Annotated in this window: 51 protein-coding genes (1 of these 51 cut by a window edge); 27 read left to right on the plus strand and 24 right to left on the minus strand. The window is 72.8% G+C overall.

The window, feature by feature from the left end:
* Positions 1-96 precede the first annotated feature (96 nt).
* The gene (locus AB0I16_RS27980) at positions 97-906 is read right to left on the minus strand and encodes a nuclease-related domain-containing protein (RefSeq protein WP_363252375.1); all 810 of its coding nucleotides are present in this window, start codon (positions 904-906) and stop codon (positions 97-99) included.
* A 356-nt stretch (positions 907-1262) separates the two neighbouring features.
* Between AB0I16_RS27980 and AB0I16_RS27985 the strand changes: the two genes are divergently transcribed.
* The 5 genes from AB0I16_RS27985 to AB0I16_RS28005 all read left to right on the plus strand — a co-directional run bounded on the left by AB0I16_RS27985 (position 1263) and on the right by AB0I16_RS28005 (position 6764).
* Positions 1263-2009, plus strand: a complete 747-nt coding sequence (locus tag AB0I16_RS27985) for a hypothetical protein (RefSeq protein WP_363252377.1) — start codon at positions 1263-1265, stop codon at positions 2007-2009.
* Positions 2006-3373 (plus strand): ATP-binding protein, encoded by a 1368-nt coding sequence (locus AB0I16_RS27990; protein ID WP_363252378.1) that lies wholly within the window; start codon positions 2006-2008, stop codon positions 3371-3373. Before AB0I16_RS27985 ends, AB0I16_RS27990 begins: the two co-directional genes overlap by 4 nt.
* 131 nt (positions 3374-3504) lie before the next feature.
* A complete protein-coding gene (locus tag AB0I16_RS27995; protein WP_363252379.1) occupies positions 3505-3855 on the plus strand; it encodes an SH3 domain-containing protein in 351 nt (116 codons plus the stop codon).
* Between the two features lie 75 nt (positions 3856-3930).
* The gene (locus tag AB0I16_RS28000; protein ID WP_363252380.1) at positions 3931-5286 is read left to right on the plus strand and encodes an FtsW/RodA/SpoVE family cell cycle protein; all 1356 of its coding nucleotides are present in this window, start codon (positions 3931-3933) and stop codon (positions 5284-5286) included.
* Positions 5283-6764, plus strand: a complete 1482-nt coding sequence (locus AB0I16_RS28005; protein ID WP_363252381.1) for a penicillin-binding protein 2 — start codon at positions 5283-5285, stop codon at positions 6762-6764. The genes AB0I16_RS28000 and AB0I16_RS28005 overlap by 4 nt, the downstream gene beginning before the upstream one ends.
* Positions 6765-6774: 10 nt before the next feature.
* Here AB0I16_RS28005 and AB0I16_RS28010 read toward each other — a convergent pair whose 3' ends face one another.
* Positions 6775-7881 carry a ferritin-like domain-containing protein gene (locus AB0I16_RS28010; protein WP_363252382.1) on the minus strand — a complete coding sequence of 369 codons (1107 nt, stop codon included), beginning with the start codon at positions 7879-7881 and terminating at the stop codon, positions 6775-6777.
* A 148-nt stretch (positions 7882-8029) separates the two neighbouring features.
* On the opposite strand from AB0I16_RS28010, the gene AB0I16_RS28015 reads away from it, so the two are divergent.
* The 4 genes from AB0I16_RS28015 (at position 8030) to AB0I16_RS28030 (ending at position 11351) form a co-directional block, all read left to right on the plus strand.
* On the plus strand, positions 8030-8968 hold the full coding sequence (locus tag AB0I16_RS28015; protein ID WP_363252383.1) for a diiron oxygenase: 939 nt from the start codon (positions 8030-8032) through the stop codon (positions 8966-8968).
* Between the two features lie 31 nt (positions 8969-8999).
* Positions 9000-9725: a TetR/AcrR family transcriptional regulator gene (locus AB0I16_RS28020; protein WP_363252384.1), complete on the plus strand. Its 726-nt coding sequence runs from the start codon at positions 9000-9002 to the stop codon at positions 9723-9725.
* A 34-nt stretch (positions 9726-9759) separates the two neighbouring features.
* The gene (locus tag AB0I16_RS28025; protein ID WP_363252385.1) at positions 9760-10038 is read left to right on the plus strand and encodes a hypothetical protein; all 279 of its coding nucleotides are present in this window, start codon (positions 9760-9762) and stop codon (positions 10036-10038) included.
* A 191-nt stretch (positions 10039-10229) separates the two neighbouring features.
* Complete coding sequence (locus AB0I16_RS28030; RefSeq protein WP_363252427.1) at positions 10230-11351, plus strand: C40 family peptidase; 1122 nt, start codon at positions 10230-10232, stop codon at positions 11349-11351.
* Here the strand turns inward: AB0I16_RS28030 and AB0I16_RS28035 are convergent.
* The 5 genes from AB0I16_RS28035 to AB0I16_RS28055 all read right to left on the minus strand — a co-directional run bounded on the left by AB0I16_RS28035 (position 11321) and on the right by AB0I16_RS28055 (position 17405).
* Positions 11321-12559 carry a styrene monooxygenase/indole monooxygenase family protein gene (locus AB0I16_RS28035; RefSeq protein ID WP_363252386.1) on the minus strand — a complete coding sequence of 413 codons (1239 nt, stop codon included), beginning with the start codon at positions 12557-12559 and terminating at the stop codon, positions 11321-11323. The two genes, AB0I16_RS28030 and AB0I16_RS28035, sit on opposite strands and share 31 nt — an antisense overlap.
* An 86-nt stretch (positions 12560-12645) precedes the next feature.
* The gene (locus AB0I16_RS28040) at positions 12646-13263 is read right to left on the minus strand and encodes an ATP/GTP-binding protein (protein ID WP_363252387.1); all 618 of its coding nucleotides are present in this window, start codon (positions 13261-13263) and stop codon (positions 12646-12648) included.
* Positions 13244-13702, minus strand: coding sequence for a DUF742 domain-containing protein (locus AB0I16_RS28045; protein WP_363252388.1), 459 nt, complete (start codon positions 13700-13702; stop codon positions 13244-13246). Before AB0I16_RS28045 ends, AB0I16_RS28040 begins: the two co-directional genes overlap by 20 nt.
* The gene (locus AB0I16_RS28050; RefSeq protein WP_363252389.1) at positions 13699-14259 is read right to left on the minus strand and encodes a roadblock/LC7 domain-containing protein; all 561 of its coding nucleotides are present in this window, start codon (positions 14257-14259) and stop codon (positions 13699-13701) included. The genes AB0I16_RS28045 and AB0I16_RS28050 overlap by 4 nt, the downstream gene beginning before the upstream one ends.
* A gap of 8 nt (positions 14260-14267) precedes the next feature.
* Positions 14268-17405, minus strand: a complete 3138-nt coding sequence (locus AB0I16_RS28055) for a nitrate- and nitrite sensing domain-containing protein (RefSeq protein WP_363252390.1) — start codon at positions 17403-17405, stop codon at positions 14268-14270.
* Between the two features lie 355 nt (positions 17406-17760).
* Here AB0I16_RS28055 and AB0I16_RS28060 point away from each other — a divergent pair, with 355 nt between their 5' ends.
* The gene (locus AB0I16_RS28060; protein WP_363252391.1) at positions 17761-18606 is read left to right on the plus strand and encodes a hypothetical protein; all 846 of its coding nucleotides are present in this window, start codon (positions 17761-17763) and stop codon (positions 18604-18606) included.
* Positions 18607-18656: 50 nt separating this feature from the next.
* Here the strand turns inward: AB0I16_RS28060 and AB0I16_RS28065 are convergent, their stop codons facing one another.
* Positions 18657-19145, minus strand: a complete 489-nt coding sequence (locus tag AB0I16_RS28065) for a MarR family transcriptional regulator (RefSeq protein ID WP_363252392.1) — start codon at positions 19143-19145, stop codon at positions 18657-18659.
* Positions 19146-19414: 269 nt separating this feature from the next.
* Between AB0I16_RS28065 and AB0I16_RS28070 the strand changes: the two genes are divergently transcribed.
* Positions 19415-20248: a lysozyme gene (locus tag AB0I16_RS28070; RefSeq protein WP_363252393.1), complete on the plus strand. Its 834-nt coding sequence runs from the start codon at positions 19415-19417 to the stop codon at positions 20246-20248.
* 59 nt (positions 20249-20307) lie between these two features.
* Here AB0I16_RS28070 and lon read toward each other — a convergent pair whose 3' ends face one another.
* Positions 20308-22728, minus strand: coding sequence for an endopeptidase La (lon, locus tag AB0I16_RS28075; RefSeq protein WP_363252394.1), 2421 nt, complete (start codon positions 22726-22728; stop codon positions 20308-20310).
* Between the two features lie 197 nt (positions 22729-22925).
* On the opposite strand from lon, the gene AB0I16_RS28080 reads away from it, so the two are divergent.
* Entirely contained in the window at positions 22926-23942 is a 1017-nt protein-coding gene (locus AB0I16_RS28080; protein WP_363252395.1) for a methyltransferase, read from the plus strand.
* Here AB0I16_RS28080 and AB0I16_RS28085 read toward each other — a convergent pair.
* Positions 23828-24592, minus strand: a complete 765-nt coding sequence (locus AB0I16_RS28085) for a rhomboid-like protein (protein WP_363252428.1) — start codon at positions 24590-24592, stop codon at positions 23828-23830. The genes AB0I16_RS28080 and AB0I16_RS28085 overlap by 115 nt on opposite strands.
* A 596-nt stretch (positions 24593-25188) precedes the next feature.
* Between AB0I16_RS28085 and AB0I16_RS28090 the strand changes: the two genes are divergently transcribed.
* From AB0I16_RS28090 to AB0I16_RS28110, 5 genes are all read left to right on the plus strand, one after another.
* The gene (locus tag AB0I16_RS28090) at positions 25189-25887 is read left to right on the plus strand and encodes a spermidine synthase (RefSeq protein WP_363252396.1); all 699 of its coding nucleotides are present in this window, start codon (positions 25189-25191) and stop codon (positions 25885-25887) included.
* Positions 25888-25953: 66 nt separating this feature from the next.
* The gene (locus AB0I16_RS28095) at positions 25954-26694 is read left to right on the plus strand and encodes a response regulator transcription factor (protein ID WP_062782102.1); all 741 of its coding nucleotides are present in this window, start codon (positions 25954-25956) and stop codon (positions 26692-26694) included.
* Between the two features lie 34 nt (positions 26695-26728).
* Positions 26729-27787 (plus strand): HAMP domain-containing sensor histidine kinase, encoded by a 1059-nt coding sequence (locus tag AB0I16_RS28100; RefSeq protein ID WP_363252429.1) that lies wholly within the window; start codon positions 26729-26731, stop codon positions 27785-27787.
* A gap of 276 nt (positions 27788-28063) precedes the next feature.
* The gene (locus AB0I16_RS28105) at positions 28064-31879 is read left to right on the plus strand and encodes a multifunctional oxoglutarate decarboxylase/oxoglutarate dehydrogenase thiamine pyrophosphate-binding subunit/dihydrolipoyllysine-residue succinyltransferase subunit (protein ID WP_363252397.1); all 3816 of its coding nucleotides are present in this window, start codon (positions 28064-28066) and stop codon (positions 31877-31879) included.
* Positions 31880-32008: 129 nt separating this feature from the next.
* The gene (locus AB0I16_RS28110; protein ID WP_003961784.1) at positions 32009-32191 is read left to right on the plus strand and encodes a DUF6104 family protein; all 183 of its coding nucleotides are present in this window, start codon (positions 32009-32011) and stop codon (positions 32189-32191) included.
* Between the two features lie 126 nt (positions 32192-32317).
* Here the strand turns inward: AB0I16_RS28110 and AB0I16_RS28115 are convergent, their stop codons facing one another.
* A complete protein-coding gene (locus AB0I16_RS28115) occupies positions 32318-33160 on the minus strand; it encodes a hypothetical protein (RefSeq protein WP_363252398.1) in 843 nt (280 codons plus the stop codon).
* Positions 33161-33323: 163 nt separating this feature from the next.
* Between AB0I16_RS28115 and AB0I16_RS28120 the strand changes: the two genes are divergently transcribed.
* Both AB0I16_RS28120 and AB0I16_RS28125 read left to right on the plus strand, forming a co-directional pair.
* Entirely contained in the window at positions 33324-34229 is a 906-nt protein-coding gene (locus AB0I16_RS28120; protein ID WP_363252399.1) for a hypothetical protein, read from the plus strand.
* 1 nt (position 34230) lies between these two features.
* Entirely contained in the window at positions 34231-35367 is a 1137-nt protein-coding gene (locus AB0I16_RS28125) for a helix-turn-helix transcriptional regulator (RefSeq protein WP_363252400.1), read from the plus strand.
* Between the two features lie 259 nt (positions 35368-35626).
* Here AB0I16_RS28125 and AB0I16_RS28130 read toward each other — a convergent pair whose 3' ends face one another.
* The 4 genes from AB0I16_RS28130 to AB0I16_RS28145 form a co-directional block, all read right to left on the minus strand.
* Positions 35627-36232: a Clp protease N-terminal domain-containing protein gene (locus tag AB0I16_RS28130; RefSeq protein WP_363252401.1), complete on the minus strand. Its 606-nt coding sequence runs from the start codon at positions 36230-36232 to the stop codon at positions 35627-35629.
* Positions 36232-36441 (minus strand): HTH domain-containing protein, encoded by a 210-nt coding sequence (locus AB0I16_RS28135; RefSeq protein WP_062782117.1) that lies wholly within the window; start codon positions 36439-36441, stop codon positions 36232-36234. The genes AB0I16_RS28130 and AB0I16_RS28135 overlap by 1 nt, the downstream gene beginning before the upstream one ends.
* Positions 36442-36556: 115 nt before the next feature.
* Positions 36557-37519: a zinc-binding dehydrogenase gene (locus AB0I16_RS28140; RefSeq protein WP_363252402.1), complete on the minus strand. Its 963-nt coding sequence runs from the start codon at positions 37517-37519 to the stop codon at positions 36557-36559.
* 116 nt (positions 37520-37635) lie between these two features.
* Positions 37636-38859 (minus strand): NADP-dependent malic enzyme, encoded by a 1224-nt coding sequence (locus AB0I16_RS28145; protein WP_363252403.1) that lies wholly within the window; start codon positions 38857-38859, stop codon positions 37636-37638.
* Positions 38860-39401: 542 nt separating this feature from the next.
* Here AB0I16_RS28145 and AB0I16_RS28150 point away from each other — a divergent pair.
* The 3 genes from AB0I16_RS28150 to AB0I16_RS28160 are packed head-to-tail and all read left to right on the plus strand — an operon-like array spanning position 39402 to position 42095.
* Positions 39402-40358 (plus strand): ABC transporter substrate-binding protein, encoded by a 957-nt coding sequence (locus AB0I16_RS28150; protein WP_363252404.1) that lies wholly within the window; start codon positions 39402-39404, stop codon positions 40356-40358.
* Positions 40359-40393: 35 nt separating this feature from the next.
* The gene (locus AB0I16_RS28155) at positions 40394-41329 is read left to right on the plus strand and encodes an amino acid ABC transporter permease (protein ID WP_363252405.1); all 936 of its coding nucleotides are present in this window, start codon (positions 40394-40396) and stop codon (positions 41327-41329) included.
* Between the two features lie 4 nt (positions 41330-41333).
* Positions 41334-42095 carry an amino acid ABC transporter ATP-binding protein gene (locus tag AB0I16_RS28160; protein ID WP_363252406.1) on the plus strand — a complete coding sequence of 254 codons (762 nt, stop codon included), beginning with the start codon at positions 41334-41336 and terminating at the stop codon, positions 42093-42095.
* A 168-nt stretch (positions 42096-42263) separates the two neighbouring features.
* On the opposite strand, the gene AB0I16_RS28165 is transcribed toward AB0I16_RS28160, so the two are convergent.
* Positions 42264-43061: a methyltransferase gene (locus AB0I16_RS28165; RefSeq protein ID WP_363252407.1), complete on the minus strand. Its 798-nt coding sequence runs from the start codon at positions 43059-43061 to the stop codon at positions 42264-42266.
* 91 nt (positions 43062-43152) lie between these two features.
* Here AB0I16_RS28165 and AB0I16_RS28170 point away from each other — a divergent pair, with 91 nt between their 5' ends.
* Complete coding sequence (locus tag AB0I16_RS28170; protein WP_363252408.1) at positions 43153-43803, plus strand: CGNR zinc finger domain-containing protein; 651 nt, start codon at positions 43153-43155, stop codon at positions 43801-43803.
* Here the strand turns inward: AB0I16_RS28170 and sodX are convergent.
* Complete coding sequence (gene sodX / locus AB0I16_RS28175) at positions 43686-44120, minus strand: nickel-type superoxide dismutase maturation protease (protein ID WP_363252430.1); 435 nt, start codon at positions 44118-44120, stop codon at positions 43686-43688. The genes AB0I16_RS28170 and sodX overlap by 118 nt on opposite strands.
* Before the next feature lie 144 nt (positions 44121-44264).
* Between sodX and sodN the strand changes: the two genes are divergently transcribed.
* The 3 genes from sodN (at position 44265) to AB0I16_RS28190 (ending at position 48466) form a co-directional block, all read left to right on the plus strand.
* Complete coding sequence (gene sodN, locus AB0I16_RS28180; protein ID WP_363252409.1) at positions 44265-44660, plus strand: superoxide dismutase, Ni; 396 nt, start codon at positions 44265-44267, stop codon at positions 44658-44660.
* 376 nt (positions 44661-45036) lie between these two features.
* On the plus strand, positions 45037-46068 hold the full coding sequence (locus AB0I16_RS28185; RefSeq protein ID WP_363252410.1) for a CPBP family intramembrane glutamic endopeptidase: 1032 nt from the start codon (positions 45037-45039) through the stop codon (positions 46066-46068).
* A gap of 367 nt (positions 46069-46435) precedes the next feature.
* On the plus strand, positions 46436-48466 hold the full coding sequence (locus tag AB0I16_RS28190) for a translation factor GTPase family protein (RefSeq protein ID WP_363252431.1): 2031 nt from the start codon (positions 46436-46438) through the stop codon (positions 48464-48466).
* Between the two features lie 33 nt (positions 48467-48499).
* Here AB0I16_RS28190 and sigJ read toward each other — a convergent pair whose 3' ends face one another.
* A complete protein-coding gene (gene sigJ / locus AB0I16_RS28195) occupies positions 48500-49429 on the minus strand; it encodes an RNA polymerase sigma factor SigJ (protein WP_363252411.1) in 930 nt (309 codons plus the stop codon).
* A 92-nt stretch (positions 49430-49521) separates the two neighbouring features.
* Between sigJ and AB0I16_RS28200 the strand changes: the two genes are divergently transcribed.
* A complete protein-coding gene (locus tag AB0I16_RS28200) occupies positions 49522-50430 on the plus strand; it encodes an aminoglycoside phosphotransferase family protein (protein WP_363252412.1) in 909 nt (302 codons plus the stop codon).
* Here the strand turns inward: AB0I16_RS28200 and AB0I16_RS28205 are convergent.
* The 6 genes from AB0I16_RS28205 to AB0I16_RS28230 form a co-directional block, all read right to left on the minus strand.
* Positions 50427-51053, minus strand: a complete 627-nt coding sequence (locus AB0I16_RS28205) for an HAD family phosphatase (RefSeq protein ID WP_363252413.1) — start codon at positions 51051-51053, stop codon at positions 50427-50429. The genes AB0I16_RS28200 and AB0I16_RS28205 overlap by 4 nt on opposite strands.
* Positions 51054-51175: 122 nt before the next feature.
* Complete coding sequence (locus AB0I16_RS28210; RefSeq protein ID WP_363252414.1) at positions 51176-52141, minus strand: hypothetical protein; 966 nt, start codon at positions 52139-52141, stop codon at positions 51176-51178.
* 97 nt (positions 52142-52238) lie between these two features.
* Entirely contained in the window at positions 52239-52454 is a 216-nt protein-coding gene (locus AB0I16_RS28215) for a hypothetical protein (RefSeq protein ID WP_363252415.1), read from the minus strand.
* 261 nt (positions 52455-52715) lie between these two features.
* On the minus strand, positions 52716-53336 hold the full coding sequence (locus AB0I16_RS28220; protein WP_363252416.1) for a GNAT family N-acetyltransferase: 621 nt from the start codon (positions 53334-53336) through the stop codon (positions 52716-52718).
* A gap of 266 nt (positions 53337-53602) precedes the next feature.
* Positions 53603-54646, minus strand: coding sequence for a family 2 encapsulin nanocompartment cargo protein polyprenyl transferase (locus AB0I16_RS28225; protein WP_363252432.1), 1044 nt, complete (start codon positions 54644-54646; stop codon positions 53603-53605).
* Positions 54647-54778: 132 nt separating this feature from the next.
* Positions 54779-55972, minus strand: the 3' portion of a protein-coding gene (locus AB0I16_RS28230) for a family 2B encapsulin nanocompartment shell protein (protein ID WP_363252417.1). 213 nt of this gene lie beyond the right edge of the window; 1194 of the gene's 1407 nt are visible here — the last part of the coding sequence; its start codon lies off the right edge, out of view; its stop codon occupies positions 54779-54781.

A 55972-nucleotide genomic window follows, 5' to 3' on the forward strand; every position in this document is an offset into this window, starting at 1 on the left:
ACCTCCGTGTGGTGCAGTCCTAGACAGCTCCACCACACCGGAGGTCTTCGCCTTTGATCAAGACCCCCGTGTCAACAACGCTCGTGATCAATACAACTAGACGCGCCGCCACGTGTGGCGGTCCCTGGCCAGGGCGTGCAGGGCCTCCACATCGGCGGGCTTCAGCTGGCCGCCGAGGCGGGCGAGCGAGGCCAGGTCGCCCTCGCGCAGCACCCGTACGTCGCGCGGCGGCGCCGCCACGTCGAGGTCCGCCGCGCCCGTGCCCGCGAGCGCCAGGACGGGGCGCACCTCGGCGGTCAGCGCGAAGGAGGCGCGGCTCGCCCCGGAGCGGAGGGTGCGCAGCAGCGGTGCGGGCTCGCCCCGGCCGACGGTGACCATCGGGTCGGCGATGCGGACCCGGTGCCTGCGCACGGCGAGGGTGGCCACGCAGAAGAGGCCGCCGGGACCGATCAGCAGGTGGTGGATGCGGGCGCCGCCGGGCAGCGGCACCGAGTGCAGCACCCGCCAGCCCGCCCCTTCGAGCTCATCGAGCGCGCCGCCGACCGCCCGCTCGGCGATCAGCGCGCGGTGGCGGGCGTCGGAGCGCAGCCGGCGGGCCGAGAGGGTCTCGCGCTCCAGGGCGACGTGCAGCGCCTCGCCGGGCCGGTTGGGGGCGAGGTCGTCGTCGGGGTGGAGCGCGAGGCGGGCCATCTCGGCGGGGGTCGGCGCGGGCGGCGGGCCGACGGTGACGTGGCCGGTCAGGAAGGGGCCGAGGGCGCGCAGGACGTCCTGTTCGCGGTCTTCGGCGATGAGGTTGACGCGGGACGTGTCGCGGTCGTACCACGCCACGGTCCCCCCGTCCGCGCCGAGGACGTACCACCGCTCCTGCCCGTGCCGCCAGGCCGGTACGACGCGCAGTCCGCTCATGCCGCAACACCCCCGGACCATGGGAACAGCCCGTGCGCCGCCGGTGCAAGAACCCGGCGGCGCACGGGTGCGGTTGAGGCGCGTTCACGCCGGTCGTGGCCGGTCGGGCGCCCCCGCCGCTCCGGGCGCGGCGGGGGGCGGCGCGCGGTCGCCGGAGAGCCGGCAGGTGGACAAGGGGGACTTCAGCGCCCATAAGGTGTACGGGGCGCCCGTGCGACCCGTGTCGCGCCCGCTCAGCCGTGGCGGGCCGATCGCGGGCGGGGGCCTCTGACACCATCATCCCCTACGCCGACCAGGTGACGTGACGACGGACCTGGTGCCACGACAGGCCGCGCCCCGCGGCAGGCAGGAGTGCAGTGAACCGCAGCAGGGCCGCGTCGGCCGCCGCCCTCGCCGCAGCCGCCGTGCTGCTGGCCGGCGGCTGCGGCGATCCGGGCGGTCTGCGCGGCGCGGGGCCGACGCCCACCGCCCAGGGCCCCACGCACCTCTGGCCCGACCTGCCGTCCCCGTCCGCGCCCGCCGAGGACTACGGCGCCATAGAGGCGGTGAAGGTCGAGGGCGTGCGGGTGCCCGGCGGCGACCTGCGCCGGGTGGACCCGGTGGACGTCGTCCGCGCGGACTTCGAGGAGAACCCGGGGACGTACGAGAGGTCCGACACCGCCTACCGCAAGACCCTCGAACGCCTCGCGGACTGCGCGGCGGAGAGCACCGGCACCCAGGAGCGGTGCCCGGTGCTCAAGGCGTACTACCGGGACCTGACGGGTGACGACAAGGACGACCTGATCGTCGGCGTCTCCACGCCCGGCGACAACCTCGACATCCGGGTGTACGCGGAGGAGGGCCGGCAGCTCACGCAGATCATGGAGATGAGCGACGCCGTGCTCGGGGTGGAGCTCGCCGGGCGCGACCTGATCATCCGCGCCGTCTCCAGCCTGGCGGGGTACGAGTACCACACGGTCTGGTCCTGGGACGCCCACCAGAAGGCGATGCTGCCGACGAGCGACGAGATCGTGCGGGCACCGGACGCGCCCCGGCCGCGCACCCCGCGCCCCTCCCCCTCGGAGAGCCGCGGGGCCGCGCCGTCCGAGAGCGGTGGACGATGAGCCGGCGGCGGCCGCGCGGGCCGCGGTTCCCCGCCTGGACGGCGTCGCTCACCTGGAAGGCCGCCGTCTTCATCACCGTCATGTGCTGTGCGCTCGCGGCGCTGCTCGGCGCGCTCGTGCACGTCTCGGTCACCGACCAGACCGTCGGCCAGGCGCGGGAGCGCGCGCTCTCGCGCCTCGAAGAGGTCACCGAGCGGTACGAGGCGGGCGACCGGCTCGGGCCCGGCGCGGGCGTCGACCCGGAGGGGCTGCCCGAACGGCTGCGGGACCTGGCGGTGGACGGTGAGCGCGGCACGATGGTCGCCGCCCACGAGTCGCGGCCGACCATGTGGGCCGCGGGGCCCGCGGACGGGGGCCGGGCGCTCGCCGTGCAGGTGGACTACGCGCAGGGCGCCCGCACCATCGACGGGCTCGACCGGGCGATCCTCGGCTCCTCCGTGCTCGCGATCGGCGCGACGCTGCTGGTCGGGGCGTTCGCCGTGACCCGTGTGACGCGGCGGCTGCATCTGACGGCGCAGGTCGCGCGGAAGATCAGCAGAGGCGACCTGGACGCCCGCGTCAACGACCTCCGCACCAAGGAGCCGGCGCGCCGCCAGGACGAGGTCGCCGCGGTCGCCGGGGCGCTCGACACCATGGCCTCCTCGCTCCAGGGCAAGCTCCTGAGCGAGCAGCGGTTCACCGCCGACGTGGCGCACGAGCTGCGTACACCGCTGACGGGCCTGCACGCCGCGGCGGAGCTGCTGCCGCCGGGGCGGCCCACGGAGCTGGTGCGCGACCGGGTCGCCGCCCTGCGCACCCTGACCGAGGACCTCCTGGAGATCTCCCGGCTCGACGCGAGGAGCGAGCAGGTGGACCTCGACGCGCACCGGCTCGCTCCACTGGCGGAGCGCGTGGCGCGGTCCTCGGGCGAGGGGGTGGAGTTCACCGTCGTCCGTGACGTCACCGTGGAGACCGACCGGCGGCGTCTTGAGCGGGTCCTCGGCAACCTCGTCGGCAACGCCGTCAAACACGGGCGGGCGCCGGTGCGGGTCTCGGTCGACGGGCCCGTGGTCACCGTGCGGGACCACGGCGACGGCTTCCCCGGCTACCTGGTGGAGCACGGCCCGCAGCGCTTCAGGACGGAGGGCACGAGCAAGGGGCACGGCCTCGGGCTGACCATCGCGCTCGGCCAGGCCGCGGTCCTCGGCGCCCGGCTGACCTTCGCCAACGCGCCGGACGGCGGCGCCGTCGCGACCCTGCGGCTGCCGTACGACGAGTCGGCCGACGAGGCGGGCACCGCGGGGGCGCACCACGGCGGTGGGACGCGCCCGCGGGTGGCGGGCCCGAACGGTCCGGGCGAGGGCGGGCCCCGCGGCGGCGCGTGAGCTTTTGCGCACACCCTGTGCCGCTTTTACTGTGAGTTGCGGCTTATGCGCAGTTTCCTGAAGCCGTCTCCCACCGCGGCTCACCGCGTTCGCGCCGGAGGCCGCCCCTTCCGCCCCTCGGAGGAGAACCCATGCCCCTGCGTACCGCTGCCACCCGGCTCGGCGTGCTCGCCGCCGGCGGCGCCCTCGCCGCGCTCTCCCTCACCGCACCCGCCGCCGCCGCGGACACCGCCGACGGCAAGGCCCCCGTCTACAAGGGCCGCGTCATCGCCAAGAGCGGCCTCCTGCTCCGCAACGCCCCCCACCGCGGCAGCCGCGTGATCCGCAGCGTGCCGTACGGCAAGGTCGTCACCATCTTCTGCAAGACGCGGGGCGACCGGGTGGGCAACAACAGCCTCTGGTACCTGCTCACCGACGGCACCTGGGCGTGGGGTTCCGCGCACTACATCGCCAACATCGGCAAGGTGCCGCGCTGGTGCTGACACTGGCCCGCCCCACTTGGCCGACATAGGCGACATAAACGGACTTCGGGGCTCGTCGCTTGCTACGTTCCCGGCATGACCGGAACACGAGTGGGCGCCGCACCCCCCACGGTGCCCGCCGTCCGTGTCCCCCGGCGCCGCGGCACCGAACTGGCCCTGCTCGTCGTCGCCGTCCTGCTCTGCGTGTCCGGCTACTGCGCCGTCGGCCTGGCCAGGCACGGTTCCGTCCCGCCCGGCGCCGCGGGGTACGGCGCCGGACTCGGGCTGCTCGCCCTCCTCGCGCACCTCGCCGTCCGGCTCCGCGCCCCGTACGCCGACCCGCTGCCGCTGCCCATCGCCGTGCTGCTCAACGGGCTCGGCCTGGTGCTCATCTACCGTCTCGACCTGGAGACACCGCACGACGAGGCCGCGCCCGCCCAGCTCGTCTGGTCCACCGTCGGCGTCGCGCTCTTCATCACCGTCGTGCTCCTGCTGCGCGACCACCGGCTGCTCCAGCGCTACGCCTACGTCTCCGTCGTCGCCGCGCTCGCCCTGATGACCGTGCCGATCTTCTTCCCCGCCGTGAACGGCGCCCGCATCTGGATCAGGTTCGGCGGACTCTCCATCCAGCCGGGCGAGTTCGCCAAGGTCCTGCTCGCCGTCTTCTTCGCCAGCTACCTGGCGGCCAACCGCGGCGCCCTCGCCGGCACCGGCCGGCGGTTCACGCGCCTGCACCTCCCCACCGGACGCGTCCTCGGACCCGTCGCCGCGATCTGGCTGCTGAGCGTCGGCGTCCTCGTCCTGGAGCGCGACCTCGGCACCTCCCTGCTCTTCTTCTGGCTCTTCGTGACCCTCCTGTACGTCGCCACGGGCCGCATCGGCTGGATCGCGGTCGGCCTGCTGCTCGCGGCGCTCGGCGCGTACGCCGTCGGCTCGCTCGAACCGCACGTGCACGGCCGCGTCCAGGACTGGCTCGACCCGTTCGCCTCGATCGACGCGGGCGCGGGCCCCAGCCAACTGGCCCAGTCCCTCTTCGCCTTCGCCGCCGGCGGGATGCTCGGCACCGGGCTCGGCGGCGGCCACTCCATCCTCATCGGCTTCGCCGCGAAGTCCGACTTCATCCTGGCCACGGCGGGCGAGGAGCTGGGGCTCGCGGGCCTCTGCGCGGTCTTCGTGCTCTACGCCCTGCTCGTCGAGCGCGGCTACCGCGCCGGGCTCGACGTGCGCGACCCCTTCGGGCAGCTGCTCGCCGTCGGGCTCGCCACGATCATCGCGCTCCAGGTCTTCGTCATCGCGGGCGGCGTGATGGGGCTCATCCCGCTCACCGGCATGGCGATGCCGTTCCTCGCCCAGGGCGGTTCCTCGGTCGTCACCAACTGGATCATCGTGGCGCTGCTCATCCGGGTCAGCGACTCGGCCCGCGGGCGGCTCGCGGCGCGGGAGGGCGGGTGACCCGGCACATCCGGCACGCCGCCGTGTTCTGCGCGCTGCTGCTCGTCGCCCTGCTCGTCAACGCCGTCCGCGTCCAGCTCGTCGACGCGGGGTCCCTGGACGCCGACCCCGCCAACCGCCGCGTGTCCATCGAGCGCTTCGGCCGGCCGCGCGGCGACATCCTGGTCGACGGGGAGCCGGTCACCGGCTCCAAGGACACCCGGGAGCAGCTCCGCTACGAACGCACGTACCGGAACGGCCCGTTGTACGCGCCCGTGACCGGCTTCGCCTCGCAGGTCTACGGCACCTCCCTCCTGGAGGACGCCGAGGACGGCATCCTCTCCGGCACCGATCCGATGCTCGCCCCACTGCCGTTCTGGAACGACCTGACGCGCGCGCGGAGCCCGGGCGGCGAGGTGGAGACCACCATCAGGGCGGCGGTGCAGCGGGCCGCCTACTCGGGGCTCGGCGGCAAGCGGGGCGCGGTCGCCGCGCTCGAACCCGCGACGGGGCAGATCCTCGCCCTGGTCAGCTCCCCCTCGTACGATCCGGAGCGGCTGTCGGGGACCGGCTCGTCGGTGGCGGACGCCTGGGCCGAGCTGAACCGCGCCCCCGACAAGCCGATGCTGAACCGCGCGATCCGCAGGACCTATCCGCCGGGTTCGACGTTCAAGGTGGTCACGGCGGCCGCCGCGCTCGACTCGGGGACCGTGACGGATCTGGACGCGCCGACCAGGTCCCCGGACCCGTACACCCTGCCCGGTACCCGTACACGGCTCACGAACGAGGGGGACGGCTGCGCCGACGCCTCGCTGCGCCAGGCCTTCCAGTGGTCGTGCAACACGGTCTTCGCCAAGCTCGGGGTCGACACCGGGCTCGAACCGATGGCGCACACGGCGCGGAACTTCGGCTTCAACGACGCGGACCTGCGCATCCCCTCCCCCGTGGCGCGCAGCAACTTCGACACCTCCCTGGACAAGGCGCAGCTCGCGCTCTCCGCCATCGGGCAGTACGACACCCGGGCGACGCCCCTGCAGATGGCGATGGTCTCGGCGGCCGTCGCGAACGGCGGCGCGGTCAGGGCCCCGCACCTGGTGGCGGAAACGACCACAGACGACGGCGACGTCGTCGCCGCCACCGGGCAGCGGACCCTGCGCCAGGCGATGCACCCGGCGACCGCCATGCGGCTGCGGGAGATGATGACGGACGTCGTCGAGAAGGGCACGGGGGCCAACGCCGCCATCCCCGGAGTGACCGTCGGCGGCAAGACGGGCACGGCGCAGCACGGCGTCGACAACAACGGGACGCCCTACGCCTGGTTCATCTCCTGGGCGCAGGCCCCGGGCGACGTGGAGCCCTCGGTGGCGGTGGCGGTGGTGATCGAGGATGCGGCGGCGGACCGCGGCGACATCAGCGGCGGCGGCAGCGCGGCGCCGATCGCCAGGGCCGTGATGGAGGCGGCCCTGAAGGCGGGGGCGGACGCGGCCGGCGGTCCCTGAGCCGCCCCCGCTATCCCTCGCCGCCCGCGGCGACGGCCTCCTCCACCTCCGTCACGCGCGCGTGCTCCTCGGCGGCGAAGCGCTCCGCGTCCAGCTTCTCGGCGATCTCCTCGTCCTGGCGCATGAGCTGGTCGAGATTGTGGTCGCCCATCTCGAAGACGCCCATGTCCACGTACGCCTCCTGGAGGCGCCTGCCCCACAGGCCGATGTCCTTGACGCACGGCACGATGCGGCTGAACAGCAACTGCCGGAAGAGGGCGAGGAACTCGGACTGCTCGCTGTACTCCTCGGCCTGCGCCCTGGGGATGCCGAAGTTCTCCAGGACCTCGACGCCGCGCAGCCGGTCGCGCATCAGGTAGCAGCCCTCGATGACGAACTCCTCGCGCTCGCGCAGCTCCGCGTCCGTGAGCTGCTTGTAGTGGTCGCGGAGCGCCATCCGCCCGAAGGCGACGTGCCGGGCCTCGTCCTGCATCACGTAGGCGAGGATCTGCTGGGGCAGCGGCTTGGTCGTGGTGTCGCGGATCATGCCGAACGCGGCGAGCGCGAGGCCCTCGATGAGGACCTGCATGCCGAGGTAGGGCATGTCCCAGCGGGAGTCGCGGAGGGTGTCGTCGAGGAGCGAGCGGAGGTTGTCGTCGACGGGATAAAGCATCCCGATCTTCTCGTGCAGGAAGCGGCCGTAGATCTCGGCGTGCCGGGCCTCGTCCATGGTCTGGGTCGCGGAGTAGAACTTCGCGTCCAGGTCGGGCACCGACTCCACGATGCGCGCCGCGCACACCATCGCGCCCTGCTCGCCGTGGAGGAACTGGCTGAACTGCCAGGAGGCGTAGTGCTTGCGCAGTTCGCCCTTGTCCCGTTCGGTCATCTTCGCCCAGTGCGGGGTGCCGTGGAGCGCCATCGACTCGTCGGGGGTGCCGAGGGGGTCGAGCGGATCGACCTCCAGGTCCCAGTCGATGCGCGTGGCACCGTCCCACTGCTTGTCCTTGCCCTTCTGGTAGAGGGCGAGGAGGCGGTCGCGCCCTTCGTCGTACTCCCAGCTGAGCCGAGCCGAACCGGCCGACGGGATCTGCCAGTTGGGCTCTCCTGCGGGCTTGGTGTAGAGCTCATGCGTCGACATACAGGCAGGCTCACACGCTCCTGGACAGAGGGTCAACAAGTCGCGCGCGAGGGATTGACGGCCTTGCTGACAGGCAGTCTCATAAGAGATGACCGCCGGTAACCCCCGCCTCCGGCGTCCCACCCCGACGACAAGGCAGGTACCAGCCATGACGACCACGCCGGAAGACGTCTCGCTCCAGGGCCCGCGGGACGCGCTCGGCCTGCTCAAGGACCGGGAGCAGACGGCCCTCCGGCTCCTGGAGTCGTCCGCGAAGCACTCCTTCGACCCCGACAGGGAACTGGACTGGGACGCACCGCTCGAAGAGGGCAAGTGGTTCTGGCCCCCGGAGCTCGTCTCGCTCTACGGCACCCCGATGTGGAAGCGGATGTCCGAGGAGCAGCGCTTCGACCTCGCCCGGCACGAGGCCGCCTCCCTCGCCTCGCTGGGCATCTGGTTCGAGGTCATCCTGATGCAGCTCCTCGTACGGCACATCTACGACAAGTCCCTGACCAGCGCGCACGTCCGCTATGCGCTCACCGAGATCGCCGACGAGTGCCGGCACTCGATGATGTTCGGGCGCATGATCGAGAAGGGCGGGGCGCCGGCCTATCCCGTCTCGCGCCGCGACCACAACCTCGCGCGGGTCCTGAAGACCGTCTCCACGACGCCCGGCTCCTTCGCCTGCACGCTCCTCGGCGAGGAGATCCTCGACTGGATGCAGCGGCTCACCTTCCCCGACGAGCGCGTCCAGACGCTGGTGCGCGGGGTGACCCGTATCCACGTGGTCGAGGAGGCCCGGCACGTGCGGTACGCGCGTGAGGAGCTGCGGCGGCAGATGGTGACCGCGCCCCGTTGGGAGCGGCAGCTGACCCGGCTGAGCGCGGGCGAGGCCGCGCGCGTCTTCTCCGTCGCCTTCGTCAACCCCGAGGTGTACACCAGCGTCGGGCTCGACCGGCGGGAGGCCGTCGCCCAGGTGAGGGCGAGCGGGCACCGCAGGGAGGTCATGCAGACCGGGGCGAAGCGGCTCACGGACTTCCTCGACGACATCGGGCTCATGCGGGGCCTCGGCCGGCGGCTCTGGCGGTCCTCGGGACTGCTCGCCTGACCGGCGGCGGCCCCCGGCTACGCTGCGGGGTATGACGACGCCGGCCACCACCCCCGCGTACCGCCGCCTCAGCGTCGAAGCGCGGCGGCGGCAGCTCCTGGAGTCCGCACTCTCCCTCTTCGCGCACCGCGCGCCCGAGGACGTCAACCTCGACGACGTCGCGGAGGCCGCCGGGGTCTCGCGGCCACTCGTCTACCGCTACTTCCCCGGCGGCAAGCAGCAGTTGTACGAGGCCGCGCTGCGCTCCGCGGCCGACGAGCTCGAACAGTGCTTCGCCGAGCCGCCGCGGGGCCCGCTCACCCAGCGGCTCTCCCGCGCCCTCGACCGGTACCTGGCCTTCGTGGACGAGCACGACGCCGGGTTCAGCGCGCTGCTCCAGGGCGGCAGCGTGGTGGAGACCTCCCGGACCACCGCCATCGTGGACGGGGTCCGCAGGGCCGCCGCCGAGCACATCCTGGCCCACCTGGACATGGCGGAGCCCGGGCCCTCGCTGCGGATGACCGTACGGATGTGGATCACCGCGGTCGAGGCCGCCTCGCTGATCTGGCTGGACGGGGGGAAGCAGCCGCCGCTCGACGAGCTGCGGGACATGCTGGTCGAGCAGTTCATGGCGGTGCTCGTCACGACGGCCGGACGCGACCCGCAGACCGCGGGCGTCGTGCGCCGGGCGCTCGCCGTGGAGACGCCCGACGGGCCCGCGGGCGGGCTCGCCAGGCGGGTGCTCCCCGTGGTCACCGACGCGGCCCACCTGCTGTGAAGGACCGCGCCGCCCGTGGTGTGACACTGGTGGCGTGAAGAGCGAAGAGACCCCCTTCGTGGGCGGCCCCCTGGACGGCCGGGTGCTCCCGGTGCTGCTCGGGCCGACCGGGCACCCGCCGAAGGTGTACCGCGTGCCCGTCCCCGACGACGCGGGCGGCCCCCCGACCGTCCTGGTCTACCGCAGGGTGCCCGCGGCGACCGGCCGCCGGTTCTCGCCGGCCGCGCGCTGGCAGTACGCGTACGACGAGGACGGCGACAAGGGCGGCGGCCTGAGGTGGCCGTGGTCGAAGCCCTCGGGACCGGCCGCCTGACCGCAAGCTGACACGCCGTCACACCCTGGACGGGTGATCTCTTTGCGCCGACCGGCCACCGCCCGGATGCGGACCCGGAGGACCGGGCCGATGCTCGCGGTGCGCGGCGGAAGGGCCGCCCGCGCACCGGAGGTGATGAGGTGTCAGGCACGCTGCTGCGCTGGGTCTGCACGGGGGCCGCGGTCGGCGCCCTGTTCACGGCCGCTCCCCCGGTCCAGGCGCGGCCGGCACCGGCCCCGGACCCCGGCGACCGGTCCGTGCACCGGCTCCTGACGGAGCTTCAGCGTCTGTACCGGGACGCCGGGGAGGCCACGGAGAAGTACAACGCGACCGCGGAGAGGCTGAGGAAGCAGCGCGCGCACGCCGCGGAGCTGCGCGCCAGGCTCGCGAGGGCGCGCGTGTCGCTCAAGGACAGCAGGGGCGACGCGGGCCGCCTCGCCCGCCAGCAGTACCAGAACGCCGCGGGCACCGACGTCTCCCCCTACCTCCGCCTGCTCCTCGCCCGCGACCCGCAGCACGCCCTCGACCAGGGCCACGTGGTCGGCAGGGTCGCCGCGGACCGGGCCGCGACCGTGGAGCGCATGGCCGGCGGCGCGAAGCGGGCGGACCTGCTGGCCGATGCCGCGAAGCGGGCCGTGGACGAGCGGGCCGCGCTGGCCGCCCGGCAGAAGAAGCAGCGGAACAAGGTCGTCCGGCAGCTGAGGGAGGTCGAGGAACTGCTCGCCTCGCTCACCGGCGACCAGCTCGCCTCGCTGCGGAGAGCCGAGGACAAGGACGTGCGGAAGGACCAGAAGCGGTTCATCGCCACCGGGGCCCTCGGCGGCACCGGCAAGGCCGTGCGGGCACCCTCACGGCGCGGCCACAAGGCGCTCGGCTTCGCGGTGAAGCAGATCGGACGGCCCTACCAGTGGGGCGCCGCCGGACCCGAGGCCTACGACTGCTCCGGGCTGACCTCCCGGGCCTGGCAGCGCGCCGGACGCGAGATCCCCCGCACCAGCCAGGAGCAGTGGAAGCGGCTGCGCCACATCCCGCTGGCCGAGCTGCGCCCCGGCGACCTCGTCATCTACTTCCCCCGGGCCACGCACGTGGCGATCTACCTGGGCGACGGCAAGGTCGTGCAGGCGCCGCGCCCCGGCACCCGGATCAAGGTCTCGCCCATCGCCGCCAACCCGGTGCTCGGCGCGGTGCGGCCCGACCCCGAGGGCCGGGCCATGCGGGACTACACCCCGCCGAAGCTGCCCGCGGGCGCCGCAGCGGGCAGCGACCTGGGATACCGCGAGCGTCAGGCGCCGGGCGCCACGGACTCCAGGTAGGCGGCGGCCTTCTCCGGGTCGTAGAAGAAGTTCTCGAAGTCCGCGGGGTCGTTGAAGCCGTTGGCGAAGCGGTCGGCCACCGGCTGGAGGTGGACCCCCGCGCCGAGGATGTCGAGGACGTGCTGCGGCGGGGCGCCCAGCATCGCGTTCGTCCACTTGGTGACCCACTGCGCGGTGTCCCAGTAGCGGTCGAACGCCGACTGCATCCACGCCTCGTCGAAGGGCTTGTCACCGTGCTCGACGATGGAGGAGATGTACGAGGCGGCGCACTTCGACGCCGAGTTGGAGCCCTGGCCGGTGATCGGGTCGTTGGCGACCACGACGTCCGCGACACCGAGGACGAGACCGCCGCCGGGCAGCCGGCCGACGGGCTTGCGGACCGTCGGCGCGTACCGCCCGGCGAGCGTGCCGCCCGCGTCGGTCAGCTCGACCTTCGTGGCCCGCGCGTACTCCCAGGGCAGGTACTTCTCCAGGAGTTCGAGCGTCAGCGCCAGGTGCTCGGAGGGGTCCTTGACGCCCTGGAAGACGTCCAGGGGGCCGCCGGGTACGCCCTCCCAGAACAGGATGTCGGCGCGGCCCGTGTGGGTGAAGGTCGGCATCACGAAGAGCTCGCCGACGCCGGGCACGAGGTTGCAGCGGACCGCGTCGAACTCGGGGTGCTCGGGGCGCGGGCCGAGACCGTGCACGTAGGCGACGGCGAGGGCGCGCTGCGGCTCGCGGTACGGGGAGCGGGCGGCGTCGCGCTCGAACATCGAGACCAGTTCGCCCTTGCCCGCCGAGACGAGGACCAGGTCGTAGGTGCGCGAGAAGTAGTCGAGGTCGGAGACCGCTGCGCCGTGGATGACGAGCTGGCCGCCGCGCTGGGCGAAGGTCTCCATCCAGCCGGCCATCTTCACGCGCTGGTCGACGGACTGGGCGTACCCGTCGAGCTTGCCGACCCAGTCGATGGCGCGGGTGGAACCGGGGCCCGCGACGGAGACGCCGACGCCCTCGATCCTCGGGGCGTGCGCCTCCCAGAAGTTCGCCCGGATGTCCCGCTCGTGCTGGAGCGCGGTGTGGAACATGCACTGGGTGGACATGACCCGCCCGGACCGGATCTCGTCCGCCGTCCGGTTGGACATCAGGGTGACCTCGTACCCCTGGGCCTGGAGCCCGAGGGCGATCTGGAGGCCGGACTGACCGGCTCCCACGACAAGTATCTTCCGCATGGGGGGCACTACTCCTACGTACGTTCAGACATGCTGGGGGGAGGTGTGAGGGGGGGTGGGGATGCGGCCCGGGGGGTGAGCCGCGGTCACTCGGGGGCGACGTCCAGGGCGTGGCCGACCAGGGCGAGCAGGGACTCGATCGCGGAGATCCGCCGGCGCGCGTCCATGATCAGCACCGGTATGTGCTCGGGAACGGTCAGCGCCTCGCGCACGTCGTCGGCCTCGAACCTCTCGCTGCCGTCGAAGTGGTTCACGGCCACGATGTACGGCAGGCCGCAGCTCTCGAAGTAGTCGAGGGCCGGGAAGCAGTCGGACAGCCTGCGGGTGTCGGCGAGCACCACGGCGCCGATCGCGCCGCGCATCAGGTCGTCCCACATGAACCAGAAGCGCTGCTGCCCCGGCGTGCCGAAGAGGTAGAGCACCAGGTCGTCGTCGAGCGTGATGCGGCCGAAGTCCATGGCGACCGTGGTGGTCGCCTTCTCCGGCGTGTCGCTCAGGTCGTCGGTGCCGACACTCGCCTGCGTCATCAGCGCCTCCGTCTGGAGGGGCGTGATCTCGGAGACGGCGGTCACCAGTGTCGTCTTGCCGACGCCGAAGCCGCCGGCCACCACGATCTTCGTGGCGATCGGAGCGCGTGACCTGTCCGTCTGCCAGGGCTGCGGCTGATCCTCGTCCTTGAGGAGTTCAGAGACGGCGGAGTCCACTCAGCACCCTTTCCAGCAGTGCGCGGTCGGGCTGTCCCGGGCCGTGGCCCGTTCCGTACACGCGGATCTTTCCCTGGTCGGCGAGGTCGCTCAGGAGTACGCGGACCACGCCGAGCGGCATCTTGAGGAGCGCCGCGATCTCCGCGACCGTGCGCATGCGGCGGCAGATCTCGACGATCGCCCGCATCTCCGGCATGACGCGGGCCGTGCCCCTGGTCAGTTCGAGGCGCTCCTCGGCGGCCTCGATGGCCGCGTTGCTCGCCACGAACGTCTCGACGAGGAGGACGTGGGCGAACCTGGTCCGCCCGCCGGTCAGCGAGTAGGGCCGTACGCGGGCGGGATGGGGGCGCCTCCCCGGTCGGGCGGAGCCGAGAGCCTGGGGGAGGTCGCCGCCGCGCCGGGGCAGTTTCGGCGCGGCACGGCCGCTCCCGCCGCTCATCGGGCGTCCTCCAGCGACTGGCGCAGCTCGCTGCGGAGTTCGGGGGTGAGGACGTGTCCGGCGCGGCCGACGAAGAGCGCCATGTGGTACGCGACGACGCTCATGTCGCAGTCCGGGGTGGCGTGCACGCCGAGCAGCGACCCGTCGCTGACGGTCATGACGAAGAGGCTGCCCTCCTCCATCGCGACCATGGTCTGCTTGACCGGGCCGCCGTCCATCAGCTTGGCGGCGCCGACGGTGAGCGAGCCGAGTCCGGAGACGATCGTGGCGAGGTCGGCGCTCGAACCCCTGGGGCCCTTGGGGGCCTCGGCGGGGCGCTCGGCGTTCTGCCCGGGATCGGAGGACAGCAGCAGGAGTCCGTCGGAGGAGACCACCGCGACGGAGAGGATTCCGGGCACCTCCTCCACCAGGTTCGTGAGCAGCCAGTGCAGGTTCCTGGCCTCACGGCTCAGGCCGTACCGCGCGGCTCCTGGTGTGCCGCCCGAAGCGGTGGGCGCGGCGGATGCGGCGGGTGCGGCGGGTGCGGCGGGTGCGGCGGAAGAACTGGGCGTGCGCATGGGCGCAGTCAACTGCTTGCCTCCTCGACTGAGTCCCCCATTACGTCTGCGGCTTTTGCGTTCTTTTCGTTACCTTGCGTCGGTTCGTCGTGCCGCGTTCGGTCGGACGCGGCCGGCGTCTCGGTCGGCTCTTCCCCCGCGATCTCGGCCTCCACGTCCCTGCGGCCGCTCTTCGCGCCCTGGTGGAAGCCGCCGAGGCGGCGGCGGAGCGCCGCCGCGTCCACGGAGCCGCCGCGCGGCTTCGGCACGGCGGTGGCCGGGGGCGCGGTGATCTTGGGCGTGCGCTTGGGCAGGCCCTTGTCGGTGACGCGCTCCCACTTGGGCGGCCGGGGGGCCGCTCGGGGCTCGGGTTCGGCCTCGGGTGCGTGTTCGGGGGCGGGCCCGGGCCGCGGGTCCGCCTCCGGGGCGCGGGGCGGCACGAGCTCCATGGTCGTCTCGGGCGAGGACTCGGGGGCGGGCGCCCGGCGGGGCCCGGGCGCGGGCGCGGCTTCGGGCTCCGCCGCCTCGGAGGCGGTCTCCGGCCCGTCGGCATCGGGCCCGTCGGCATCGGGCCCGTCCGCTGCGGGCCCGTCCGCTGCGGGCCCGTCCGCTGCGGGCCCGTCCGCTGCGGGCCCGTCCGCTGCGGGCCCGTCCGCTGCGGGCCCCTCCGTGTCGGGCCCGTCCGCGTCGGCGCGCGGCTCCGACTCCGGCTCGGGCTCGGGCTCCGGCTTCGGCTCCGGCGCGGCGGTCGAAGGTGTCGGGAGTGCCGTCTCCAGGGTCCGCTCGGCCGCCGCGATCAGCGGGTCGGCGCCGTCCTCCGCGACGGCCGCGAGCCGGCCGGGGATGACGTTGGAGTTGGCCTCCGCCTCCGACCCCGGCAGATGGACGACGCTCTCCCCGGCCGCGCCGGGACCGGCCGCCGGGCCGGAAGCGCCCGCCAGGTCCGGCGGAGCGGCGAGGATCGACTTCGGCAGCACCACGACCGCCGCCGTGCCGCCCTGCTTCTGCTCCCGCAGCCGCACCCGGACCCCGTGCCGCGCGGCGAGCCGCGCCACGACGTAGAGGCCGAGCCCGAGGCCGTCGCCGCTCTCCTGGTCGTGGGCGTCGTCCGGGTCGAAGTCCGTCAGGCGGGCGTTCAGCTCGCGCAGGCGGTCCTCGGTGACGCCGATGCCCTCGTCCTGCACGGAGAGCATGACCTCGCCGTTCTCCAGGAGCCAGCCGGAGACCTCGACGGCCGCGTCCGGCGGCGAGAACGAGGTCGCGTTCTCCAGGAGTTCGGCGGTGAGGTGGCTGATGTCGTCCGCCGCGAAGCCCGCGATGTGGGCGTGCGGCGGCAGCGTGGCGATGCGGACGCGTTCGTACCGCTCGATCTCGGAGACGGCGGCGCGCACCACGTCGACCAGCGGGACCGCGCCGGGGTGCTGGTGGCCGTGCTCGGCGCCCGCGAGGACCAGCAGGTTCTCGCTGTGGCGGCGCATGACCGTGGCGAAGTGGTCGAGCTTGAAGAGCGTCGCGAGGCGCTCCGGGTCCTGCTCGCGGTCCTCCAGGTCCTCGATGACGGCGAGCTGGCGCTCGACCAGGCCCAGGGTGCGCAGGGCCAGGTTCACGAACGTGCCGTGGATGGACCGGCGCACGCGCTCCAGGTGCGCGGAGGCCTCGGCGAGTTCGGCGCGCAGCGCCTCGCGCTCGTCGGCCATGGCCCGGCGCTTGCCGATGAGGTGCTTGCGGTCCGCTTCGAGCGTGGTCAGCCGCTCGGTGAGCGCGGCCGCGTGGCCGTGCAGGGCGTTGACGGAGCGTACGACCTGGGCGAACTCGTCGTCGCGGCCGGTGAAACGAATCGGCTCCTGTGGCGCCGGCTCGGTGGCGAGGCGGGCCGAGCCGAGGCGCAGGACGGCGAGCGGCCTGGTCAGCGAGCGGGCCATGGCCATGGAGACGCCGACGGCGGCGAGCAGGCACACGCCGATGAGCGCGACCCGGATCTCCAGGGCGGTGACGTCGTCGTCGCGGAGGGCCGCGAGGTCCTTGGTGCGCTCGACGCCGAGGGCGGACTCGGTGCCGCGCATCAGCTCGATGCGGGCGGAGAGGGCCGCGTCGAGCTTCTTGGGGTCGTAGCGCAGCTCGGCGTCGGACAGCTCGGGCCGGTCGGTGAGGCGCTTGAGGTACTTCTCCGCGGCGTCGACGTCGGAGCCCGTGACGGTGGACTCGTACGTGGAGCGCGCGGGGTCGTCGGCGGTGTCCGAGAAGTCGGCGAGGGCCGCCTGTTCCCGGGTGTGGGAACGCTGGGCGGCGGCGGTGAGCTCGTCGCGCTCCTCGGCGGCCTCCGGCGACTCCTCGGTGGCGGTGCCCGGCAGTCCCGTGACGGGGTCGACGGGGGGCGTCGTGGAGTCCGGGCGCGGCACGGCGAGGGCGGCCAGGAGCAGGCCCCGGGTGGCGGCGGCCTGCTCGACGGCGTGGTCGAGGTCGACGAGGGCGAGAGCGCCCCTGTTGGCCTCGGGAGGCAGCCGCTCGGCCAGGTCGCGGGTGAGGCCGTGCAGTTCGATGATGACCTTCGTGTACGCCTCGTGGGCGTCGAGGGCGCTGCTCTTGCCGGTGAGCGCGGCCCTGCGGACGGCGGCGACGTCGGCGAGGTCGTCGCGGAGCCCCGCGGGGGCGTCGGCTCCCCGCAGCTCGTCGATCTGCCGGTCCACGCGGGCGCTGCGGCTCTCGGAGAGGCCCTTGCCCTCGGGGCGGCCCGCGGCGATGAAGGACGTGACCTCGTCGCGCTCGTCGGCGAGGGAGTGGCCGAGGGAGACCGCCTGCTGCGTCCGCTCGGCGAGGGTCACCAGGCCCTGCGTGTCGTTCAGCCGGTCGGAGGCGGCGATGACGGCGGGCGCGCCCGCTCCCGCGATCGCGGCGGCCACGACCGCCACCGCGACGACCAGCCGGTTGCGCACCCGGGCGGTGGGCCGCCTGGTGACGTCGGCCGCCGCGGACGTGCCCCCGGCGGGCGCCTTGGGCGCGGGCTCGGCGGCGGGAGGCCGCGACACCTCGTCAGCCTCCGTCACGGGGTCCGTGGCGGTGCGCTCCGGCGCATGCCCGGTCGGGTCGGTCGCGTCCGGCGTGGTCCCTTCCGGGGCCGTCTGCCTGCCTTTGCGCCGAGGCCGCATCTTCTGCACCGGTGCTCGCATTCCTGTTCTCGGCTGACCTGGGCCCGGGTGACGGTGTGTCGACACGAGCGCGCCCCAGGTACGGCTCCAGACCATTCCAGTGCCCTTGGGTGGCGGACGCGCATCGTCTGCCTGGCCACCCGAAGGAGTGAACATCGGCGAGGAGTTGGCGGGCAAGTCCTCGCGGGGCCGCCACGGGGCCCTCGCGGGGCGCCGGTTGGACGTCGCCGGGCGGCTTTGGCAGTATTCGCCGCCACACCTCGGCGGAGTTGATCATTCCGGCCCAATTCCGGCGTGTGACCTGCTGGTACGGGCCCATACGCGCGCCCGCCCCGCCACCGGACGGCGTGGTGAAGACCTCGTGCAGACTGGCCGGATGCGCATCGAACTCGCCACCGAGCCCGGAGCCCCCGCACGCCCCAACGAGGACTACGCGTCGGTAGCGCTTCCCGCGTCCGGGCAGGGCGGATCGCTCGTCCTCCTGGACGGCGTGACGCCGCCCGAGGGGCCGGTGGGCTGTGCGCATTCCGTTCCCTGGTTCACCGCGCGGCTGGGTGGCGCGCTGGGTGAACTGTCCGTTTCGCGACGAGATCTGACGCTCCCTGAGGTGGTGGCCGGAGCCATCACGCGTACCGCCGAAGCGCATGGTTCAACCTGTGACCTTTCTCACCCACGGACCCCTCAGGCCACGGTGGTGCTCGTGCGGTGGGACGCCGAGCGCGTCGAGCATCTGGTCCTCTCCGACTCGGCGCTCCTGCTCGCCGGCGCCGACGGCGCGGTGACCGCCGTCCTCGACCGCCGCCTCGCCGAACTGCCGCCCGCGGTCCGGGCGCTGCGCGACGAGGTGCGTGCCCTGCCGCGCGGCTCGGCCGAGCGCGAGGCGGCGGGCCGCGTGTACGGGGCGGCCGTCGAGGCCCTGCGCAACGCCGACGGCGGCTTCCACACCGCCGCGGCCGACCCCTCGGCGGCCCTGCGCGCGGTCACCGGCGAGACGCCGCGGGCGGAGGTCGCGGCGGTGGCCGCGCTGACCGACGGGGCCTCGCGGTGGGTGGAGACGTTCCGTGCGGGCGACTGGGCCGACTGCCTGGCGCTCGTCCGCAAGGAGGGCCCGCGGCGCCTGGTCGAGCGGGTCAGGGAGCTGGAGCGCGCCGACCCCGACCGCCTCGCCTTCCCGCGCGGCAAGCGCCACGACGACGCCGCGGTCGTCTACGCGGAACTCTGAGCGCGCGGGCCGCCGCCCGCCCCGCCCGGCCGGGGTGATGACACCGGCCCTCAGCCCTCGGCGCTGCTGTTGAGCTGGCCGAGCAGCCGGGCGAGCTCGGCGACCTCGGCGCGGTCCCAGTCCTGGAGGCGGCGCACGTACTGGGCGCGGCGGGCGGCGCGCACCGTGCGGAAGCGGGTGCGGCCGTCGGGGGTGAGCCGGATCAGCCAGGCGCGGCCGTCCGCCGGGTCGGGCTCGCGGGAGACGAGGCCCAGCTCCTCCAGGGCCCTGAGCTGGCGGCTCATGGTGGCCTTGCCGACGCCGATGAACGCGGCCAGGTCGGTGGCCCGCTGCGGTCCTCCGTCGTCGAGACAGACCAGCAGGCCGTACGCGGCGGGCTCCAGGTCGGGGTGGACCTGGCGCGCCATCTCGCCGGACGAGGCCCGTGCCCGGCGCATCAGGAGCGTCAACTCCCGCTCCAGGGAGAGGAACTCGCGGTCCGCCCCCGGTTCGGCGGACGCGCGGTCCCCGCCCGTCACGTCCTCTTCTGCAGCACCCATGTCCCGCTTTCCCGATTCTGAAAGTTTCCGCCGGAAGGCTTCCCCGCCGCGGCCGTGGCGGCAGCGGCCTGACCAGTATTTCGCAAGGTCGGAACCGTGCGGCTCCGGTGCCGCCGTCACAGGAGTGGACCAACGGCAGCGGCTTGACCCTCTTCCCTGGCGACGGTCTACGTGCGTAGCTTTCAAGTGACATGTTCACACCAGGCGAGAGCCCGTGGCATGTCGGCAGGTCCCCACCGAGCACCACCGAGGCCATCGGAGGCACGCACATGCCCGTGCACAGACCCGGATCGGCCCGCCGCTCGCGCTTGTCGCCGGCGGGGGTACTCCTCGCAGCACTCTCCGCACTCTCCCTCCTCCTGACGCTCCCCACGGCGGCCCGGGCGGACGACGTCCCGCCGCGCGGCTCCGCCCGCCTCGGCCAGGGCGTCATCGAGCACGACGGCCAGGGCGGCCGTCCCTCGGGCGGCGACGCCACCCAGACCGAGGGCGTCGACGTGAGCAGCCACCAGGGCAACGTCGCCTGGCAGACCCTGTGGAACAGCGGCGTGAAGTGGGCCTACGTCAAGGCCACCGAGAGCACCTCGTACGAGAACCCCTACTTCGCCCAGCAGTACAACGGCTCGTACAACGTGGGCATGATCCGCGGCGCCTACCACTTCGCCACGCCCGACACCTCCAGCGGCGCCGCCCAGGCCAACTACTTCGCGAGCAACGGCGGGGGCTGGTCGCGGGACGGGAGGACGCTGCCGGGCGCCCTCGACATCGAGTGGAACCCGTACGGGGCGGCCTGCTTCGGCAAGTCGCAGTCCGCCATGGTGAGCTGGATACGCGACTTCCTCACCACGTACAAGGCGCGCACCGGGCGCGACGCGGTGATCTACACCGCGACGAGCTGGTGGAAGCAGTGCACCGGCAACTACAGCGGCTTCGGCGCGAGCAACCCGCTGTGGATCGCCCGCTACAACACCAGCCCGGGTGAGCTGCCGGCCGGCTGGGGCTTCCACACCATGTGGCAGTACACCTCGTCGGGGCCGACGGTCGGCGACCACAACAAGTTCAACGGCGCCCTCGACCGGGTCAGGGCGCTCGCCAACGGCTGAGCACGCGGCGGTGGCCGGTCCCCGGGGGTCCGGGGGCCGGCCACCACCGCGCCAGTGCCTCAGGCCGCCACGGCGACCTTGACCTCGGCCTCCGTGAGCGCCAGTTCGAGCACCTGGCGCACATCGGTGACCGCGTGCACGTCGAGCTTTTCGAGGATCTCGGCGGGCACGTCGTCCAGGTCCGCCTCGTTCCGCTTCGGGATGATCACCGTGGTGATCCCGGCGCGCTGCGCGGCGAGCAGCTTCTGCTTGACGCCGCCGATCGGCAGCACCCGGCCGGTCAGCGAGAGCTCACCGGTCATCGCCACGTCCGGACGGACCTGGCGGCCGCTGAGCAGCGAGGCGAGGGCCGTCGTCATCGTGATGCCCGCGCTCGGCCCGTCCTTGGGGACCGCGCCCGCCGGGAAGTGGATGTGCACGCCCCGGTCCTTCAGGTCGCCCACGGGCAGCTCCAGCTCGGCACCGTGCGAGCGCAGGAAGCTCAGCGCGATCCGCGCCGACTCCTTCATCACGTCACCGAGCTGCCCCGTGAGGGTGAGCCCCGACGCGCCGGTCTCCGGGTCGGCGAGCGAGGCCTCCACGTAGAGGACGTCGCCGCCCGCGCCGGTGACGGCGAGCCCGGTCGCCACGCCCGGCACGGCGGTGCGGCGCTCGGCCGGGTCCTGGGCGGACTCGGGCACGTGGTGCGGGCGCCCGATCAGGCCGCGCAGGTCGGCGTCCGTGACGGTGAAGGGCAGCTCCCGCTCCCCCAGTTCGTGCTGGGCCGCGACCTTGCGGAGCAGCCGTGCCACGGAGCGCTCCAGGTTGCGCACGCCCGCCTCGCGCGTGTACTCGCCGGCGAGCTTGCGCAACGCGCTCTCGTCGAGGACCACCTCGTCCTTGTCGAGGCCCGCCCGCTCCAGCTGGCGCGGGAGCAGGTGGTCGCGGGCGATGACGACCTTCTCGTCCTCGGTGTAGCCGTCGAGCCTGACCAGCTCCATGCGGTCGAGCAGCGCCTCGGGGATGGCTTCGAGGACGTTGGCCGTGGCGAGGAAGACGACGTCGCTCAGGTCCAGCTCGACCTCCAGGTAGTGGTCCCTGAAGGTGTGGTTCTGGGCCGGGTCGAGCACTTCGAGGAGGGCGGCGGCCGGGTCGCCCCGGAAGTCCGAGCCCACCTTGTCGATCTCGTCGAGGAGCACGACCGGGTTCATGGAACCGGCCTCCTTGACGGCCCGCACGATGCGTCCGGGCAGCGCCCCCACGTACGTACGGCGGTGGCCGCGGATCTCCGCCTCGTCGCGTACGCCGCCGAGCGCGACCCGCACGAACTTGCGGCCCATGGCGTGTGCGACGGACTCGCCGAGCGAGGTCTTGCCGACGCCGGGCGGGCCCACGAGGGCAAGCACGGCACCGCCGCGGCGGCCCCCGACGACCCCGAGGCCGCGGTCGGAGCGGCGCTTGCGCACCGCGAGGTACTCGGTGATGCGCTCCTTCACGTCCTGGAGCCCGGCGTGCTCGGCGTCGAGGACCTCCCGGGCGCCCCTGATGTCGTACTGGTCCTCGGTGCGCTCGTTCCACGGCAGTTCGAGGACGGTGTCGAGCCACGTCCTGATCCAGGAGCCCTCGGGTGACTGGTCGCTCGCGCGCTCCAGCTTGTCGACCTCCTTGAGGGCGGCCTCGCGGACCTTCTCCGGCAGGTCGGCGGCCTCGACGCGGGCGCGGTAGTCGTCGGACTCCTCGGCCGCGTCCTTGCCGTCGCCGTTGAGCTCGCGCAGCTCCTTGCGTACGGCGTCCAGCTGGCGCCGCAGCAGGAACTCGCGCTGCTGCTTGTCCACGCCCTCCTGGACGTCCTTGGCGATGGACTCGGCGACGTCCTGTTCGGCGAGGTGCTCGCGCAGCTGCTCGGTGGCGAGCCTGAGACGGGCGACCGCGTCCTCGGTCTCCAGGAGCCTGATCTTCTGCTGGGTGGTGAGGAACGGCGAGTAGCCGGAGTTGTCGGCGAGGGCGGAGACGTCGTCGATCTGCGTGACGCGGTCGACGACCTGCCAGGCGCCGCGCTTCTTCAGCCAGCTCGTGGCCAGCGCCTTGTGCTCCTTGACCAGCTCGGTGACGGCGCCGGGCAGCGGCTCCGGCACGGAGTCGTCGACCTTCTGGCCCTCGACCCACAGGGCGGCGCCGGGGCCGGTCGTCCCGGCGCCGATGCGCACGCGGCTCCGGCCGCGGATCAGCGCGCCCGGGTCGCCGTCGGAGAGCCGCCCGACCTGCTCGACGGTGCCGAGCACGCCGGTGGCGGCGTACGTCCCGTCGATGCGCGGAACAAGCAGCACCTTCGGCTTGCTGTCGCCCTCGGAGCGCGCGGCGGCCTGCGCGGCCTCCACAGCGGCGCGCACGTCGGCGTCGGACAGGTCGAACGGGACCACCATGCCGGGCAGGACCACCTCGTCGTCGAGCGGCAGCACAGGCAGAGTGAGCGGTGTGTACGAGGTGGACTCAGTAGCCATGATCTCCCCTTCGGCATTCAAGTTGAGCTGTACCGACTCAATGCTTATGAGCGCCCCGATGTTCCCCAAGCGGTGTTCGCTCTGAGCGATCAGCCGAATCCGGCCGGGCCGCACCACCACACCTCTGTACGAATCGGCCTTCCGCCGGGACGGTGGACCCCCGGCCCGCACGCCCGACCCGTACGGAGGAGCCCCGCGTGGACACACCCGAGACCCAGGACGTCACCGGCCGGCTCGTCGAGCACGCGCTCGGCCACCTCTTCTCCGCGGCCCTGCGCACCGCCGCGCGCTGCCGGGTGGCCGACCTCCTCGCGGCCGGCCCGCGCACCGCGCGCGAACTGGCCGGGCCGACCGGCACCGACGCCGGGCACCTGCGGCGCGTCCTGCGCTACCTCGCCACGCGCGGCGTCTTCCACGAGGACCGGGCGGGCGCCTTCCACCTGACGCCGGTCAGTCAGGCGCTGCGCACGGACGTGCCGGACTCGCAGCACGCGGCGGTCCTGATGCTGACCGACCCGACGTTCCAGCGGACCTCGGCTGCCCTTGAGGACACGGTGCGCAAGGCGGGCCCGTCCTTCGAGCGGCTCCTCGGCGAGCCGTTCTTCGCCCACCTGGCCGGGGACCCGGAGCTGCGGGAGGTCTTCGACTCGGGGATGGCGTCGCTCTCGGCGCGTATCGACGCGGTGGTCGCGGGGACGTACCCGTTCCCCGCACAGGGGCGCGTGGTCGACGTCGGCGGCGGGCGCGGCGGCCTGCTCCTCGCGGTCCTGCGCGGGCACCCCGGCCTCACCGGGGTGCTCCTCGACCAGACACCCGCGATCAGCACGCACGTCCTGAGCGGCGAGGAAGCGGTGCGTGGCCGGTGGAGCGCCGAGTCGGGCGACTTCTTCACCGAGGTGCCCGGGGGCGGCGACGTCTACGTCCTCAAGCACGTCCTGCACGACTGGCCCGACGACGGCTGCCTGCGCGTCCTGCGCAACTGCCGGGCGGCGATGGCTCCCGGCGCCCGCGTCGTCATCGTCGAGTCCGTGCTCCCCGAGGGCGACGCCCCGCACCCCGGCAAGGCCATGGACCTCGCCATGGCCGCAGTGATCAACGGTCAGGAGCGCACGCGGGAGGAGTTCGCCGCGCTGCTCTCGGCGGCGGAGCTGAGGCTGACGCGGGTGCTGCCGACGGCGGCGTACCCCTCGGTCGTCGAGGCGGTGGCGGCGTGACGTGAGCGGCGGGCGCGCCGCAGCAGGGGCCAGGTGGCGACACCGACGGCGAGGGCGAGCAGGTGGCCCCAGTTGGTCATCGGGTCCGCGAAGGCGATCAGGTCGTCCACCAGGACCCAGCCGAAGCCGGCGAGGGCGGTCCGTCCCGCCCAGCGCGGCAGCAGCCCCGCGAGCGCCCCGACGCTGGCGGCCACGCCGAAGCTGATCCCGTAGTCCAGGCGGTGCAGCGAGCTGTCGGGCAGGTGCCCCGCGAGGACCGAGAGCCCCACCGGGACCTCCGTGGCGAGCGTGGCGACGACGTGGCCGAGCAGGAAGACGCCGGCCGTGCGCAGGCCGCCGATGCGGCGTTCGAGCGCGGTCAGGACCAGCAGGAAGCCGATCGCGTACGGAGAGGTGATCCCGCCCGCGATCCACAGGGCGCTGGCGACCAGGACGAGGGTGGGGTCGTGCACCAGGTGGGCGACGTCGGTGCTGGAACCGCGGAGCAGCGAGGAGACGAGCTGCGGGTCCGCGTACCGGGCGACGAGCGAGGTGACGGCGAGGACGAGCGCGTACCCGAAGGTGAAGGGCGTGCTCCGGGGGCCGGGCAGCAGCTTCCCGACGCGGAGCGCGCGCCGGGCGCGGAGGCGCGCGACACCGCCCCCGGACAACGCCCACGCCCGCGCCCACACCTTCACGCCCGGCCTCACGGCCCGCCGCCCCCGCCCGCACAAACTCCCGACCCCGGGACCCTGCTCACGCGGACCTCCGGCCCCGGGCCCCTGCTCACGCGGACCTCCGGCCCGGTGGCTCTGCTCGCACGGGCTCGCGGTCTCGTGATCCCGCTCGCTCGGACCCCCGGCCCGGTCACCCGGTTCACACGCGCTCGCGGCCCCGTCGCCCTGCTCGCGCGGACCTCCGGTCCCGAAGCCCCGCTCGGGCGGGTCTCCAGCCCCGTAGTCCCGCTCGCGCGGGCTCCCCGCCCCGGGGCCCTGCTCACGCGGGCCTCCGGTCCCGGAGCCCTGCTGGGTCGGGATCGCGTTCAGAGCGGTTCGCTCCGGCTTTCCGCGTGCGGGGGCGGCGTCCGGGGGATCGACGCTCTGGTTCACGGGTCAGGGGCTCCTTCCGGCGGTCCCGTCCCACCCTTGGCTCTTTTTCGCGCGGCTGTCTATGACCGACGCCACGTGCGACGCGATTCACAGCAACCCCAGAGGCGACTTCCGCGTTGTCCTCGTGCCCACGGGGAGCCTTCCCTACGCTGAGCGCCATGCTGACCGACACCACCGCCCCCGTCGTCCTCGACCGGCGCGAGGGCCCGTACGGCGAGGTCGTGCTGCGGCGCCACGGTGAGCTGCTGCAGATCATCGCCAACGGCTGTTTCCTGATGGACACCTCCGACGGCCGCTCCGAGCGGCTGCTCGTCGACGCGGCGCGCGACGCCCTCGACGACAGGCCCGCGCCCAGCGTCCTGATCGGCGGGCTCGGCGTCGGGTTCTCCCTGGTCCACGCCGCGGCCGACCCCCGCTGGGGCCGCGTCACCGTCGTCGAGCGCGAGGCGGCCATCATCGACTGGCACCGCGAGGGACCGCTCGCCGCGATCTCCCGCGCGGCGCTCGCGGACTCGCGTACGCGAATTCTTCACACGGACCTCGTGACCTACGTCTCCGAGGGCGCGGAGCCCGGCGGCGGGCCCGCCGAGACGTACGACGCGCTCTGCCTCGACATCGACAACGGCCCCGACTGGACGGTCACGGAGGGCAACAACTCCCTTTACTCCCCTGCCGGTCTGGCCGCCTGCAAAGCCCGGCTCACCCCCGGCGGAGTGCTCGCCGTATGGTCCGCGAGACCCTCGTCCACTTTCGACGAAGCTCTACGGAATGCCGGGTTCCGTCAGGTAACCACCCAAGAGATCCCCGTTGCCCGAGGCGTCCCCGACGTGGTGCATCTCGGCGTCAGGGCTGCGTAGCCGAGGCCCCTCCGCGCCCCGTACGCTGCTGACCGAACACAAGCGATCAGTGTCAAGGGGCGGGCGATGGAGCAGACACACACCTCCCAGAACGGCGCGACGGCGGCGACGCCGGGCGCCCAGCGCCGGGTGCTGGTGGTCGAGGACGACCCGACGATCGTCGACGCCATCGCGGCCCGGCTGCGCGCCGAGGGTTTCGTGGTGCAAACGGCGGTGGACGGCCCCTCGGCCGTCGACACCGCCCAGGCATGGCAGCCTGACCTGCTGATCCTCGACATCATGCTGCCCGGCTTCGACGGCCTGGAGGTGTGCCGCCGGGTCCAGGCCCAGCGCCCCGTCCCGGTCCTCATGCTCACCGCGCGCGACGACGAGACGGACATGCTGGTCGGGCTGGGCGTGGGCGCGGACGACTACATGACCAAGCCGTTCTCCATGCGGGAGCTCGCGGCCCGCGTGCACGTCCTGCTGCGCAGGGTCGAGCGGGCCGCGCTCGCCGCCACCACGCCCCGCAGCGGCATCCTGCGCCTGGGCGAGCTGGAGATCGACCACGCCCAGCGGCGTGTGCGGGTGCGCAGCGAGGACGTCCACCTGACGCCCACGGAGTTCGACCTGCTCGTCTGCCTGGCCAACACCCCCCGCGCGGTCCTCTCCCGCGAGCAGCTCCTCGCCGAGGTCTGGGACTGGGCCGACGCGTCCGGCACACGTACGGTCGACAGCCACATCAAGGCGCTGCGCCGCAAGATCGGGGCCGAGCGCATCCGGACCGTGCACGGCGTGGGCTACGCCCTTGAGACCCCCACGCCGTGAGGCCGGCCTCGCCGTGAGCGGGCCCTTCGGAGAGATGCGGCCGTTCTCCATCAAGACCAAGCTGGGCGCCCTCGTGGTCGTCTCGGTGTTCATCACCACGGGCCTGCTCCTCGTGGCCATGAAGACCGAGACCGAGCTGCGCTTCATCACCGTCTTCTCGGTGATCGCCACGCTGCTGATCACGCAGTTCGTCGCGCACAGCCTCACCGCGCCGCTGGACGAGATGAACGCCGTGGCGCGCGCCGTCAGCCACGGCGACTACACGCGCCGGGTGCGCGGCGCCGACCGGCGCGACGAGCTGGGCGACGTGGCCACCACGATCAACGCCATGGCGGACGACCTGGAGGCCCAGGACACCCAGCGCAAGGAGCTGGTGGCCAACGTCAGCCACGAGCTGCGCACGCCCATCGCGGGCCTGCGCGCGGTCCTGGAGAACGTCGTCGACGGCGTCTCCGCCGCCGACCCCGAGACGATGCGCACCGCCCTGAAGCAGACCGAGCGCCTGGGGCGGCTCGTCGAGACCCTGCTGGACCTCTCCCGTCTCGACAACGGCGTCGTCCCGCTGAAGGCCCGCCGCTTCGAGGTGTGGCCGTACCTGTCCGGCGTGCTCAAGGAGGCCAACATGGTCGCCTCCGCGCGCGCGGGCATCGCCTCGGGGTCCGGCAGCCATACGCGGACGGACGTCCACCTGCACCTGGACGTCTCACCCCCGGAACTGACGGCCCACGCGGACGCGGAGCGCCTGCACCAGGTCGTGGCGAACCTCATCGACAACGCGGTCAAGCACAGCCCGCCGCACGGCCGCGTGACGGTCCGCGCCCGGCGCGGCCCCTACCCCGAGTCCCTGGATCTCGAAGTCCTCGACGAGGGCCCCGGCATCCCCGAGGCGGAGCGGCACCGCGTCTTCGAGCGCTTCAACCGCGGCAGCCACGGGGGCGTCCCCCCGCAGAACGCCGGCAACGACGGCGGCACAGGTCTCGGCCTCGCCATCGCGCGCTGGGCGGTGGACCTGCACGGCGGGCACATCGGGGTGGCCGAATCTCCGCGCGGCTGCCGCATCCAGGTCACTCTTCCGGGCCTGCCCGACAGCTGAAGTTGACGTAGGGTTCGAAGCGGAAGCGATTCGTCGGGTCCCTTCGGGGTACCCGGGAAGCCGCCGCCGCGCGTAGACGACCTCCGGGCGTACCCGCGCGGCCATCTCGCGTTGCGGAACCTCGCTTGTTTCCCGCCATTCGCGACGCCGAAACCATCTTTCCGGTGTGACTTACGCGACGGATGACCGGCCCGGCCTGCACCTCGCGCCGATGGAGGCGTAGCCTTTATTTCCGCTGTCCATCACCTTGTGAAGCGGAAGAGGGCGGTTACCGCCGTGTCGCCAGAGTCCCCCAGTAACTCGAGCATCTCGACCGACCAAGACGGGCAGGGCAAGGACCCTGCCGCCGCCTTCGGTCCCAACGAGTGGCTCGTCGACGAGATCTATCAGCAGTACCTCCAGGACCCGAATTCGGTCGACCGAGCCTGGTGGGACTTCTTTGCCGACTACAAGCCAGGGGTGGGCGCCTCCGGGACCGCCGCCCCGGCGACGCCGGCGGGTGACGCGGCCGCGGGGGCCGCGGCCCCCAGTGCTCCCGCCGCCCCTGCCGCGCCCGCCGCGCAGCAGGCTCCCGCCGCGCAGCAGGCCCAGGCCGCGCCCGCGCCCGCCCCCGCGGCGAAGCCCGCCGCGGCGGCTCCGGCACCCGCGGCCAAGCCGGCCGCCGCCAAGCCCGCCGCCAAGGCGCAGCCCGCGAAGGAGGCCCCCGCCAAGGAGGCCCCCGCCGGTCCCGAGTACGTGACGCTGCGCGGCCCGAGCGCCGCCGTCGCGAAGAACATGAACGCCTCGATCGAGGTCCCGACGGCCACGTCGGTCCGCGCGGTCCCGGTGAAGCTGCTCTTCGACAACCGCATCGTCATCAACAACCACCTCAAGCGCGCCCGCGGCGGGAAGATCTCCTTCACGCACCTCATCGGGTACGCGATGGTGCAGGCCATCAAGGCCATGCCGTCGATGAACCACTCCTTCGTGGAGAAGGACGGCAAGCCCACCCTGGTCAAGCCGGAGCACATCAACTTCGGCCTCGCCATCGACCTGGTGAAGCCCAACGGCGACCGCCAGCTCGTCGTCGCGGGCATCAAGAAGGCCGAGACGCTGAACTTCTTCGAGTTCTGGCAGGCCTACGAGGACATCGTCCGCCGCGCCCGCGACGGCAAGCTCGGCATGGACGACTTCACCGGTGTCACGGTCTCCCTGACCAACCCCGGCGGCCTCGGCACCGTCCACTCCGTGCCGCGTCTGATGCCCGGCCAGTCGGTCATCATGGGCGTCGGCTCCATGGACTACCCCGCGGAGTTCCAGGGCACCTCCCAGGACACCCTGAACAAGCTCGGCATCTCGAAGGTCATGACGCTCACGTCGACCTACGACCACCGGGTCATCCAGGGCGCCGCCTCCGGTGAGTTCCTGCGGATCGTCGCGAACCTCCTCCTCGGCGAGCAGGACTTCTACGACGAGATCTTCAAGGCGCTGCGCATCCCCTACGAGCCGGTTCGCTGGCTCAAGGACATCGACGCCTCGCACGACGACGACGTCACGAAGGCCGCCCGCGTCTTCGAGCTGATCCACTCCTACCGCGTCCGCGGCCACGTCATGGCCGACACCGACCCGCTGGAGTACAAGCAGCGCAAGCACCCCGACCTGGACATCACCGAGCACGGCCTCACCCTGTGGGACCTGGAGCGGGAGTTCGCGGTCGGCGGCTTCGCCGGCAAGTCCATGATGAAGCTGCGCGACGTCCTCGGCGTGCTGCGCGACTCGTACTGCCGCACCACCGGCGTCGAGTTCATGCACATCCAGGACCCCAAGCAGCGCAAGTGGCTCCAGGACCGCATCGAGCGCCAGCACGCCACGAAGCCGGAGCGCGAGGAGCAGCTGCGCATCCTGCGCCGGCTGAACGCCGCCGAGGCCTTCGAGACGTTCCTCCAGACGAAGTACGTCGGCCAGAAGCGCTTCTCCCTGGAGGGCGGCGAGTCCGTCATCCCGCTGCTCGACGCGGTCATCGACTCCGCCGCCGAGTCGCGCCTGGACGAGGTCGTCATCGGCATGGCCCACCGCGGCCGCCTGAACGTCCTCGCCAACATCGTCGGCAAGTCGTACGCGCAGATCTTCCGCGAGTTCGAGGGCAACCTCGACCCGAAGTCGATGCACGGCTCCGGCGACGTGAAGTACCACCTGGGCGCCGAGGGCACCTTCACCGGCCTGGACGGCGAGCAGATCAAGGTCTCGCTGGCCGCCAACCCCTCGCACCTGGAGGCCGTCGACCCGGTCCTCGAAGGCATCGTCCGCGCCAAGCAGGACATCATCAACAAGGGCGGCACGGACTTCACGGTCCTGCCGGTGGCCCTCCACGGCGACGCGGCCTTCGCGGGCCAGGGCGTGGTGGCCGAGACCCTGAACATGTCGCAGCTGCGCGGTTACCGCACGGGCGGCACGGTCCACATCGTCATCAACAACCAGGTCGGCTTCACCGCCGCCCCGGAGTCGTCCCGCTCGTCGATGTACTCGACGGACGTGGCGCGGATGATCGAGGCGCCGATCTTCCACGTGAACGGCGACGACCCGGAGGCCGTGGTCCGCGTGGCCCGCCTGGCCTTCGAGTTCCGTCAGGCGTTCAACAAGGACGTCGTGATCGACCTCATCTGCTACCGCCGCCGCGGTCACAACGAGTCGGACAACCCGGCGTTCACCCAGCCGCTGATGTACGACCTGATCGACAAGAAGCGCTCGGTGCGCAAGCTCTACACCGAGTCCCTCATCGGTCGCGGCGACATCACCCTGGAAGAGGCCGAGCAGGCCCTGCAGGACTACCAGGGCCAGCTGGAGAAGGTCTTCACCGAGGTCCGCGAGGCCACCTCGCAGCCCTCGCCGGTGGAGGTCCCCGGTCCCGAGGCCGAGTTCCCCGTCACGGTGAACACCGCGATCTCCCAGGAGGTCGTCAAGCGCATCGCCGAGTCCCAGGTCAACATCCCCGACCGCGTCACCGTGCACCCGCGCCTGCTGCCGCAGCTCCAGCGCCGTGCGGCCATGGTCGAGGACGGCACGATCGACTGGGGCATGGGCGAGACCCTCGCCATCGGCTCGCTGCTCATGGAGGGCACCCCGGTGCGCCTCGCGGGGCAGGACTCGCGCCGCGGCACGTTCGGCCAGCGCCACGCGGTCCTCATCGACCGCGAGACCGGCGACGACTACACCCCGCTGCTCTACCTCTCCGAGGACCAGGCGCGCTTCAACGCCTACGACTCGCTCCTCTCGGAGTACGCGGCGATGGGCTTCGAGTACGGCTACTCCCTGGCCCGTCCCGAGTCCCTCGTGATGTGGGAGGCCCAGTTCGGTGACTTCGTCAACGGCGCGCAGACCGTCGTCGACGAGTTCATCTCCTCCGCCGAGCAGAAGTGGGGCCAGACGTCCGGCGTCACGCTCCTGCTCCCGCACGGCTACGAGGGCCAGGGCCCGGACCACTCCTCGGCCCGTCCCGAGCGGTTCCTCCAGCTCTGCGCGCAGAACAACATGACGGTCGCGATGCCGACCCTGCCGTCGAACTACTTCCACCTCCTGCGGTGGCAGGTGCACAACCCGCACCACAAGCCGCTGGTGGTCTTCACCCCGAAGTGGATGCTGCGCCTCAAGGCCGCGGCCTCCAAGACGGAGGAGTTCACGTCGGGCGGCTTCCGCCCGGTCATCGGCGACGCCACCGTGGACCCGAACGCGGTCCGCAAGGTCGTCTTCTGCGCCGGCAAGCTCTACTACGAGCTGGAGGCCGAGCGGCAGAAGCGCGGTGTCACGGACACGGCGATCATCCGCATCGAGCGCCTGTACCCGCTGCCGGGTGCGGAGCTCCAGGAGGAGATCTCCAAGTTCCCGAACGCCGAGAAGTACCTGTGGGCGCAGGAGGAGCCGGCGAACCAGGGCGCGTGGCCCTTCATCGCCCTCAACCTCATCGACCACCTGGACCTGGCGGTCGGCGCGGACATTCCGCACGGCGAGCGCCTGCGCCGCATCTCGCGGCCGCACGGCTCGTCCCCCGCGGTCGGCTCGAAGAAGCGTCACGAGCAGGAGCAGGAGCAGCTCCTGAGCGAGGTCTTCGAGGCCTAGGCCCCGACGGTCCGTACCAGTGGGCCCGGCCCCCGGGTGCTCGTCACCCGGGGGCCGGGCCCTTCGGCGTGCCGGGGGCGGCGGATAATCTGGAGAGGCACATCCACCACACCCCCGACGGAGATCGCCTTGTACTTCACCGACCGTGGCATCGAGGAGCTGGAGAAGCGGCGCGGCGAGGAGGAGGTCACCTTCGAGTGGCTGGCCGAGCAGCTCCGCACCTTCGTCGACCTCAACCCCGACTTCGAGGTCCCGGTCGAGCGCCTGGCGACGTGGCTCGCGCGTCTCGACGACGAGGACGAGGACGAGTAGGCCCAGCAGTCCCGCGGTCCCGCGGTCCATCGCCCCATCGACCCGGCGGTCCAGCGGCTCGGCGGGCCGCTGGGCCTCCGGCTCCGGCTCTGGCTCCGGCTCCGTCGGCCGCGCGTGTCCGCGTCCCTAGTCCGGCGCGCGTGTCCTGTCGTCGGCGCGCACCCTGTCGTACACGAGGCCGAGCGCGCCCTGTGCCAGCAGGACTCCGGCGGCCGTGGCCCAGCCTCCGCTGCGCCGCCGCACCGCCCATGCGGCGAGCGGGAACGCCGCCGCCACCTGCGCCGCGGCGAGCTTCCGCGCCCTGGGGCCGCGCATCCAGGGGCCGAGCGGTCCGCTCTCGACGACGTCGAACTCCGCGCGCACCGCGTCCCGCCATCCGGTCCACTCGACGGGGTGCGCGTCCTGGCGGGTCCGCACCGCCTCGCGCAGCCGGTCGGCCGGGGCCCCGGGATCGAGGCCCTGCGGCAGTTCGAGGCCCGTGCGGGTGAGGACGGCGAGCAGCCCGCGCATCCTGGCGCGCGCGTCGGCTCCGACGTCGGGCCTGGTCAGAGCTTCGAGTGACTGCATGTCCAGGACGGGGTCGAGGCCGAGCCGCGCGGCGAACGTCCGCATCGCCTCGTCCTCGCCGACCGGCGTGCCGCTGGTCAGCCATTCGTAGCCGACGGTGCGCCGGAAACCGGCGGCGAGGGTGTATCCGGAGCGGTCGGTGTCCCACCACAGGGCGAGCACGGGCCAGTTCGATCCCACGGCGAGTGCCGTGGCCCAGCCGGTGAGCACCCGGTCGACCGGTTCCTCGCCGTCCCGCCACGGCCGGCCCTCGGGGATCAGCACGCTCCAGCCGGGGCCCGCGGGCGCGAGCAGCATCCGCTCGCGGAGCAACCGGGCGGCGGGCCCGGCCACGTCGGGTGCGGCCCGGCAGAGCAGCAGCGCACCGGCGGTGCCGGTGCGCGCGGAGGCTTCGGACGACATGTTCCTACGCTAGGACATATCTGGCTGTTCGTCTCATATCCGGCTAGACCCGTCCGGCGTCACTCCTCGCGTGTCTTGACTTCCGCGAGCCGCGATATATCGTGAATGACAGAAGACGCGATATGGCGCGTCGAGGTCGACCGTCGTCGAGGAGGTCAGCTCCATGCCTGAGTGGTCCGTCGCCGAGCCCCGGAGGCTCACGTTCGACGCCCCCGTGACCAGCCTCCGCGTGCGCGTCATCAACGGCACGGTGAACGTGGTGGGCACGGGCGAGGACTCCGCCCGTCTGGAGGTGTCCGACATCGAGGGCCCTCCCCTGAGGGTGAGCCAGCGGGACGGCGTGGTCACCGTCGCCTATGACGACCTCCAGTGGAAGGGCTTCCTCAAGCACTTCGACTTCCAGGGGTGGCGCCGCAGCGCGGCGGTCACCCTGGCCGTGCCGGCCGGGGCACGCGTCGAGGTGGGCGCGGTCGGCGCGGCCACCATGGTCTCCGGCATCGAGGGGCGCACGGAGGTCAGAGGCGTCACCGGCGGCACGACCCTGGTGGGCCTCTCCGGCCCGGTCCACGCCGAGACGGTCTCGGGGAGCATCGAGACCCAGGGCCTCACCGGCGACCTGCGGTGCGTCTCCGTCTCGGGTGATCTGACCGTGGTCGAGGCCGCGGGGTCCTCCGTCCGGGCCGATTCGGTGAGCGGCTCGATGATCGTGGATCTCGCCCCGGCGGGGTGCGCCCCCGAGGTGGCCCTGACGAACGTCACGGGTGAGATCGCGGTCCGCCTGCCGCACCCCGCGGACGCGGAGGTGGAGGTGGACACCACCTCGGGCGCGGTGTCGAACGCCTTCGAGGATCTGCGGGTGAGCGGCCAGTGGGGCGCCAAGCGGGTCACGGGCCGCCTCGGGGCGGGCAGCGGCCGGCTCAAGGCGACCACGGTCTCCGGCTCGGTCGCGCTCCTGCGCAGGCCGCCCATGGAGGAAGACCTCCACGGGGCCGCCCACCCCGCCGACGGCCCGCCCGACGGCCCGTTCGACGCCCCCACCGACGGTCCGACCGACAAGAAGGTGCTCTGAGATGCCTCCGGTATTCGCCCACGGCCGCCTGCGCCTGTACCTGCTCAAGCTGCTCGACGAGGCCCCGCGCCATGGTTACGAGGTGATCCGCCTCCTGGAGGAGCGCTTCCACGGGCTGTACGCGCCCTCGGCCGGCACCGTCTACCCCCGCCTGGCGAAGCTGGAGGCCGAGGGCCTGGTCAGACACACCACCGAGGGCGGCAGGAAGGTGTACGCCATCACGGACGCGGGCCGCGCCGAGCTGGCCGCGCGCAGCGGTGAGCTGGCCGACCTGGAGCTGGAGATCCGCGAGTCGGTCGCCGAGCTGGCCGCGGAGATCCGGGACGGCGTCCAGGGCGTGGCGGGCGATCTGCGCCGCGAGATGCGGGCAGCCGCCAAGGAGGCGCGCAGTGCGAGCGGGGCGGGGGCCGGCGGCTTCCCCGACGCGTCCGACTTCCTCGACGCCGCCTGGGGCGACAAGGAGGGCTGGCGCCAGGCCAAGGAGGAGTTCAAGCGCGCCAAGCAGGAGTGGAAGGAGCAGGCGCGGCGGGCCAAGGACGAGAGCCGCCGGGCCCGGGACGAGGCCCAGCGGGCGCGCCGCGAGGCCAAGGAGGCGCAGGACCGGGCGAGGACCCTGGCCCAGGAGGAGGTCCAGCGCATCGCGCGGCGCATCCGGGAGCAGGTCGAGGGCCACTACCCCCGCGAGCAGTGGCCGACGGGCGTCGAGGAGGGGCTGACGAAGCTGGCCAAGGAGTTCGGCCAGTTCGGCATGGACCTGGGCAAGGAGTTCGGCGTATGGCCGGGGTCCCGCACGTCCGGCTGCGGCTCCGAGCCGAAGGACGCCGACGGGACACGGGGCCAGGCCGGGCCGGAGGACACCGGGAGCGCCGCACCGGCCGGGGCAGGACCCAAGGCCGAGGCGACGTTCAGCACGGCCGCCGACGACGTCCCGGCCGGCTATGTCCCCGACTGGGCCGAGGAGGACCCGACCGGTGACCCCGCCCGCGACCTGGACCGGCTCCTGGACCGCTTCCGGGACGACATCCGTGACGCCGCCCGGGACCACGGCGTGACGAGCGACCAGTTCCGCGACGCCCGCCGCCACCTGAGCACCGCGGCGGCCCACATCGGAGCGACCCTGCGCACCCCGAGGCCCTGACGGGGCGTGACCTGCCGGGGGGCGAAACGGGGTAGGCACCCGAAGCTGATCGGGCGCCGAAGCCGGGGTGGGCGGAGGCTGAAGCTCCCTGAGGCGCGGACGCCGAAGCCAGGGCAGACGCAAAGCCCCCCGGGGGGCGAACGACGCCAACGCCAGGCGGGCGGGCGCCGAAGCCCAGGGGTGGGCGGACGTCAAAGCTCCCGCCCCGGGGGGCAAAGCCCCGCCCCCCCCAGCCCGGGCCTGGCCTCAGCCGTCCCGCCTAACCCTCGCCGCCCCCGGCGAACAGCACCCGCTCCAGGTCCCCGTAGGTGACCCCGTGGGCCGCCAGGGTCTCGGAGGTCACCCCGGGGCGGAGCGTGAGGGCGAGGAGGAGGTGGTGGGCGCCGATGGAGCGGTCGCGGCGGGCCGTGGCCACGCGGAGGGACTTCGTCAGGACCTCCTTGGCGTCGCGCGTGAACGGCAGATGACCGGTCCAGGCGCGCAGCCCCCTGCCCCGCCGGGCACCCCCGGCCCCGCTCCCGCCCCGGCCCCCGCCGGCCAGCACTCCGGCCCCGTGCGCTTCCTCGACCCGGGAGACGATCTCGTCGACGTCGATGCCGAGCCCGGCCAGTGCCTCGGTGTCGGCCTGGGAGAGCCCGCCCCTGCGCCGCGCCTCGGCGAGGTCCGCTTCGATCGGCTCCCGCCGGTCCACGGCCCCCAGTGCCCGCAGCGCGAAGGCGGCCCGGCTGCCGGTCTCCTCGGCCGACTGCGCCAGCAGGGCGAGGAGCATGTGGCCGTCGTCGACCGCCGCCGCCCCGGCCCGCTCCGCCTGTTCCACCGCGCCGAGCACCACGGCCCGCGCGTCTTCGGTGAACCGCTCGAACATCACTGCCTCCCGTACTTCTTGTGGACGGCCTGCCTGCTCACTCCGAGCTCCGCGGCGATCTCCTGCCACGACCAGCCCTGCCCGCGCGCACTGCGCACCTGCACGGCCTCCAACTGCTCCACCAGCTTCCGCAGCGCGGTCACGGCCCGCAGTCCTACCCGGGGGTCGCGATCGCCCGCGCGCTCGGCGAGATCCGTTGCTCTGCTCATGGATGTCAACCTACGTTGACGCCAGGCATCCGTCAACCACAGTTGACAACAAGGGGTGGAAAGGAACGGCGGGAGGACAGGAAGGACCTCCGAGGGGGGCGGCGCGGGGCGGCTCTCAGACCTCCAGGACGATCTTGCCGAAGAGGTCACCGGAGGCGAGGCGCTCGAAGCCCTCGCGGGCCCGGTCGAGGGGCAGCACCTCGTCGATCACGGGCCGCACCCCCGTGGCCGCGCAGAACGCGAGAAGGTCCTCCAGCTCGCCCTTGGTGCCCATCGTCGAGCCGACGACCTTCAGCTCCAGGAAGAAGATCCGGGTGAGTTCCGCGTGCGAGGGCCGGTCACCGCTCGTGGCCCCGGAGATGACCAGCGTGCCGCCGGGCTTCAGCGACCTGACCGAGTGGGACCACGTCGCCGCGCCGACCGTCTCGATCACCGCGTCCACCCGCTCCGGCAGCCGCGCGCCCGACTCGACCGCCTCCACCGCGCCCAGCTCAAGGGCCCGCTTCCGCTTGGCCTCGTCGCGGCTCGTGGCGAAGACCCGCAGGCCGGCCGCCTTGCCGAGCACGATCGCGGCCGTGGCGACACCGCCGCCCGCGCCCTGCACGAGGACCGAGTCGCCGGGCCGCACGCCGGCGTTGGTGAAGAGCATGCGGTACGCGGTGAGCCACGCGGTCGGCAGGCAGGCCGCCTCCGCGAAGGAGAGCTCCTTGGGCTTGGGCAGCACGTTCCAGGTGGGGACGGCGACCCGCTCGGCGAACGTCCCCTGATACTTCTCCGTCAGGATGGAGCGGCTCTCGCGCGGGCCGACCCCGTGCCCGGACTGGCCGACGACGGAGTGCAGGACGACCTCGTTGCCGTCCTCGTCGATCCCCGCGGCGTCACAGCCGAGGATCATCGGCAGCTTCTCCTCGCCGAGGCCGACCCCGCGCAGCGACCAGAGGTCGTGGTGGTTGAGGGAGGCGGCTCGGACGTTCACGGTCGACCAGCCGGGGCGGGCTTCGGGGGCCGGACGCTCCCCCAACTCCAGGCCGGAGAGCGGCTGGTCACGGTCGATTCGGGCGGCATAGGCAGCGAACATGCCGCCGACCCTAGGCCGCAGCCGGGCCGCGGCGGAACCTCGTACGACTGTGACACGCGCCGCGCCCCCCGCCGCGAGGAACACGGCAGGGGGCGCGGGCGGCGCGACGAGTGCGCTCAGCGGCGGGCGACGCCCTCCGCGCGGGCGGCGGCGGCGACGGCCGCCGTCACGGCCGGGGCGACCCGCTCGTCGAACGGCGACGGGATCACGTACTCCGCGGCCAGCTCGTCACCCACGACGGCCGCGAGGGCGTCGGCGGCGGCGATCTTCATGCCCTCAGTGATCCGCGAGGCGCGGACCTGGAGGGCACCGGCGAAGATGCCGGGGAAGGCGAGCACGTTGTTGATCTGGTTGGGGTAGTCCGACCGGCCGGTCGCCACCACGGCCGCGTACTTGTGCGCAACGTCGGGGTGGACCTCCGGGTTCGGGTTGGCCATGGCGAAGACGAAGGCGTCGGGGGCCATGGAGGCGACGGCCGCCTCGGGGACGGTGCCCCCCGAGACGCCGATGAACACGTCGGCCCCGGCGAGCGCGGACTCCAGGGAGCCGCTCAGCCCGGCCTTGTTCGTCAGCTCGGCCAGCTCCCGCTTGACCGGGGTGAGGTCCTCCCGGTCCCGGCTCACGACGCCCTTGCGGTCCGCGACCGCCACGTCGCCGAGCCCCGCCGCCAGGAGGAACTTGGCGATGGCGACACCGGCCGCGCCCGCGCCGGAGATCACGGCGCGCAGGTCGCCGAGCGTGCGCCCGGTCAGCTTCGCCGCGTTGCGCAGCGCGGCCAGCGTCACCACGGCCGTGCCGTGCTGGTCGTCGTGGAAGACCGGGATGTCGAGCCGCTCCTGGAGCTTGCGCTCGATCTCGAAGCACCGGGGCGCCGAGATGTCCTCCAGGTTCACGCCGCCGAAGGACGGGGCGAGCCGCACCACGGTCTCGACGATCTCGTCGGCGTCGGTCGTCGCGAGCGCGATCGGCACCGCGTCCACGCCGCCGAACTGCTTGAAGAGGATGGCCTTGCCCTCCATGACGGGGAGGGAGGCCTCGGCCCCGATGTCCCCGAGGCCGAGCACGGCGGTCCCGTCGGTCACGACGGCGACCACGTTCGACTTCCACGTGTAGTCGTGGACGAGTTCCGGCCGCTCGGCGATGGCGCTGCACACTTTCGCGACGCCGGGCGTGTACGCGAGGGACAGGTCGTCCTTGTCGCGGACCGGCACCGTGGCCTGCACGGCCATCTTGCCGCCGCGGTGCAGCGCAAACGCCGGATCGAAGGGTTCCGCAGCACCCGCGGGGCCCTCGTGATCCGTACTGCTGTCGCTGCGAGGATTGACGATCTCCGCTGCCACTTGTCTGACCCCTTAAGTCTTAATCATTCGTTGAGGGTGTCCGCTCCCGGTTGGGAAGCGGGCGGGCACCGCGTCCGTTCTCCGCCTGTCGGCGGAGGGAGGTACGGACACGCGGGCGCGCCGCACACGCGCCCTGAGCCCCGGATGAGGGGTGTAACCACTCTTTCTACCCGACAGCGGCGGGCAGGGGCGAGTGACATTGGTTGCAGCCCGGCGAAGAGGGCCGCAGGAGCCGGAAGCCGCCATCGTAGGCGCCCCAATTGACCGGAATCTCGCCCGCACCGGGTCCACATGGTGAGATTCACTGATTATCGGCCGGTTGGCCTGATTCGCTCCGTGGACTTTTCATCCCCACTGCACCGGCCTGTTGGGATTCGGACTCTTCCCGTTATCCGATTTTGACATCGCGGGCACCCGGAATCGGACGGCCCGAATGGCAAGATGCCGTCATCACACGAGGTCGCGACACCCGAAGGTGTGTGCCCGACTCATCGGCAACCCCCTCATCCGCCGCAACTCCCTCATCCGCCGGAGGACCCACCATGACCGCAAGCACCCTTTGTCGTAAGGCCGCAGCGAAGTCCGCGAAGTCCCGGATCGCCGCGGTCTGCGCGATCGCGGTCGCCGGCACGCTGCTGCTGTCCGGCTGCGGCGACCAGACCAAGGACAAGGGCAGCGAGTCGGTGAGCAACGCGCCGCTCGCCGACAAGCTGCCCAAGGACATCCGCGACAAGGGCGTCATCAAGGTCGGGTCCGACATCGCCTACCCGCCGGTCGAGTTCAAGGACAAGTCGGGCAACACCGTCGGCATCGACCCCGACCTGGGTGAGGCACTCGGCAAGCAGCTCGGTGTGGAGTTCGAGTTCGAGAACGGCACGTTCGACACGCTCCTCGGCGGTCTGCGCTCCAAGCGCTACCAGATCGCCATGTCCGCCATGACGGACACCAAGAACCGCCAGGAAGGCATCGACGAGGAGACCGGCAAGAAGGTGGGCAGCGGCGTCGACTTCGTCGACTACTTCACCGCCGGCGTCTCGATATACACGAAGAAGGGCGACGACCAGGGGATCAAGACCTGGTCGGACCTCTGCGGCAAGAAGATCGTGGTCCAGCGCGGCACCGTCTCGCACGACCTGGCCAAGGCCGAGTCGAAGAAGTGCGAGGGCGGCAAGAAGATCGCGATCGAGCAGTTCGACAACGACCAGCAGGCCCAGGCCCGGCTGCGCTCCGGCGGCGCCGACGCCGGTTCTTCGGACTTCCCCGTGGCGGCGTACGCGGTGAAGACCTCGGGCGGCGGCAAGGACTTCGAGCTGGTCGGCGAGCAGGTCGAGGCGGCCCCGTACGGCATCGCCGTGTCCAAGAACAACCCCGAGCTGCGCGACGCGATCAAGGCCGCGCTCGACGCGATCATCAAGAACGGCGAGTACGGAAAGATCATCGCGAAGTGGGGCGTCAAGGACGGCGCGGTCGACGAGGCCACCATCAACGGCGGCAAGTGACCGACGTTCCTCCTAGTCGCTGAAAGGCCACTGACGTGCCCACCGACATCTCCAAGAAGGGCCCCGCGGACGACGTCCCGAAGGCGCGGCCCGCGGAGGCCATCAAGGCCATCCCGGTCCGCCACTTCGGCCGCTACGTCGCCGCGGTCCTCGCGATCGGCGTCCTCGCCACGATCGTCTACGCCTTCTCGCAGGGCGACATCAACTGGGGCGCGATCCCCGACAACTTCTTCGACGACCGCATCCTCAGGGGCGTCCGCGAGACGCTGATCCTGACGTTCCTCTCGATGCTCATCGGCGTCGTCGGCGGCGTCATCCTCTCCGTGATGCGCCTGTCGAAGAACCCGGTGACCTCGTCGATCGCCTGGTTCTACATCTGGTTCTTCCGCGGTACGCCGGTCCTCGTCCAGCTCTTCGTCTGGTTCAACCTCGGCTTCGTCTTCGACTACGTGAACCTCGGCCCCGTCTACAAGGACGAGTGGTCGGACTTCATGACGCCGTTCCTGACGGCGCTGCTCGGCCTCGGCCTCAACGAGGCGGCGTACATGGCGGAGATCTGCCGTGCCGGTCTGCTCTCGGTCGACGACGGCCAGACCGAGGCGGCGCACGCGCTCGGCATGAGCCACAACAAGACGCTGCGCCGCGTGGTCCTCCCGCAGGCGATGCGCGTGGTCGTGCCGCCGACGGGCAACGAGTTCATCAACATGCTGAAGACGACGTCGCTGGTCGCCGCCGTCCAGTACTACGAACTCCTCAAGTACGCGCAGGACATCGGCACCTCGTCGGGCGCGACCGTGGAGGCGCTGCTGCTCGCCGCCTGCTGGTACCTGATCATGACGTCGGTCCTCAGCGTCGGGCAGTTCTACCTGGAGCGGTACTACGCGCGCGGTTCGTCGCGCTCGCTCCCGGCCACCCCCTTCCAGAAGATCAAGGCCAACATGCTGTCCCTGCGCTCGCCGGGGGTGAGGTGAACCCATGACCGCCATGGTGAAGGCCGAGAACGTCCACAAGTCGTTCGGCAACGTAGAAGTGCTCAAGGGCATCGACCTGGAGGTCGAGACCGGTGAGGTCTTCTGCCTCATCGGCCCCTCGGGCTCCGGCAAGTCGACGTTCCTGCGCTGCATCAACCACCTGGAGAAGATCAACGCCGGTCGTCTCTACGTCGACGGCGACCTGGTCGGCTACCGGCAGAAGGGGGACAAGCTGTACGAGCTCAAGGACAGCGAAGTCGCCCTCAAGCGCCGCGACATCGGCATGGTCTTCCAGCGCTTCAACCTCTTCCCGCACATGACGGCCCTGGAGAACGTCATGGAGGCGCCGGTCCAGGTCAAGGGCGTCGCCAAGACCGAGGCCAGGGAGCGAGCCGGGCAGCTCCTCGACCGCGTGGGCCTCGCCGACAAGGCGGGGAACTACCCCTCGCAGCTCTCCGGCGGCCAGCAGCAGCGCGTGGCCATCGCCCGCGCGCTCGCGATGGACCCGAAGCTGATGCTGTTCGACGAGCCGACGTCGGCGCTCGACCCCGAGCTGGTCGGCGACGTCCTCGACGTGATGCGCGACCTCGCGGAGTCCGGCATGACGATGGTCGTCGTCACGCACGAGATGGGCTTCGCGCGCGAGGTCGGCGACAGCCTCGTCTTCATGGACGAGGGCGTGGTGGTCGAGTCGGGCCACCCGCGCGACGTCCTGACGAACCCGCGGCAGGAGCGGACGCAGTCGTTCCTGTCGAAGGTTCTCTGACGCGCTGATCACCTGCGCCCGTCAGGGGCGCGCGGAGCGGCGCGTACGCCCACGGCGCACCCGATGCCCGTGGGCGTACGCGATGCCCGTGGGCGTACGCGATGCCCGTGGGCGTACGCGAAAGGGGCGGTACGGAGGTGATCCGTACCGCCCCTTCCCGCGCGAGGGCTACTTCAGGCCCAGGACCACCGCGTCGGAGGGCGAGGCCCAGACCGGGCGCGCCTCGGCGAAGCCGGCTTCGCGCAGCGTCCGCGCGTGCCACTCGACCGAGGGCATGTCGCCGTCGGCGTGCTCCCCGTAGATCTCGAACCGCTTGGCGGTGGGCCCGGCGAGGACCGGGTCCTGGGCGGCGAGCTGCCACCACTCCTTCCAGTCCAGGACGCCCTCGGCCTTGGCCCGGTCCATCTGCCGGTGCCGGTAGGCGCTCTCGGCGGCGTTCAGCCGCGGGGTCGCGGGGTCGGGCATGTGGTCGGCGTTCATGAAGACACCGCCGTCCCGTACGAGCCCGGCGACCTGCCCGTACAGCGCGGCGAGCGGTTCGCTGTAGAGCCAGTGCAGGGCGGTCGCGGTGAGCACGGCGTCGTAGCTGTCGTGCGGGAGGGCGGCGGCCCAGTCGGGGTCCTTGAGGTCCGCGGTGACGAAGGTGACGCGGTCGTCCCCGGCGAACGTGCCCTCGGCGATGGTGAGCAACGCGGGGTCGAGGTCGACGCCTACGCTGGTGGCCTCGGGGAACCTCTTGAGCAGCCGGTCCGTGATACTTCCCGTACCGCACGCGAGATCGAGGACGCGCGGCGCGGTTCCGACCACGGCCTCGACCATGTCGAGCATGATCGTGAAGCGCTCCTCGCGGTCGGGCAGGTACCACTGCTGCTGCCGGTCCCAGCTCTCCTGCCAGGCGCGCCAGTCGGTGCCGGGCCCGGTACCCGTTCCCGTCTCCGAACCAGTCCCCGTACCCGTTTCCGTCATCGAAACCCCTCCAGTCCGTAATACCCTGGTACCGCAAACGGCTATTACCTGCCGACGAGTCGACCATAGCCCGCCCTCGTAAGGACTACAAGTGGAACTGGCCTATTACTCGGACTACGCCGTACGCCTGGTCAACAGCGAGGAGCCGGGCCGCAACAAGGACACGCTCACCTCGGTCGAGGTGATCAGGGACCTGTTCGGGCCGAGCACGCAGATGGCACGCCGCGCCACCGACGCGGACGTCACACGCTTCCGGTCGGTCCGGGCGCGGCTGCGCGCGGTGTTCGAGGCGGCGGACGGCGGCGACGAGACGCTCGCGGTCGACCTGCTGAACTCACTGCTCCTGGAGTTCCCCGTCAGCCCGCAGATCTCCGGGCACGACCACAGGGACGACGACGGGCGCCCGCTGTGGCACATGCACCTGGCGGACCACCCCTCGAACGCCACGGCCGGGTACGCGGCCATCGCGGCGATGGGCCTCGCCTTCCACCTCACGGAGCACGGCGTGGAGCGACTGGGCCTGTGCGAGGCGGCGCCGTGCCGCAACGCCTATCTCGACACGTCCACCAACCGCTCCCGGCGCTACTGCTCGGACCGCTGCGCGACCCGCGCCAACGTCGCCGCCTACCGCGCCCGCAAGCGCCTGGAGACGGAGCGCTCGGGCAGCACGGGGCGCACCGCCGAGACCGTCCAGCGCGCCAGCGCCAGCGGCGAGCGGCGCCCCGGCGTGGGCGGACGGTAGCGGAACCACACCTTCCCGAGGACGAGTTCCTCCGGGACCACTCCGTAGTCGGTGCTGTCGCCGCCCGCGAACGTGTTGTCGCCGAGCACCCACCAGCCGCCGTCGCGGCGCTCGGTGGCCCGCTTGACGACCAGCAGGTCCTGCTGGAACGGATGGCGCAGGATCACCACGTCACCCGGGCGGACGCGTGCGCCCCACCGCACGAGCAGCCGGTCCCCGTGGAGCAGTGTGGGCACCATCGAGGGGCCCGTCACCTCGGCCGCGCCCCACGGCAAGGCGGCCCTTCCACGTTCGCTCTCCTGCGACAGCTCCGGCATCGCCGGCACCTCCCCGGTCCCATCGTCCACCAGTCCCAGTCTGACCCTGGACTTTCGTCCTAAGCCCATGGGGGCACTCGCGAAATCCGGCCTCTCACGGAGTAATGTCCCACCTGAGAAGACGATCACGAGGAGGACCGCTCCATGCTTTCCCGCCTGTTTGCCCCCACGGTAAAGGTCAGCGCGCACTGCGACCTGCCCTGCGGCGTGTACGACCCCGCCCAGGCCAGGATCGAGGCCGAGTCGGTCAAGGCCGTGCAGGAGAAGATGGCCGCCAACGACGACGCGCACTACCAGGCGCGCGCCACGGTCATCAAGGAGCAGCGTGCCGAGCTCGCCAAGCACCACGTGTCGGTGCTCTGGAGCGACTACTTCAAGCCCCCGCACTTCGAGAAGTACCCGGAGCTGCACCAGCTGGTCAACGACACCCTGAAGGCCCTCTCGGCCGCCAAGGCGTCGACGGACCCGGCGACGGGCCAGAAGGCGCTGGACTACATCGCCCAGATCGACAAGATCTTCTGGGAGACCAAGAAGGCCTGATCGCCGAGGCGTGCCGACCCGCACCTTTCCCGCGGGTCGGCATCGCCCGGCTGTCCGCACCCGGTCCGCGGGCCGCCGAGCACGGCGTCCGTGACGGACCGGGTGCGGTCTGCTTTCACGGCCCCCTCTTCCGATTTCGCGGCCCCCTCTTCCGACGGCCGGGCCCTTCGCCGCCGCCGGCGCGCCGCCTCAGCCACGCCGCCTCGGCCACGCCGCCTCCGCGGGCGTCAGGTTCGGGTCCCGCGGTTTCGCCCGGACGGCCTCCGCATCCGCCACGGCCCTCCGGCCCTCCGGCCCGCACGTCTGCCCCAAGACGGAGACGATGATCGTACGAGCGGCCGACGCGCGAAGGGCGGGCCGCCGGGATGCTGGACGCATGACGTCCCCGCACCACTCCCCCTCCACACCGCCGGACCCCTGGGCGCCCCCGCCCGCCGTACCGCATCCGGCGTACCCGCCGTATCCGTACGAGTCCGAACCCCCGTACGTGTCACCGCCGCTGCCCTACCACCGCCTCGCCCTGGCCACCGGCAGGCACCGCTGGTGGCGGCCGCTCGCCGGGACCGGCCTGGTGCTGGGCGGGGCCGTCGTCGCCGCGCTCCTCGTGCTGCTCGGCGCGGAGATCGTGGGCGCGGCCCTCGACAAGCCCGTGGACGAGGACGGGCTCCGCGTCTGGGGCGGCATCGGGGAGACGGGCCAGGGCCTGCTCTCCCTGGCCCTGCTGCTCCCCGTGGTGTTCCTCGCCGCCCGCTGGACCCAGCGGCGTCCGGGCGGGACGGTCTCCTCGGTGGTCGGGCGGCTGCGCCGGGACTGGCTGGTGCGCTGTCTGCTCCTCGCGCTGCCGCTGGTCACCGCGTCACTCGGGGTCATGCTGCTGCTCCCCGGGGCGTCGGCCGACGGCACGGACGACATGGTCTGGGCGGGGCTCCCCGACTTCCTGCTGGGCCTGGCGATGGTCTGCGTGCTGGTGCCGTTCCAGGCGGCGGCCGAGGAGTACGTGTTCCGGGGCTGGCTCACCCAGGCGGTCGGCGCCTGGTGCCGTTCGCCGTGGGTGGCGATCCTGCCGCAGGCACCGCTGTTCGCGGCGGCCCATGGCTGGGGCACACCGTGGGGCTTCGTGGACCTGGTGGTGTTCGCGCTGGTCACGGGCGTTCTGACGGCACGTACGGGCGGACTGGAGGCGGCCGTCGGACTGCACGTCGTCAGCAACCTCCTCGCCATGGGCATCTCGGCCGCCTTCGCCGGAGCGCTCGCCTCCGACGAGACGGCCGCCGACATGGACATGGTGTCGGTCTGCGTGGACGTCGTGATGATCGGAGGGTACGCGGCGCTCGTGCTGTGGTGGGCCGGGCGCCGGAGGGTCCAAGCGGTCGGGGCGGGGAGGGCCGCCGAGGACGACATCCGCTGAGACTCGCGGGTGCCCGGCGCCCGGACTTAATCGGTTGCCGCGAGCGGGGGCGTCCTGCTGCACTGGCGGAGCCGGCGGGAAGCCGGCGCGGCCCCCGCGTGCCGCGCCGAGGGCCGGCAGGGCCACCAGAGACCACGGCCACCAGAGACCACCAGGCATCACATCACCAGGCATCACCATCGCCATCACCAAGGAGAAGAAATGCGGCGTTCGCGCATGTCCCACCCGGAAGGAATCACCCCCTCTTCTAAGGACATGACGCTACGTGCCATCGCATGCACCTGCTCCGAACACGAACCCGAACACGAACGCGAGGCCCGGGGCCGAGGCTGACCCGAAGCCGGCCGCCGAGGCCGGCACGAGGTACCTGAACCTCGGCATCCTCGCCCACATCGACGCGGGCAAGACCAGTCTCACCGAGCGGCTCCTGCACCGCGCGGGCGTGATCGACGAGGTCGGCCGCGTCGACGACGGCAGCACCCTCACCGACTCGCTCGCCCTGGAGCGCCGGCGCGGCATCACGATCAAGTCCGCGGTCGTCTCCTTCGTCGTCGGCGCCCCCGAGGGCACGGGCGGCGACGTCGCGGTCAACCTGATCGACACCCCGGGCCACCCGGACTTCATCGCCGAGGTGGAGCGGGTCCTGAGCGTGCTCGACGGCGCCGTGCTCGTGGTCTCCGCCGTGGAGGGCGTCCAGGCGCGCACCCGCGTCCTGCTGCGCACCCTGCGGCGGCTGCGCATCCCCGCAGTGATCTTCGTGAACAAGGCCGACCGCGCCGGCGCCCGCCACGGTGGCGTCCTGGAGCACATCGCCCGGCGGCTCACCCCCGACATCGCCCCGATGGGCACGGTCGAGGCGCTCGGCACCCGCGAGGCGCGCTTCATCCCGTTCCCCGGGGCGGCCCCCGGCCTCGCCGAACTGCTCGCCGGACACGACGACGACCTACTCACGGCGTACGTGGAGGACCCGGACTCCCTCACGTACGGGCGGCTGCGCCGTGAACTGGCCCGGCAGACCCGGTGCTCCCTGGTGCACCCCGTCTACTTCGGCTCCGCCATGACGGGCGCCGGCGTCGGCGAACTGGCGTCCGGCATCGCCGAGTTCCTGCCCTCCGACGCGGGGGACGCCGAAGCCCCGCTCTCCGGCAGCGTGTTCAAGGTGGAGCGCGGCACGGCCGGGGAGAAGATCGCGTACGTACGCGTGTTCGCGGGCACGGTCCGCACGCGTGACCGCGTCGCCATCGCGGCGGGCGACGGTACGGACCTCAGGGAGGGCAAGGTCACCGCCGTCAGCGTCTTCGCCCACGGCGCCGACGAGCCCGGCACGCGGGTCGTCGCGGGCCGCATCGGCAAGCTGTGGGGCCTCCATGACGTGCGGATCGGTGACGTGCTCGGCGTACCGCGTACGGGGGCGGGGACCGGCGGCCGGTTCTTCGCGCCGCCGACCCTGGAGACGGTCGTCGCCCCGGCCGCGGCCGGTGACCGGGGCGCCCTGCACCTGGCCCTGACGCAGCTCGCCGAGCAGGACCCGCTGATCGACCTGCGGCAGGACGACGTACGGCAGGAGGTGTCCGTCTCGCTCTACGGCGAGGTGCAGAAGGAGGTCATCCAGGCGACCCTCGCCGCGGACTTCGGCCTCGACGTCACCTTCCGCGAGACGACGACGATCTGTGTGGAGCGGGTCGCCGGCACGGGTGAGGCGGTCGAGTTCATCGACAAGGACCCGAACCCGTTCCTCGCCACGGTCGGGCTGCGGGTCGAGCCCGCGCCGGTCGGGGCCGGTGTGGCGTTCCGGCTCGGCGTCGAGCTGGGTTCGATGCCGTACGCGTTCTTCCGCGCGGTCGAGGAGACCGTCGGCGAGACGCTTGGCCAGGGGCTCCACGGCTGGCGGGTGCCCGACTGCACGGTCACGATGACGCACGCGGGGTACTGGCCGCGGCAGAGCCACGCGCACGGCACGTTCGACAAGAGCATGTCGAGCACCGCGGGGGACTTCCGGCACCTGACGCCGCTGGTCCTGATGGACGCACTGCGCCGGGCGGGCACGGTGGTGCACGAGCCGATGCACCGCTTCGGGCTCGACCTGCCCGCCGACACCCTCGGGGCGGTGCTCCCGGTGCTCGCACGGCTGCGGGCCGTACCGCACACCCCGGCGGCGAACGGGGACTCCTACCGCCTGGAAGGAGACATCCCCGCGGACCAGGTGCACGCCCTGGAGCTCCAGCTGCCCGGACTCACGCGCGGCGAGGGCGAGCTGGAGTCCGCCTTCGACCACTACGAACCGGTGCGCGGCACCGCCCCGACGCGCGCGCGGACGGACGACGACCCGCTGCACCGCAAGGAGTACCTCCTCCGAGTGGTGCGCAGGACGAACGGCGGCGGTGACCGTGGCTGCTGATACCCGCCCCGCCGTCCGACCGGCCCCGCGCGCTCAGGCCAGCAGCGCCTCCGCGTCGAGGCGCCGCAGCCGCTCGGGGTCGGCGATGATGTTGATCTCGGTGATCCTGCCGTCGACGACCGTGAAGGCGCCGACCGAGAACACCTTGCCGCCGGGCGCCGCGATGAGGCCGGGCAGGCCGTTGACCAGCACCACGGTCTGGACGTCGGCGAGGCTCGCGAACATCGCCGCCTGCCCCGCCACCGTCTCCGCGCCCCGCATCAGCTTCGACAGGCCGGCGGCGAGGTCGCCGCTGTCCGCGCGCAGGACGACATCGGGGTCGAGCAGTTCGAGCAGCGCCTCGAAGTCGCCCGCCCTGGTGGCCGCCATCCAGGCGTCGACGACCTCGCGCTGCTTGGCCACGTCGGTCTCCGCGGCCGGTGTGGAGCCCCGCACGCGGCGCCGGGCCCGGCTCGCGAGCTGCCGGGTCGCGGCGGCCGAGCGCTCGACCACGGGCGCGATGTCCTCGAACGGCACGGCGAACATGTCGTGCAGCACGAACGCCAGCCGCTCGGCGGGCGCGAGGGTGTCGAGCACGACGAGGAGGGCGAGGCCGACGGAGTCGGCGAGCAGCACCTCCTGCTCGGGGTCGACGGTGTCCAGGCGGCTCAGGACGGGGTCGGGCACATGCGTCTCCAGGGAGACGTCGAGGGAGTCCTCGCGGCGGGACTGCCGGGAGCGCAGCAGGTCCAGGCAGATCCGGCCGACCACGGTGGTGAGCCAGCCGCCCAGGTTGCGCACCTCGGCGGCGTCGGACCGGCTCAGCCTGAGCCACGCCTCCTGGACCGCGTCCTCCGACTCACCGAGCGAGCCGAGCATCCGGTACGCGACCGCGTTGAGCCGCGGTCTGTGCTCCTCGAACGCGGTGGCGAGGGCCGCATGGCGCACCGGCAGCGCCGCTTCTTCCGAACGCCTCTGATCCATCTGCCACATTCTCCCGTCGCGTTCCGTCATGGGAGTGACGGAACGTCCCCACCCCTACGTGACATACGAGAAGCGACCCCGAGGAGTTCCCGATGGAAATCGACGCCGAACTCGCACGGCGGCTCGTCGCCGAGCAGTTCCCGCGGTGGGCCGGCCTGCCCGTGACACCGGTGCCGCAGCCGGGCATGGACAACGCCACATTCCGGCTCGGCGAGGACCTCACCCTCCGGCTGCCGCGCCACGAGCGGTGGACCGGCCAGGTCGAGCGCGAGCAGCGGTGGCTGCCGCGGCTCGCCCCGCACCTGCCGCTCACCGTGCCCACGCCGGTCGCGCGGGGTGGCCCCGGGCCGGGCTACCCCTTCCCATGGTCGGTCCACCGCTGGCTCGACGGCGAGGCCGCGACCACGGACGGCCTGGCCGACCCGGTGGCCGCCGCCGGGCAACTCGCCGAATTCATCCACGCGTTGCGGCGGATCGACGCCATCGGTGGGCCCGCGCCCGACCTGAGCAACGCCTTCCGCGGCGAGCGCGTGGGCACCGAGTGCGACGCGCTCGCCGCCGACTCCCTCGTCCGGGCCAAGATCGCGAAGCTGGAGGGCGTCGTCGACACGGCGGCGGTGACGGCCGTGTGGGAGGCGGCGCTCGCGGCACCCGCCTGGCACCGCGACCCCGTCTGGCTCCACGGTGACCTCGCCACCGGCAACCTCCTCGCCGTCGACGGGCGGCTCTCCGCGGTCATCGACTTCGGGACACTGGCCGTGGGCGATCCCGCCTGCGACCTCATCCCGATGTGGATGTTCCTGCCCGCGAAGGCACGGGAGACGTTCCGGGCGGCGGTCGCCCTGGACGACGCCACGTGGGCACGGGCCCGCGGCGTGGCGCTCGCCGGGTCACTGCCGGTCCCGGACGACCCGTTCTTCGCGGTCCCGGAGCGCGTGACGGCGGCCCTGCGGCACCTGGACGCCGTCCTCGAAGACCACGCGGAGCACGGCCGGAACTAGGGCGTGGCCAACGCCGCCGCCAGATCGGAGGGTTCGCGGTACAGGACGCCCCGCATGCCGAGGGCCACCGCCGCGTCCACGTTCTCGCGGCGGTCGTCCACGAACAGGCAGCGGTCGGCGGGCACACCGGCCCGCCGCACCGCCTCCCGGTAGATGCGCGGGTCCGGCTTGGTGACGCCGAGGTCCGCGCTGCTGAGCACGGCGTCGAAGAGCCCGTCGTCGCCGGTGAGGCCGAGCAGCGCGAGGTCCTCGGCGAGCCAGGGCGTCGCGTTCGTCACGAGCAGCACCGGCAGCCCGGCCGCGCGCACCTCGCGGAGCAGCCCGACCACCACGTCGTCCGCGCGGAACTTGGTCTCGGCCAGCACATTCCCCAGCTCGCGCCCGCGCTCCAGCGGCACCCGGCCGGCGAGCCCGCGGGCGATCGACTCGACCCAGCGCTCCTTGGTGATCTCCCCGCGCATCAGCGGCAGATCGTTCTCGGGCGCGAAGGCCACCTCGGCGGTACTGCCCGGCGGGAGTCCCGCCGCGGCCTCCCGCTGTTCGAGGTCCGCCATGTCGTAGAAGCGGATCACACCGTCGAGGTCACTCAGTACGGCGTCGAACGCCCGGCCGGAGGTCGTCATCCGACGTGTCTATCACCACGGGCGTTCTCGGCGGCGGGCGCCCGGGGCCTGACGCCGGGAGCCGGGAGCCCGCCGCCCGGCGCCAGTGCTGCCCGGGGGCCTCGCCGGGCCCAGCCCCGGCCTCAGTCCAGCTCCTCACGGACGATGGCCCGCACCCGGTCCAGGTGCGCCCGCACGGCCTCGTACCGGCCCTTGTGCGCGCGGAGTTCCGCCCGCTGCTTCTCGGCGCTGACCGCCCACCGCACGCCCGCCGTGTTCAGGGCGCGGTTGCACTCGACGTCGGCGACGGCCGTGGCCAGCTCCTTCTCCGTACGAGCGGTGTTGCCGTCCTGCCGGCCCCTGAACCACGCCTTGTCGCCGGCGGCCGCCGCCGGGCTCTCGTACGACGTGAAGCCCTTGCCCGCCATGCAGCGCGACCAGTCGCGGAACGCCCGGCGCACCCGCTGGTCCGCGGCCACGGCCTTGTCCAGCTTCTCGACGCGTTCGGGGACGAAGGAGCGCTGCCGAGCCGCCTTCTCGTCCTGCAGGAGCCGGCGCGCCGCCAGCGCCTCGCAGCCGCCCTCGGGGACCTCACGGCCCCCCACCACTTCGGCGCGCCCGCCCCGTCCGCCGGTGCCGTCCAGCACCCTGCGCTCCGCGTCCGTCGGCACCCGGCCCTGGTTCCCGGGGCCGTCCCTCTGCTCCTCCAGGAGGGCCGGATCGAGGCCGTAGCCCCAGCGGCGGGCGTGAGCGAGGTCGAGCGTGCCGTAGGGCGACACGGAGATCGCCACCAGGTTGAACGACGCGGCCATCTTCGTGCCCCACCCGGGGTGCAGCGGGAAGTCCTCGAAGCCGTGGGAGCGCATGCACCGCTGGGTGACGCGCGCCAGCGCCTCCTCGATGCGCTGCTGTTCACGGCCGCTGAACTCGTAGCGGTCCAGCGGCAGCGCGGGAAGGTCCTTCTCGTCCCTGACCCTGGGTACGCCGTCCTCGCGCGCGTACCCCGGTGCCTCGTCGTGCGCCGACGGGCCGGTGCCGCACACGGCCAGGACCAGCCCGGCCGACACCGCCAGGAGTGCCGGCACGAGCCCGGCCCACCGCCTCTTCACGTGCCCTCCCCAGTGGTCCGCGCCGTCGACCGTCGGGACCCTACCGCGCACGGCGCCCCGGGGTCAGGACAGGCACCGGCCGACCGGTGGGACGCCCTCAGGCCACGGGGCCCGGGGGGACGTCGGGACCGCGCAGGGGGTCGGGGTCACGCAGGGGGTCGGCGCCGCGCAACGGGTCGGGTCCGCGCAGGGGATCGGGCTTCGCCTCGGGGGCCGGGCCGCCGCCCGCCACGGGGGGCCGCTTGCGGTGCCGCGGCCTGCGGTGTCTGCCCGCCGCCCGGTTGCCGGGGTGGTCCGCGTCCTCGTCGGCCACACAGGCCTCACACTGCGCGTTGCGGCACGGCCCGGGACCCCATACGGGGACGAACACCCCGAGCACCTTGCGCCGCCGGATCGCCGTACCGACCGGACCTCCGCAGGCCCCGCACACGGGCTCGTCCCGCGGGCCGTGGCCGGGGCCCGATCGCGGCCCTTCGCTGCCCATACAGGCAGTTTATTCCGGCGGGCCGCCTCTGGGCAGCCTCGCGGCGAAGCCCGCTCGCCGGCATTCCGGCCCGAGGCGCTGCGCCCCCCCCTACGCCGAGGCGTCCACGCCCCGCGGTTCCCGCCACATCGGCCACATCCGCGGCCCGCCGGGCAGGTCGAGCGGCGTCCCCGTGCAGTCGAACCCGAGGCGTTCGTACAGGTCACGGCTGCGGGCGTTGCTCGCCTCCAGATAGGCGTGCTCGCCCTGTCTGTCGCACCGGTCGAGGACGGCGGTGACCAGGGCCGTGCCGAGCCCCTCGCCCTGCCGGTCCGGCCGTACGGCGATCATGTGGAGGTACTGGTGGGCCCGGTCGGTCGGGTGCGACGCGTCGGTCAGCCTGCCTATCAGCTCGACCCGCTCGTTCTCCGGGTCGACGGCCTGCCGCAGCAGCGCGGGCCCGTCCTCCGCACCCTGCCCTCCGCCGTCGGGACCGCCCGCGGGGACGGACCACCACAGGGCCGCGGCGGCGCCGTCCGCGGTGACGTCGACGTACCCCTCGGCGATGGCCATGTCGAAGAAGGCGCCCATCATCGCGCCATGCGTCCGTCTGCGGTGCTCCTCGTCGGGAAAGACCCAACCGCTCACCGGGTCGTCCATGAACGCCTCGTCCAGCAACCGCACCACATCGGCCCGGTCGTCCTCCCCGGCCCTACGGATCTCCACACCCACAGCCCGCCCCTCCCCGATCGACCACACGGAACGGCACACCGCACCGGACACCGAACCGCGTCCCGCGGAGCGCCGGTCGCAGCCTAGGTGATCACCCCCGCACCGCGTGAGGCCCCGCGAACGGCGTGAGGGCCCCGTGGCCACCGTCCGACCGGCAGCCACGAGGCCCCTTGCCCACGCCTCACCGTGTGCGTCTTCGCCCCCCCCTGTTTCCCCCCGGCCCCCACCCCCCGTTCCCCAGTCCCGCCTCTCCCCTTGCCCCGGTCTCAATGCGTACGGCGCGTCACGAACTCCGCGAGGGCGAGGAGGCCGCCCGCCGACTCCGGGTCAGGGACCGCTCCGGCGAGCTGCCCCAGGGCTCCGGACATCCGGTCGGCCGCGTGCGCCAGCGCCCAGTCGCGGCCGCCCGCGCGCTCCACCGCGTCCGCCGTCCGCGCCGGCTCGTCCTCGCCCGGCGGGCCGCCGTACAGCTCGGCGAGTTCCCCCGCGGCCCGCGTGCCCGACGTGAGCGCGGCCACCACCGGCAGGGACTTCTTGCGGGCGGTGAGATCGGCGCCCGCCGGTTTTCCCGTACACCCCGGGTCACCCCAGATGCCGATGACGTCGTCGATGAGCTGGAAGGCGAGCCCCGCCTGGCGGCCGAAGCCGTCGAGCGCGTCCGCCGCCTCCCGGCCCGCCCCCGCGTACAGCGCGCCGATCGCGCACGCGCAGCCGAGCAGCGCACCGGTCTTTGCCTCGGCCACGGCCAGGCACTCGTCCAGCGTGACCTGGTCCGGGGCGCGGCCCTCCAGGGAGCAGTCCATGAACTGCCCCTCGCAGAGCTCCTCCACGCACCGGGCCAGCCGGACGGCGGCCTCCGCGGCCCCCGGGTGGGGGTCGGCGGCGAGTACGCGCTGCGCCAGGGATTGCAGGGCGTCACCGGTGAGGATCGCGGCGGCGTCGCCGAACACGGTCCAGGCGGTGGGCCGGTGCCTGCGCGTGGTGTCGCGGTCCATCACGTCGTCGTGCAGCAGTGTGAAGTTGTGGGTCAGCTCCACGGCCGCGGCGGCCCGGACGGCCGTCTCCCGCTCGCCGCCGAGCGCCCGCGCCGCCGTCAGCACGAGGGCGGGCCTGATGGCCTTGCCGCCGTTCCCCGGGGCCGGTGTGCCGTCGGCGTGCTCCCACCCGAGGTGGTAGCGCGCGACCCTGCGCATGGCTCCGGGCAGCGAGTCGACCGCCGCGCACAGCTCCGGGTCGACGAGGGCCCGTGCGGTGGCCAGGATCTCCACTGCCTCCTGGCCCTCACCCGCCCCCCGCGCCGGCACCGTCATGCCTGCCGTGTCCGTCGTCGTGTCCGTCATGGACTCACCCCGATAAGGATGCGGACGGTGGCGGTTCCTCGGCCTGTGGGCGCGTACGGAGGGGGTGTACCCCGGGACGGCGCCACGGACACGGCCCATGCCTCACCTCCAGCGGCCGATCTCGACGTTCTCCAGGACGCCGAGCGCGTCGGGGACGAGCACGGCCGCGGAGTAGTAGGTCGACACCAGGTACGAGATGATCGCCTGCTCGCTGATGCCCATGAACCGCACCGACAGGCTCGGCTCGATCTCGTCCGGGATGCCGCTCTGCCGCAGCCCGATGACGCCCTGCTCCTCCTCGCCCGTACGCATGCAGATGATGGACGTCGTGCCGGCGTCGGTGACCGGGATCTTGTTGCACGGAAAGACCGGCACGCCGCGCCAGGTCGGAATCCTGCTCCCCGCCACGTCGATGGTCTCGGGGACGAGTCCTCGCTGGTTCAGCTCGCGGCCGAACGCGGCGATCGCGCGCGGATGGGCGAGGAAGAGCTTGGACCCGCGCCTGCGGCTGAGCAGCTCGTCCAGGTCGTCGGGGCCCGGCACGCCGTCGTGCGGCTGGATCCGCTGGTCGTACTCGCAGTTGTTCAGGAGACCGAACTCTCGGTTGTTGATCAGCTCGTGCTCCTGGCGCTCCTTGAGCGCCTCGACGGTGAGCCGCAGCTGCTGCTCCGTCTGGTTCATCGGCTGGTTGTAGAGGTCGGCCACGCGCGTGTGGACGCGCAGGACCGTCTGGGCGACGCTCAGTTCGTACTCGCGCGGTGCCGATTCGTAGTCCACGAAGGTGCCCGGCAGCACGGCCTCGCCGACGTGACCGGCCGACAGGTCGATGGGCGCCTCGCCGTACTTGTTGGTCCGCTGGGCCGGGATGGACCGCAGCCGCTGGAGGTGGCCGCGCAGGGTCTCGCTGCGCTCGGCGACCTGTTCGAGGTCCTGGCGCGGCAGGACGAGCACCGTGCAGGCGGTCACCGCCCGTGCGGTGTACTCCCAGATGGCCTCGGGGTCGAGGAGCGCCTGCTCCCCGAAGTAGGAGCCGTCGGCGAGCGTCCCGAGCACCGTGTCGTCGCCGTAGGGGCCGGTGCCGACCTTCTCCACCCGTCCGTGCGCGAGCAGGAAGACCTCGCCCGAGGGGCTGCCGAAGGAGGTCAGGACCTCGCCCGCGGCGAACTCCCGCTGCCGGCAGCGGGAGGCCAGCTCGCCGAGCACCTCCTGGTCGTCGAAGTCCCGCAGCAGCGGCAGCTCGCCCAGCTCGGCGGGGATGACCTGGACCTGGTCGCCCGTCTTGACGAAGGTCACCCT

The organism is Streptomyces sp. NPDC050703, from assembly GCF_040654435.1.
Taxonomy (GTDB): domain Bacteria; phylum Actinomycetota; class Actinomycetes; order Streptomycetales; family Streptomycetaceae; genus Streptomyces.

What these genes read in the sequence shown, in the direction of transcription:
- AB0I16_RS28000 (WP_363252380.1), top strand. Translation starts at nt 3,931, where the DNA reads ATGACCGGAACACGAGTGGGCGCCGCACCCCCCACGGTGCCCGCCGTC.
- AB0I16_RS28090 (WP_363252396.1), top strand. Translation starts at nt 25,189, where the DNA reads ATGCTGACCGACACCACCGCCCCCGTCGTCCTCGACCGGCGCGAGGGC.
- AB0I16_RS28120 (WP_363252399.1), top strand. Translation starts at nt 33,324, where the DNA reads ATGCCTGAGTGGTCCGTCGCCGAGCCCCGGAGGCTCACGTTCGACGCC.
- sodX (WP_363252430.1), bottom strand. Translation starts at nt 44,120, where the DNA reads ATGCCGGAGCTGTCGCAGGAGAGCGAACGTGGAAGGGCCGCCTTGCCG.
- AB0I16_RS28055 (WP_363252390.1), bottom strand. Translation starts at nt 17,405, where the DNA reads ATGCGAGCACCGGTGCAGAAGATGCGGCCTCGGCGCAAAGGCAGGCAG.
- AB0I16_RS28200 (WP_363252412.1), top strand. Translation starts at nt 49,522, where the DNA reads ATGGAAATCGACGCCGAACTCGCACGGCGGCTCGTCGCCGAGCAGTTC.
- AB0I16_RS28020 (WP_363252384.1), top strand. Translation starts at nt 9,000, where the DNA reads ATGACGACGCCGGCCACCACCCCCGCGTACCGCCGCCTCAGCGTCGAA.
- AB0I16_RS28115 (WP_363252398.1), bottom strand. Translation starts at nt 33,160, where the DNA reads ATGTCGTCCGAAGCCTCCGCGCGCACCGGCACCGCCGGTGCGCTGCTG.
- AB0I16_RS28095 (WP_062782102.1), top strand. Translation starts at nt 25,954, where the DNA reads ATGGAGCAGACACACACCTCCCAGAACGGCGCGACGGCGGCGACGCCG.
- AB0I16_RS28035 (WP_363252386.1), bottom strand. Translation starts at nt 12,559, where the DNA reads ATGCGGAAGATACTTGTCGTGGGAGCCGGTCAGTCCGGCCTCCAGATC.
- AB0I16_RS28160 (WP_363252406.1), top strand. Translation starts at nt 41,334, where the DNA reads ATGACCGCCATGGTGAAGGCCGAGAACGTCCACAAGTCGTTCGGCAAC.
- AB0I16_RS28125 (WP_363252400.1), top strand. Translation starts at nt 34,231, where the DNA reads ATGCCTCCGGTATTCGCCCACGGCCGCCTGCGCCTGTACCTGCTCAAG.
- AB0I16_RS28065 (WP_363252392.1), bottom strand. Translation starts at nt 19,145, where the DNA reads ATGGGTGCTGCAGAAGAGGACGTGACGGGCGGGGACCGCGCGTCCGCC.
- AB0I16_RS28135 (WP_062782117.1), bottom strand. Translation starts at nt 36,441, where the DNA reads ATGAGCAGAGCAACGGATCTCGCCGAGCGCGCGGGCGATCGCGACCCC.
- AB0I16_RS28185 (WP_363252410.1), top strand. Translation starts at nt 45,037, where the DNA reads ATGACGTCCCCGCACCACTCCCCCTCCACACCGCCGGACCCCTGGGCG.
- lon (WP_363252394.1), bottom strand. Translation starts at nt 22,728, where the DNA reads ATGGCTACTGAGTCCACCTCGTACACACCGCTCACTCTGCCTGTGCTG.
- AB0I16_RS27980 (WP_363252375.1), bottom strand. Translation starts at nt 906, where the DNA reads ATGAGCGGACTGCGCGTCGTACCGGCCTGGCGGCACGGGCAGGAGCGG.
- AB0I16_RS28225 (WP_363252432.1), bottom strand. Translation starts at nt 54,646, where the DNA reads ATGACGGTGCCGGCGCGGGGGGCGGGTGAGGGCCAGGAGGCAGTGGAG.
- sigJ (WP_363252411.1), bottom strand. Translation starts at nt 49,429, where the DNA reads ATGGATCAGAGGCGTTCGGAAGAAGCGGCGCTGCCGGTGCGCCATGCG.
- AB0I16_RS28015 (WP_363252383.1), top strand. Translation starts at nt 8,030, where the DNA reads ATGACGACCACGCCGGAAGACGTCTCGCTCCAGGGCCCGCGGGACGCG.
- AB0I16_RS27990 (WP_363252378.1), top strand. Translation starts at nt 2,006, where the DNA reads ATGAGCCGGCGGCGGCCGCGCGGGCCGCGGTTCCCCGCCTGGACGGCG.
- AB0I16_RS28070 (WP_363252393.1), top strand. Translation starts at nt 19,415, where the DNA reads ATGCCCGTGCACAGACCCGGATCGGCCCGCCGCTCGCGCTTGTCGCCG.
- AB0I16_RS28050 (WP_363252389.1), bottom strand. Translation starts at nt 14,259, where the DNA reads ATGCGCACGCCCAGTTCTTCCGCCGCACCCGCCGCACCCGCCGCACCC.
- AB0I16_RS28165 (WP_363252407.1), bottom strand. Translation starts at nt 43,061, where the DNA reads ATGACGGAAACGGGTACGGGGACTGGTTCGGAGACGGGAACGGGTACC.
- AB0I16_RS27995 (WP_363252379.1), top strand. Translation starts at nt 3,505, where the DNA reads ATGCCCCTGCGTACCGCTGCCACCCGGCTCGGCGTGCTCGCCGCCGGC.
- sodN (WP_363252409.1), top strand. Translation starts at nt 44,265, where the DNA reads ATGCTTTCCCGCCTGTTTGCCCCCACGGTAAAGGTCAGCGCGCACTGC.
- AB0I16_RS28060 (WP_363252391.1), top strand. Translation starts at nt 17,761, where the DNA reads ATGCGCATCGAACTCGCCACCGAGCCCGGAGCCCCCGCACGCCCCAAC.
- AB0I16_RS28100 (WP_363252429.1), top strand. Translation starts at nt 26,729, where the DNA reads ATGCGGCCGTTCTCCATCAAGACCAAGCTGGGCGCCCTCGTGGTCGTC.
- AB0I16_RS28010 (WP_363252382.1), bottom strand. Translation starts at nt 7,881, where the DNA reads ATGTCGACGCATGAGCTCTACACCAAGCCCGCAGGAGAGCCCAACTGG.
- AB0I16_RS28150 (WP_363252404.1), top strand. Translation starts at nt 39,402, where the DNA reads ATGACCGCAAGCACCCTTTGTCGTAAGGCCGCAGCGAAGTCCGCGAAG.
- AB0I16_RS28140 (WP_363252402.1), bottom strand. Translation starts at nt 37,519, where the DNA reads ATGTTCGCTGCCTATGCCGCCCGAATCGACCGTGACCAGCCGCTCTCC.
- AB0I16_RS28130 (WP_363252401.1), bottom strand. Translation starts at nt 36,232, where the DNA reads ATGTTCGAGCGGTTCACCGAAGACGCGCGGGCCGTGGTGCTCGGCGCG.
- AB0I16_RS28205 (WP_363252413.1), bottom strand. Translation starts at nt 51,053, where the DNA reads ATGACGACCTCCGGCCGGGCGTTCGACGCCGTACTGAGTGACCTCGAC.
- AB0I16_RS28045 (WP_363252388.1), bottom strand. Translation starts at nt 13,702, where the DNA reads ATGAGCGGCGGGAGCGGCCGTGCCGCGCCGAAACTGCCCCGGCGCGGC.